The organism is Porphyromonas levii DSM 23370 (assembly GCF_000379925.1).
Classification (GTDB): Bacteria; Bacteroidota; Bacteroidia; order Bacteroidales; family Porphyromonadaceae; genus Porphyromonas_A; species Porphyromonas_A levii.
This window is the reverse complement of sequence record NZ_KB904283.1, coordinates 1-57,671: the sequence shown is the minus strand read 5'-3', so window position 1 is coordinate 57,671 and position 57,671 is coordinate 1. Positions and strand designations below refer to the sequence as shown.

Sequence of the window (57,671 nt, the reverse complement as noted above, 5' to 3'; positions counted from 1 at the left end):
ACAAGCTGACGCAGGAGTCTCAAGGGATCACGGTAACCGCCATCACCCAGAATATCGGATGAGGCCTTTTTGAGCTGTCTAGTTTTTGGAGAGTATTTATCGCTATGGGTGTTGATGAGCTGCATAGGGCTACTATACCTCAATGGGTCTACCTTTGCTATTTCTGACACCTTAATTGCCTGTATTACCTTCTCTTGGTCTTCAGGTAGTCGTATTGTACCATTTGCGAACCACCGCCCCATAGCTAGAGCGGTCTTATTATCAAATGGTGTGGTGTATTCTATGAATGCTGCTATTTCCTCTTCTGTGAGGTCGTTTCTCTTTCTTAGCCACCCCTCTACTACGCTTCTATCTTTCTTGCTCAGTCGATATCTGAGATCGTCCTCGTGAGTTATCACTTCTTGACTTCCATTTTTTCTCTGCTTCTCGTCGAGCGTTTTTGTTTGTGTATTATCGCCGATCTGAAATTTTCCGTATGGTTCTGCTGGGTTTTGGAAATCTTTTACTATCTTTGTGATGGCATCTAAGTCTAGATGAGCCACCTCAGCGAGATTGATTCGCCGTTGGTTCATCTTTTCTTGGATGCTTTCTTTGTCTAGGTAGATAGCTTTTCCTTGAGCTATCCAGTTCAACCATTGATAGGTATCCTTAGGGAATAAACCTCTTACATCATTGACCTCGATATATCCTTTCTGCTTGCTCAAGTGCAATCCGACTAAGAGCTCTTTCCCGTCATATTGAGCTTCTACGATGATATTCTGAGCCTTTGTCTTATCTCCGTAAGAGAAGATAGCCAAAGGATTATTGAGGAGCCTAGGGAGGTCTCTTAACAACTCCAAATTGAATGGATGGTTATCTTGCTTGCTCTTTGCAGATGCTCCACTAGCGCTCATCTCGATAGGTAGCATAGGTATACCTGCACTCCTGAGGATATGATTTGGGATACCTAGCTTGTAGATATGACCCTTTGGGAGTGTGCCTTCTATCTGTTGCTGTAGCTCGGTATTGAACTGGTTGTTGACTGCTTCGAACTCTCTGTATCGGATGTCATTGTCCTCCACTATTTTTTGGTTTTGGAAATCTTTTACTACCTTTGTGGCGTGAGAAAGCTCCGCTTCTGTCAAGGCGCCCGCAATCGGAGCGGGAGTGCCGGATAGATATGCGAGGGCTTTCTTTTTGTCTGCATAAGTCAGATACCCTTTCCTTAACCATCTAACCACACTCTCAAACAATTTACCGTACACTGACGTGATCACATTCACCTCTGCCTGTGTCCCATTCCCATATCTTACGCTAACGACAAAGTTATTCCCCTTGTGATCTTTGATTTCCGCAAGCGCAATACGAGAACCATCTCCTTCAGTATCGAATACGGCTATCGGATAGGCAAGAGACTTTGGAAGGTTCAGAAGGTCAAGAATAGAATAGCCGTGTTTCTTAATCTTCTTGATGAGTTTGTTGCCATACAGAACCATTGGATAATTAGCCACCCCTCCTAAAGAAGTATCAGTACAAACTAAACAAAAGACCAAGAGAAAAGATATTGTTTAATACTCCATTATTAGCTTAAAAAACATTTGAAGTAAATTGCACTTGGTTCTTGAATCTACGCTTGAATCTACGAGCGATAAATATTTGGCTCTACAATAGTTTTTTGGTACCTTTGCGGCGATTATTCCGTGATGGGTCGTGTAAGTAGCTTTAGGAGTTAAGGCTCACCCACTGGGTATTATATTAAACGTTAATAGTTATGTACGGAATCGTAGAGATTCAAGGACAGCAGTTTAAGGTTGAGAGTGGCAAGACCCTTTTCGTTCACCACATCAAGAATGTGAATGAAGGAGACACTCTCGAGTTTGATCAAGTTATGCTCCTCGATCGTGATGGTCAGGTAAGTGTTGGTGCTCCTGTAGTAGAGGGTGCTAAGATTGTTTGCGAAGTTCGCCGTCCACTCGTTAAGGGTAAGAAGGTGTTAGTCTTCCACAAGAAGCGCAGAAAGGGCTATCGTAAGCTAAATGGCCATAGGCAGCAATTTACAGAGCTGGCTATCAAGGAGATTGTAGGATAACTAAAGAACTAATAGAAAGGAAAGAGATATGGCACACAAAAAAGGTGTAGGTAGCTCTAAGAACGGTCGTGAGTCGGAGAGCAAGCGACTAGGTGTAAAGAAGTTTGGTGGTGAAATCGTAAAGGCAGGCAACATCCTAGTTCGCCAGCGTGGTACTAAGCATCACCCAGGTGCTAATGTAGGTATGGGTAAGGATCATACCCTATATGCTCTCGTAGATGGCAAGGTGGTATTCTCTACTCATAAGGGTGACAAGTCAATGGTATCTGTTGAGGCTTAATACCTACAGTCTATCAAGGTGATTGAGAATCACCACATAAGAAGAATATGGTTAGTGGTGCTACTCATCGCAATGATGGGGAGCACCTCTTGCCGCACTATAAAGCAGCCCGTAAAGCGTGTACTTATCCCAGGAGAAGTCATCACGAAAGAAGGGGAGATTATTGATATAGGGGCAGAGCAGCTTCAACTGGCAAAGCAGCTCTCAATGGTTCTAGACATGGATATTGAGACACCCGAGGACAACTTGGATCTCTACGCCTTTATTGACGACTGGATTGGCACCCGCTACCGTTTTGGAGGTACCACAAAGAGAGGTACTGATTGTAGTGGGTTTGTCTACCGATTATATAAGGACGTCTATGCCACCGATGTGGGGCGACAGTCTTCTGCCGACCTCATGAGTAAAACCCGCAGAGTGAAGAAAGGGAACCTACGGGAAGGTGATATGGTCTTTTTCAATATTAACAACCGACGTGGTGGCAGGGCTAGCCATGTAGGAGTATATCTGAAAGATAATAAGTTTATCCACTCCACTACACGGAGAGGAGTCATCATCAGCGACCTCAACGAGCCCTACTACAAGAGAACCTACTTAGGCGCAGGCAGGGTAATAGATTGACAATGGCGCAGGATCAGATATTACTTACTCCGCACCAACGGTCTGTGGTGACGAAAGGTGTAGCCTATCTTAAAGAAGACAACCATAGGATATTGCTTATCCAAGGCTCAGCAGGGACAGGGAAGACTACGCTTGTCCATACGCTTGTCTCCGAACTTAGCCATGAGCTGAGCGCCAAGAAGGATCGCACTTATTCGGTGGTGATGACGGCACCAACACACAAGGCGGTAGAGGTACTTAGGCAAAAGAATAGTGATGAAGATAATATCTATACTGAGTTTTGCACCCTCCACTCAGCGCTTAGGCTCAAGTACAGTATAGATGAAGACAAGGGCATTGAGAAGTATATCCCAGATCCTAGTATTAGAGAGCGCAAACTCAGTGGTGCTACTATCTTAGTGATAGACGAAGCATCTATGATTGGGACAGACTTACTCCATTATATCGATTTAAGCCTCGAGGATAATAAGCTACTCAAGGTAATATTCATTGGAGACAATAAGCAGCTTCCCCCAGTTAATGAGCCGTCCTATATTTCCCCCATATTCAACCAAGGTTATAAGCAGTTAGGGCTAACTGAGATTATCAGGCAAGCGGCAGAAAATCCCATCATCCCCCTCTCTAACAACATCTACCAGCTCAATAGCTATACCGATAACACGACACAAGAGGGTCTTGGTTATAGTTTCACCAAAGACACTCAGAAGATTATTAGGTACTTTGTGCAGAATAGGCACGACACCGACATCCGCTTTCTCGCCTACACCAATAAGCGAGTAGAGGAGTTCAATAAACTAGTGCGGCACGAAATCTACGACCGCCCTAGTAAGATTGAACTAGGGGAGACAATCATCATTGATCGCTCATACCAGGTGGATCGAGACATAATATTCAACAATAACGAGGAAGTGAAGATTAAATCCTCTGAAGTCTATGAGATTGATTTCGAGTACCCCATAGACAAGAAAGATAATACAGACAGCGTGCTGCTAAAGGTGTATATCGTCAACGGGTGTTTACCGATTATCCACGAGGATAGCGAGTTCCTATTCCTCGACATCCTCGATCAGTTGAAACGAAAAGCGAAGAATAAAGATTTATTTTGGAAAGACTACTATCAAACCCGAAATAGCTTTGCCGTCTTCAAGCATAGGTATGCCCTCACAATACACAAGGCTCAAGGATCAACTTATAGAGAAGTATACCTAGACTACGATGATATCAATAAAAACCCAGTTCTCGAGGAGAAAAAGAAGCTGATATATACGGCAATCACTCGTGCTTCAAAACACCTAACGGTACTCACTTCAAGACTAAAAGATGGCAAGTAAGTTATTTCTTTTTGACATGGATGGTGTCCTTTTCGACACTATGCCACAGCATGTACGCAGCTGGAAACAAACAGTCGATGAGTATGGGCTAAAGGCAGAACAAGACGAGTTCTATCTCTACGAAGGTATGCGAGGGATAGACACCATAGCCAAGCTATACCATAGAACCTTCGGCAAGGAAGCTCCTATGGAGCTAGTAGAGGAAATCTACGAAAGGAAGACCGCCCTATTCAATAACGCCAACTTCGAGCTACAACTAATCCCCCACACCAGAGAGGTAATGGCGGTGGTCAAGGAGAAGGGTTATGATATAGCGGTGGTCACGGGAAGCACCCAAAACAACGCCTACCCTAGGATTGAAAAGTACTACAGCGACTATGTCAAGAGGGAGCATATCATTACGGCGGAGAGTGTGACCAAAGGAAAACCCAACCCCGAGCCCTATCTCATGGGCATGAAACTATTCGGATGTTCTCCAGAAGAGGCTATCGTCATAGAGAATGCCCCTCTTGGGGTGAAGAGTGGAAGCTCTGCTGGAGCGCTTACCATTGCTGTAACAACTGGCCCTATCAAGGAATCTATTTTGAGAGAAGAGGGAGCCCAACTGGTTTTTCCCGATATGAAAGCGCTACAAATATGGTGTCAGAAGAAGCTATAAAGCCACTATCCGAAAGGGAACGAAAGATAGTCACCTCGCTCCGACTCGCCAAGAAAAGAAGCGAAGAGAGACTATTTGTAGCCGAGGGTGCCAAAGCCATAGAGCTACTTACCCCCTCCTTCCAGCTCCGATGGATGATAGCCTCCGACCCTACCTTACTTATAGGCGTAGGGAAAGAGGCTCGACTAACGAGCCAACAAGAGATGAAGAAGCTCTCCTCACTCGAAAGCCGTCACGAACTGATAGCTGTATTTGAGCTTCCTTCCGAGCCCCCATTTACGGCTTCGGGGCTTATCACCGTCGCTCTCGAGGAGGTACAGAATCCTGGCAACCTTGGCACCATCATTCGGCTATGCGATTGGCTTGGCATCAAGAATATATTGTGTAGCAAAGGGTGTGTAGACCCTTTCAACCCCAAAGTGGTTCAGGCCAGTATGGGAGCACTGGGCAACGTAACTATCTACCAAGACATCGATCTGCCAGAGTTCCTCCCCAGCCACTTCAGCAACATTATTACCACGGCAATGGATGGGCAGGACTATCGGACGGCAGTCATCCCGCCCAACTCCGTCATCATATTTGGCAACGAAGGGAGCGGGATATCCTCCGAGCTCCTCAGTATAGCAAATAATCGTATCACTATTCCGAGAGCCGAAAGCTCAATAAGTGACTCTCTCAACGTTTCGCTTAGTGCTGCCATTCTACTCTCTTCATTCACTAGATAAAATACTATGCGTAAGATTGCGTTATCCTTAGTGCTCGCTTTTGTAGCGGTTGTAGCATTGGCTCAGGAGAAGGAATATCAAGTCGAGTTCAAGACCAATGTCGGCTCCTTCACTGTGAAGCTTTACAACGAGACACCACTCCACCGAGACAATTTCCTGACACTCGTAAGGCAGGGAGACTTCAACAACCTCGTATTCCACCGTGTCATCAAAAACTTTATGGTACAAGCCGGTGGTGCCATGAAGGGCGACGATGGGAAAGCTATGGCAAAACTAGAGGCGAAGTACCCCAAGATGATTCCCGCAGAGTTTCATTACCCCGAGCTATATCACAAGAAAGGGGCGCTAGCTGCTGCTCGCCAAGGCGACGAAGAGAACCCCGAGAAGGAGAGCTCTCCTATCCAGTTCTACATAGTGACTGGGCAGTGCTTTCTTGAGAACGAGCTAGAGAAGTACGACAATGAGGAGCGAGGCAAGATGCCAGACTACATCAAGCAAACCTACATGACAGAAGGAGGTACACCTCACCTAGACACCGAATACACTGTATTTGGAGAAGTCCTCGAAGGCATCAAGACCATTGATAAGATCCAAAACAGCAAGACGGACGATAGCGACCGACCCACCAAAGACATCTACATTATCTCCACTAAAATACTCCAAAAGTAATGATAAAGAGGCGACCCCCACATGGTCGCCTTTTTTACTTCGTTACTCAAAACCCCAGATCTACCAACTAAGCTACCCGTAGTGTAGGGTTTCCAAAAAAATTCCCTCGGTTGGAACGGTAAGTTTCCAACGTTGGAAAGCAAAGTTTCCGTCGATGGAAATATAAGTTTCCAAGGCTGGAAAGATAAGTTTCCGTCGACGGAAACTTTAGCTTCCAACATTAGTAAGCTAAGCCCCTCCATACATACGCGTCAAATCCCCCAGTGTGTATGCCACTAGAATACCCATACAGCACTCATGAGAATAGCCACCAACACCCCCTATTTTGTGAAGTGGCGATAGGTTAGTACCTTTGTACATAAGATATAAACTATATAATTCAAGAAGATATAATGAAAGTAGCTAGAAGCTTATATATTGCCTTAGCATTGGGCTTTGGCTTATTATCGAACAACGTGGAGGCGCAAGAGTTTGCTTCTACTCCTGACTATGCAATGAATATTTTGCTCAATGACACGCTAGGGGCAGCACTAAGTCAGGAAGCAAAGCAGATTATTGGTCGACCATTCTCGCCCGACCAGTTACCTACAGCCGAAGAGCTCCGGCTAAAAGCCCTACTCAATGCCCCATTAGTGGTCGACGCTAAAAACTTCAAGTCATTAACCATTGATGTCCCCGAGACCAAACCTCGTTACTCCAACCTAAGTACTTGGACAGAACGCCTATTGGAAGAGCAAGATAAGATAGCCCAAACCAGCACTTTCGCTCAGAGCGTAGGCCGATGGTCACACCTTCGACTACTTAGGGAACAATTGATGCTCACGCACCCTCAGTTTGCCGATATTATGGTTGGCCAATTACCGGGCACTATGAAAGGGAATCAGATTGCAACATCGGGGTACAATGGAGAGTTGGCACAGCTATCTGTAGTTCAAAAGCCCACGGGGGAAATAGCTGGCGGGGAGATAGAGCGGAAGTACTGGTGGCATAAGTTTGAGGGAAGCATCCACTTTGCACAGAACCAAGTATCCAAGAATTGGCATAAGGGAGGCTATAATAGTCTTAACTTCAACACCCGCATCTTCTACAATGCCACTTACGAAAAAGGTAAGGTCAAGTGGGTGAATGAGCTAGAATACAGGCTCGGTCTATTCTCCAATGTCCCTGATACCGACGACAAACTACAGCTCAAGATAGGAGAAGACTCGTTCCGTGCCAATAGCAACCTTGGTATCAAAGCTTATAAGAATTGGTATTATACTACCGATGTACAGCTGCGTAGCCAATTATTGAAAAACACTAAAGAAAATGGGACTCTGATAACTCGACCATTTGCACCCCTTGTTTTGGATGCAGGTCTCGGTATGAAGTATGACATCAACCTTAAGAATTTTAGGAGTAACCCTTTTGCTCGGTTCCGTTTCACTGCCAATGTTGCCCCACTAGCTGCGAACCTAGCTTATACCTATACTGATGATATTGACAAGGGACGTATCGGTTTTGTACAAGACCAGAGGTTTAGAGCTCGCCTAGGTTCGTCCATTCACCTCAACCTCAATTGGGACTTCTCTACCTCCCTCAATTGGACTTCAAGGCTATTCTACAGCACATCCTATAAGCACGTAGAGATAGAGTTCGACAACTCTATCAACTATGCCTTCACACGCTTCTTCACTGCCCGTTTCTCGCTCAATACGAGGTTCGATGATAGTGTGATCCTACCAGCAGATATGCCAAAGACCTTCATGAATCTACTCCAGTACAACCAGCTCTTTAGCTTAGGTTTCTCATATAAGATTTAAGCTGCAAGGATATGCTACAGCTACCAGAGAGATTCAGAGAGCGCTTTGCCCAGCAATTTGGAGTGGATGAACTGACACTGCTCGAGGAGGCTCTAGGCAAACCGCTTTCGCCCTCCATTCGCACACACAGCGACAAAGGGTTTACACCAAAGTTAAGAGCGGTACCATGGTGTGCCCTCGGTGGCTACGTAGATAGCGAGGTAACGTTCGGAGCAGACCCTCTGTGGCATGCAGGGGCATATTATGTACAAGAGCCTGGGTCTATGATGGTCGCTCAGTATATTGAGCAACTAAGGTTAGCGCCTCAGCGTGCCATTGATCTTTGTGCTGCCCCTGGGGGCAAAACGAGTTTGTTGAGGAATTATATCCCAAATGATTGCATCCTCTTAGCTAATGAGATAGAGAGCGCTAGGTCTAGAATACTACTTGAAAACCTCACTCGATGGGGACTCGATGAGACCATTGTAACCAGTGCTACCCCTAGGCAACTAAAAGTGAGCGGCATCACAGCCGACTTAATCCTTGTGGATGCCCCTTGCTCTGGCGAAGGGATGTTCAGGAAAGAGCCCTCGGCAGTTAGCGAATGGTCCGAATCCAATGTGGCTCTATGTGTTTCTAGGCAAGAAGAAATCCTTGATGAGGCTTGGGCAATGCTAGAAGAGGGTGGAGTGCTCATCTATAGCACGTGCACCTACAATAGAGAAGAGAACGAGGGGCAACTCGAATACTTGCAGAGCAAATACTCTGCAGAGCTTCTGAAGCTAGAGGTCAGTCCGTCATGGGGTGTCTGGGAGCGAGAAGAAGGGGTCTATCACTTCATGCCGCACCGCACAGAGAGTGAGGGGTTGACCATCTTCGCTGTGCGGAAGATCGAGAGTACTGTGCCCTTGAGTGGAGACTTTAAGGTTTCATCATCCACCAAGGTGCCTACCGAACTCGCCCACGTCTTTGACCCCGAGAACCTTTACCAGCACAACGGGCTATGGTACGCCCTGAGTCGTGAGGGGCAAGCACTTCTTTCGCTACTCAAGAGGACGAAGATACTTGCCGGTGGTGTGCCTCTTGGAGAAGAGAAGGGCAAAGGACTTGTACCGCATCAGGCATGGGCCAATAGCCACAACCTAAGCGCTCTCATTCCCTATTCGCATTATGAGCTGAGCAAGGAAGTAGCTCTGCAATACCTAAAGCGGGAAGTCCTGAATATTGAGAGCGATAGAGGGATCCAGCTAGTTACTTATGAAGGAATCCCCCTCGGCTTTGCCAAACAAGTTGGGAATAGAGCAAATAATCTATATCCTAAGGAGATGATGATACGCAATAGTAGACTTACGCCCGAGGATATACCCCACTGGAATTAAATGATAATGAAGAGATATCTACTCACGATTGCCATTCTACTGAGTTCTATAAGTGCAATCGCTGCGCCCAAGGTTAGCTTGCTTACCTGTGGACCCACCGATGACTACGTATTTTACCTATATGGGCACACAGCTATCAGAGTACAGCAAGATGGTCAGGACATTGTATACAACTACGGATACTTCTCCCTGGATCAGAAAAACTTTATCCTCAATTTCATGTTGGGGAAACCCATGTACTCTTTAGGGGTTACTAGTTTCGATGAGTTTCTATGGGAATACTCCTCGCAAGGTCGTAGTGTGGTAGAGCAAGAGCTCAACCTCACAGATACCGAGGCTCTACTCTTGGCGAATAAGCTCTCCTGGAATGCCTTGCCAGAGAATAGGGACTACCAATATAACTTTTACTTCGACAACTGCGCTACGCGCCCACGAGACCTACTTGAGGAGGCGATTGGTGATATTAAGTATCAGCTGAACCCTTCGGCACTCCCCACATTCCGCGAAGCTATTCGGGACAAAAGCCATTCGGCTGTATGGTATACCATGGGGGCAGATTTGTGTCTGGGCTGGAAGACCGATAGACAGATGTCACTGCGCGATGCTGCCTTTCTCCCCAGTTACTTGGAGCAAGAGCTAGATAGTGCACTTAGAGGAGACACTAACGAACCGATTGTCACCAAGAAAGTGGTATGGGTAGAGCAGAGTAAGACCATCAGTAATCCGTATGAAGCATGGAGAATACCTTGGTTTGTATTTGTAATACTCATTGTCCTCCTGCAGATACGCCCTACCTCGAAGATACAGATATTATACCATAGAGCTATCTATACCCTACTAGGCATAGGAGGAGTTACGATATGGTTTCTTGCCTTTATTTCGGAGCATCCACACACATGGCCCAATGCCAACATGCTATTCATGCACCCATTTTGGTTTGTACTAGCTATCACTACCTATAATAATAGGTGGGGAAAGCCCAATAAGTGGCTCTATTTTGGTAACTTTGTAGCGATAGTTATCTACTTGATACTAGGTTTATTTCTACAAGAATTGCCTAAGCACCTCCACATACTCGCCATAGGTATAGCCTTGGATCAGTTTTTGCGGTGGAGGGAGAGTAGGAACCATATAGAAGAATGAATAAGATACTTACCGGACTTGTCTCTCTACTGACACTCTGCCAAGTAGGTGTACTGCAAGCGCAGACGCCTCGTTTGGTGGTGATGGTATCTGTGGAGGAGCTACGAGCTGACCTCCTAGAGGAGTTGGCTAGGGAGATGCCAGACGATGGCATCAATCGGTTGCTCAATAGAGGCAAGGTATATGGCAATGTAGCTATCCCTCTACTTAGGAGCAATACCACTGCAGCCGAAGCCATATTACACACAGGTACGCTAGCTACTAGCAATGGGGTAGCAGAGCGCAAACCTATGCGCACAGATAGGGCAGGCAAAAGGATTCATACCAATTCTGTATTTGAGGATAAGGACTTCCTCGGTTATGCTACTTCGGGCAATTATTCTCCTCGCTCGCTGAGCACTCCTACGATAGGTGATAATTTAAAAAAAGCAACCCAGAATAAGGCTCTCGTCTATAGTATTGCTCCCAAAGCAGAAGAAGCAATCATCGCTTCGGGCCTCTATGGCAATGGTGCCTATTGGATCGACCCCTACACAGGGAGGTGGGCAAGTAGTACTTACTACCAAGGGGATTTCCCTATCGTTGTTGATCGTAGCAACGTCGGGAACGAGTCACTTCCCACCCGCCTTGGGAATGGCATAAGGTGGCGCAACTCTAGTAAAACGCATTTACTAAAGGCGTACACGGGAGGTGCCTCTTTTGACCATAGCTTTGGCAAGACGACTAGTGACATAGAGGATTTTACTGAAAGTCCTCTTATCAATGACGAGGTCGTAAGGCTAGCAAAGTCTCTACTAAGCGGCACAGGCTTAGGAAAAGATGAAATCACAGATTTACTCTCGCTCCATTTCACAGTAGCTAACGGGAATAAAGCAGAAAGCGATGTTACGAGTGAGACAATTGATAGCTATCTCAGGCTAGACAGGAGTATAGCCGAACTTCTAAAGCACATTGACCTCAATAATACCTTGGTGGTGCTCACTGGCAATGGTATTTCGCGAGAGTATGCCCCAGCTGTTATTGACGACCGAAGACTCTTCAAGGCAGATCGATGCTTGGCATTGGTGAATATGTACCTCCATGCGGAGTTCGGGGTACAAGGATTGGTAGAGGAGATTACGCCCTATGGGGCAGTTTACCTCAATAGAACGACTATTAAGTCCAACCCCAAGGTCAAGCTCCGAGAAGTACAGAGTGCTGTAAGCGACTTTCTTTTGGAGTTCAGTGGTATAGCGTATGCTATTGAAGAGTATAGACTACGTGAAAGTGCCATCAGTAATAACGGTAATAGCGTTTGGCTAACAGCGCTCAATAGTGCCATCAATGCCAATCGCCCGGATATCGTCTTTGGTTTACTCCCAAGCTGGGTAGCTCAAGACCTTAGTAGTCCAAGACAGGTGCAAAGCTACCAGATGGTAGCGACCCCTACTCTATTCGTTATGATGCACCCAAGCATCAAGGCGAACAAGATAGAGACTCCGCTCGACCTTCGGGAAGTTTCCACTAAGATAGCATGGAGACTTCGCATCAGACCACCTACTCCATAAGTAGACGCATTATGGAGGAGGGGTTAATTTATTAGTTAGACATTCAGAAGCAAAATATAATATATGGGATTTAACGATTTTCTATCCAAGATATTTGGGAATAAATCACAGCGAGATCTTAAGGAGATTACGCCACTAGTCAATAAAGTAAAGGAGCAATACGAACAGGTAAAGCTCCTATCGCACGACGAACTACGTGCACGTACTGCTCAGATACGCCAGAGTCTGCAAGATAGCGTACAAGAGGAGCGCACTCAGATAGCTAAGCTAAAGGAGGGAGTAGACGAACTAGAGCTCTCTGAGCGCGAGGCTGTGTGGGAACAAGTGGATAAACTAGAGAAAGATATCCTAGAGAAGCTCGAGGGCAAGCTCACAGAGGTGCTTCCAGAGGTATTTGCTATAGTAAAGAGCACGGCACAACGCTTTGCCGACAACGATGAAATAACAGTACTGGCTACACAATTCGACCGCGATTTATCGGTAACACACGACTTCGTACGGATAGAGGGCGACAATGCTATCTATAAAAACGAATGGATGGCGGGCGGCAATATGGTGAAGTGGGACATGGTGCACTACGACGTACAGCTCATTGGTGGTGTCGTGCTTCACGAGGGTAAGATTGCGGAGATGGCTACGGGAGAGGGTAAAACTCTGGTAGCGACGCTTCCTGTATTCCTCAATGCGCTTACAGGCAATGGCGTACACGTGGTGACGGTTAATGACTACCTATCGAAGCGTGACTCCGAGTGGATGGGACCAATCTACATGTTCCATGGCATTAGCGTAGACTGTATCGATAAGTATGAGCCTAATAGTCCACAGCGACTCAAGGCCTATAATTGCGACATCACATTCGGCACCAATAATGAGTTTGGTTTCGATTACCTGCGCGATAATATGGCACGTACTCCTGCCGACCTAGTTCAGCGTAAACACAACTATGCCATTGTGGATGAGGTAGACTCAGTACTGATTGATGACGCACGTACTCCTCTAATTATTTCTGGTCCAGTAGAGAGCAAGGGCGACGCTATGTTTGAGGAATTCCGTGAGAATGTCGAACTCGTAGTTAATGCTCAGAAGACACTCGCAAGCCGTCTGCTTACTGAGGCTCGCAAGGAAATTGCGAGCGGAGATAAGAAGACTATCGAGGAAGGATACATCAAGCTATATCGTAGCTTCAAGGGACTTCCTAAGAATAAAGCGCTTATCAAGTACCTAAGCGAGGAAGGTATCAAGGCTGGTATGCTCAATACCGAAGCTGTATATATGGCAGATAATAACCGCCGAATGAATGAGATTACCGATGATCTCTACTTCGTTATTGATGAGAAGAACAACCAGATAGAACTCACAGATAAAGGTATTGACCTTCTCTCAGGCAAGAACGAAGACCCAAGATTCTTTATCCTTCCCGATATTGCGGCTCAGCTATCTGCTCTTGAGAATGAGACACTCACAGAGGAGGCAAAGGGCGAGAAGAAAGACGAGTTGCTCACCGACTACTCTATCAAAAGCGAACGTGTGCATACGATTCAACAGCTACTCAAAGCTTATACCTTATTCGAGAAGGACGATCAGTATGTCGTGATAGACAATAAGGTGATGATTGTGGATGAGGGTACTGGTCGTATCATGGACGGTCGCCGTTATTCCGACGGTCTTCACCAAGCTATCGAAGCGAAGGAGCGCGTAAAAGTAGAATCGGCTTCACAGACTAAGGCTACCATAACCCTCCAAAACTACTTCCGTATGTACCACAAGCTAGCTGGTATGACGGGTACAGCTGAAACAGAGGCGAAGGAGTTTTGGGACATCTACAAGCTTGATGTTGTGGTAATCCCTACCAATCGCCCAATCGCTCGTATCGATGAGAATGACCGTATCTATAAGACTGCACGTGCTAAGTATGCTGCCATTATTGAGGAAATCGAGCTACTTATAGGCAAAGGTCGCCCAGTGCTAGTAGGTACCACCTCTGTAGAGACCTCCGAGCTTATCAGTAAGATGCTCACCCTCCGCAAGATTCCTCATCAGGTACTCAATGCTAAGCTCCATAAAAAGGAGGCTGACATTGTGGCTGAGGCAGGAAAGGCAAGTACCGTAACCATTGCTACTAATATGGCGGGTCGTGGTACAGATATCAAGCTCACGCCTGAGGTAAAGGAAGCAGGTGGTCTTGCAATTATTGGAACTGAGCGCCATGAGAGCCGCCGTGTAGATAGGCAGCTTAGGGGACGTGCTGGTCGACAAGGCGATCCAGGTTCATCCGTCTTCTTTATCTCATTCGAGGATAAGCTAATGCGTCTGTTTGGTTCGGATCGTATGGCAAAGATTCTATCAACGATGGGACTTAAGGACGATGATATGCTTGAGAGCAAGCAATTATCCAATCAGGTTGAGAACGCTCAGAAGAAGGTAGAAGAGAACAATTATGGTGTTCGTAAGCATCTCCTAGACTATGACGACGTAAAGAATGCTCAGCGCAATGTAATCTACACCCGACGCAACCACGCTCTTATGGGTGAGCGTGTAGGCTTAGACGTACTCAATACGCTTACTCAGACTGCTGAAGCTATTGCCGATGGGGCACCCAACGAGATTTCTTACGCAGACTTTAAGCAACAGGTCTTCAAAGCCTTCTCTACCGAGCTCCCGCTCACCGAGCAAGAGTATAAGAGGATGAATAACGATAGTCTTGTAGACCATGTGATGGAGCACGTTGTTGCAAACCTCAAGCGCCGCTCAGCACGAATGGCAGAGGTAACCTATCCAGTCCTCAAGAACTTCTATGAGGAGCATGGTGATAAGGTAGAGCGCATTGCGATACCAGTAACCGATGGTCGCTTAGGCTATAATGTAGTTACTAATCTCAAAGAAGCTGTTGAAACCGAAGGTAAGAGTATTGCAAAAGCATTCCAGAAGACTATCCTTCTTTATACTATCGATGAGGCTTGGGAGCGCCATCTTCTAGCAATGGACGAGTTGCAAAATGCGGTTCGCAATGTATCGTATGAGAATAAGGATCCTCTAGTCATTTTCAAGATGGAGGCATACGAACTCTTCCGCTCTATGGTGATAGAGATGAACCAAAAAGCATCTGAAATCATCATGCGTGGTCATATCAATATCGCTCCTCAACAGCAAGATGAGAGCGACAAAAAGGTAGAGGTGCAGGAGCAACACGACGACCCTCGCGCTGCCAATCGCCGTCGCTACCAAGAGCAGAAAGATGATTACGAAGCCCAGCAACAGTCACGCTATGAAGCTGGTCAGGCAGCTAGCCGTCAGCCGCAGAAGAAACAACCATACATTGCTGAGCAAAGGATTGGTCGCAATGACCCATGTCCTTGTGGAAGTGGAAAGAAGTTTAAGAACTGTCACGGTCAGAACCTATGATACACTCAATGACAGGCTTCGGCAAGGCAGAAGCCAAGACAGCAACGAAGAAAATAACAGTAGAGGTGAGGTCGGTCAATAGCAAACAAGCCGACCTCAGCCTCCGCTGCCCATCTGAGATTCGTCATATTGAGATGCCAGCTCGTAAGTTGGTTACCGCAAAACTACAACGAGGCAAGATTGATCTCTTTATTACGTATGAGCAGCTGCATACAGAGCCTTCTATTAGTCTTAATCAGGAATTGGCAGGGAAGTATTGGGCATTGCTTCAAGACTTTAGTCAAGCCACCTCTATTCCCCTACCCTCAGATCCTATGCGCACAATCATGAATATGCCTGGGGTAATAGAGAATGACCGCAAGGAGAGTGAAGAAGATGAGCATGCACTAGAGGAGATTTCCATGAAGGCAATAACAGAAGCGTGCGATCACCTCAATGAATTCAGGCTACAAGAAGGGCAGGCGCTTTACAATGGTTTTGTAAAGAACATCCAAGAGATTAGTACCCTACTCGATAGCATCACGCCTTATGAAGAAGAGCGCATTACGGAGATTCGTCAGCGAATCGAAGAAGGGCTCAGCAAGTATGTAGATGTAGATTACGACCGTTCTCGTCTGGAGCAAGAGATGATTTACTACATCGAGAAACTTGATGTGAATGAGGAGAAGAATCGACTACGTAATCACCTCAAGTATTTCCTCGAAACACTTGACCTTGAAGAGGTAGGGCAAGGGCGTAAGCTAGGCTTTATCTCCCAAGAGATGGGCAGGGAAATCAACACCCTAGGCTCCAAGAGCAACCACGCGACACTACAGAAAATCGTAGTGAAGATGAAGGATGAGCTAGAGCAAATCAAAGAGCAGGTACTCAACGTACTATAATCAAGGATGGCAGGCAAGTTAATCATATTCTCGGCGCCTAGTGGTTCGGGGAAAAGCACAATAATAGAGAAGTTGACCAGAGAGCATGGGCTCAAAGGTCACTTCTCTATTTCTGCGACCTCCAGAGCCCCTCGAGGCGAAGAAGTGGATGGTATACACTACCATTTCCTAACCACTGATGAGTTCAAATCTAAGATAGCAAAGGGAGATTTCCTCGAATATCAGGAGGTCTACGAAGGGTGCTACTATGGTACCCTCAGAAGCGAGATAGACAAGACATTGGATGCAGGAGAGACAGTTCTCCTCGATATCGATGTGGTGGGTGCGCTTAATATCAAGAAAGCCTATGGCGACCAAGCACTCACCCTATTTATCCAGCCACCTAGCCTGGAGGTACTAAAGCAACGACTCATAGGGCGCGGTACAGATGCCCCAGAAAAGATAGCACAGCGCTTAGCCAAAGCAGAGTTAGAGCTGAGCTATGCCCCTTTCTTCGACAAGCATATTATCAATGATGAACTAGGGATTGCGTGCCTAGAAGCCAGTAAGATCATTCACTCTTTTCTTAGTGACGAGAAGCGCGTACTCCTCTTCCCTGGGTCGTTCAATCCAATGCACGTAGGACATCTCGCTATTGCCAACTTCATAGCAGAGCAATATAGCGATAGGTTCGACGAAGTATGGCTACTCCTCACCCCCAATAGTCCTTTCAAAGAAAAGATGGAGAAGCTCCCTGCCGAGTTTAGAGCCGAGTGGATCAATCACCTTATCAAAGGATACCCAAAGCTCAAGCTAAGCCTAGAAGAGAACAATCTTACTCCACCCTACTACACCGTGCATACGGTACAACACCTGAAGGCAAAGTACCCCAAGATAGACTTCACACTTCTTATAGGTGCTGATAGTCTAGTGGATCTTCCTGGATGGTATGGAGCGGAACAATTACTAGAGGAGATTAGGATTATTGCCTACCCTCGTCCTGCCTATGATAGAAGCCTCGTGAAGCCCCAACTTCTAGAGCAGATAGACCTACTCGACGATGTCCCTACCTTTGAAATCTCTAGTACACAACTCCGAAATCTTCTCAGAGAGGGCAAAGCACTCCCCTATCTATTAGGTACCAAACTAGACGAACCTCTCTACCGACGATTACACGAACTCCTTCTCCGTAATCAGTAAGTAGATAGTGCTATAGAGGCGCTCCACCAATGGACATAGTAAAAGCCCTAGAGAAACCTTTGCTTTTCTAGGGCTTTTACCTTACTTCTCAATGTAGATTAGAGGAGCTTATCGATAGACTCCTTTAGGGAATCCTTGCTCTGTGCACCTACCTTACGCTCTACAACCTCTCCATCCTTAATGAAGATGATAGTAGGGATATTACGGATACCAAACTGAGCGACAACATCGCTATTCTCATCCACATTCATCTTACCTATACGTGCCTTTTCACCATATTCCTCAGCAAGCTCCTCAATGATAGGACCTACCATACGACATGGGCCACACCAGGGAGCCCAAAAGTCTACTACCATAGCGCCACCCTTGGCGATCTCCTCTTTGAAGTTTGCGTCTGTAAATGTCAATGCCATAATTTCTCGTTAATTTTCTATTATCAATTATCACTTATACTATTCAAACACCCAACTCCCCCAAATGGTTCACCTAACCTCGAAAGTTACCCCACTATCTTCGTACATCGCCAACTTATCCAATAGTTCCACAGAAATATCTACTCCAGCTAACTTTTGCGAACTCATATTAAGATAGACACCATGACTACTATCGTGGATATTTAGGCTAACCGTCATTGGTCCCTCCTTACAGTCCATCAAGTCAGGTACCACATCATTATAGAACTCCTCAGTCACAGCCCATTGAGGGATAGAAATAGCTAATTCACTCACCAGTTTATCTGCCACTTGATCCAATAGCTGCACGCTCTCAATGGTTATAAAGACTCTATCCCCCGACCAGCCAGCCTCCGCTTTAGCCCGTACATAGATAAATAACCCCTCCTTACCATACATAGAGAATTTAGGATAAGCATCACCAAAAAGAGCCAGCTCCCCCTCTCCATTATAGTCCTGTATCTTTATAAATGCGGCCTTGGTATTTTTCTTCGTAATCATCTCACGATATCCGGTCACGATACCCCCAAAGGTCAGGGGCTTATTCACGTACTGCATATCTATATTTCGTAGTTCTGATACCCCTACACTACACTTATATTTAAGCACAAGAGCAAAAGGATCTAGTGGCGAGGCAGTGAGATAAAAACCCAAAAGTTCCTTCTCCATATTGAGCTTCTCAATATCAGACCAAGCGGGAGCATGTTCGGTTAGTACAGGCTTAGCCATCTCCTGGAATAAGTCGTCGCCAAATAACGAACCCATAGAGTGGGTCTTCTCCTCTTGAGTACGGTTACCATAGTTAATCAACTTCTCCAAGAACGTCTCGCCTCTAGCCCCCTCCTCCATCATATAATCCTCACGACTATAGGTCTTGAATGAGTCAAAAGCCCCACTGAGCACTAGTGCTTCAGAAACCTTCTTTGTAGTTGCCTTACTATCGACACGGGAAAAGAAATCATAGACATCCTTAAATAAACCATTCGCTTCCCGCTCCTCAATAATTTGCTTAGCGGCAGAGTTACTGAACCCCTTTATAGCCCCTAGTCCAAAGCGAATATGTCCCTCTGGATTGACAGAGAATACAAAATTAGACTCATTGACATCGGGATTAAAGACGAGTATCCCCATCTTCTTACTCTCATCGATATACTTAGTAATCTCAGAGATGTTATTGAGGTTTCGGCTCATCACACCCGCCATAAACTCTGCAGGGTAATTAGCCTTGAGGTAAGCGGTCTGATAAGCGACCCAAGCATAGCATGCTGCATGACTCTTATTAAAAGCATACGAAGCGAACTTTGCCCAATCCCCCCATATCTTCTCTAGAATCTTAGGGTCATGACCATTCTTTTGTCCGCCCTCCAAGAATAGAGTCTTCAGCTCATTCATCTTATCGATGAGCTTCTTACCCATCGCCTTACGAAGCTCGTCCGACTTTCCTCTAGTAAAGTTAGCTAGCTTACGCGACAAAAGCATCACTTGCTCTTGGTACACCGTGATACCATAGGTCTCCTCGAGATACTCAGCCATCTCGGGTAAGTCGTAGGTAATCTCCTCTCGCCCATGCTTACGCGCTACAAACGAAGGGATATTATCCATAGGTCCCGGACGGTACAGTGCCACCATCGCTATCAAGTCCTCAAACTTACTTGGCTTCAATTGGATAAGCGACTTCTGCATACCTGGCGATTCAAACTGAAACACAGCCGCTGTCCTTCCCTCACTAAAGAGGTCGTACGTCTTCTGATCATCCAGAGGAATCTGAGATATATCAAGGTCTATTCCATGGCGTAACTTAATATTCTTGAGCGTCTCACGGATGATTGATAGGGTTTTCAGTCCGAGGAAGTCCATCTTGATAAGTCCAGTAGACTCAATCACACCACCCTCATACTGGGTGACCAACATATCCTCTCCCGAGTCCTTATCCGTTGTAATCATCGTAGGCACCACATCTGAGATATCCGTCTGCCCTATGATAATACCACAAGCATGCACACCAGTATTACGCACTGTGCCTTCCAACTGTCTGGCATACTCGATCACATCATGCTTCAGGCTGTCACCACTATAGTATGCGTCCCTAAACTCTGGTATTTGCTTCAGGGTATTATTAATATTTACTTTCCCTCCATCAGGCATACGATCGGGGATCATCTTCGCCAGCGCATTCGTCTCCGAAAGAGGTAACCCCAAGACACGCCCCAAGTCCTTGATAGCCATCTTCGCAGCCATAGTACCATAGGTAACAATGTGTGCTACACGCTCCTTCCCATACCTATCGGTTACCCACTTAAGGATATCCTGCCGACCATCGTCGTCGAAGTCAATATCAATATCAGGCAGAGAGATACGGTCAGGATTGAGGAAGCGCTCAAAAAGCAGATCGTACTTAAGGGGGTTCAAGTCCGTAATCTTCAGACAATAGGAGACGAGCGAACCAGCTGCCGAACCTCTACCAGGCCCTACCGCCACACCGAGGTTACGAGCCTCAGCAATAAAGTCTTGCACAATCAAGAAGTATCCAGGGAAACCCATATTCTTTATCGTTGCCAATTCGAAGTCCAAGCGCTCCGTCACCTCATGAGGCAACTCTTCTCCGAACCTCTTCTTGGCACCCTCATACGCTAGATAACGGAGATAATCATCATCCGTAGGGAACTCTGCAGGGATTTCAAAGTGAGGCATCAAAGGCTTATTCTCGATAGAGTACTCCTCTACCTTATCGAATATCTCCATAGTCGTGGCTATCACCTCGGGCATATCTTCGAATATGCGCACCATATCTTCGGTACTCTTTAGCCACTCCTGCTTAGTGTAAGTGATACGATTAGGGTCATCATAATTCTTACCCATACTCACACATATCAATCGGTCATGTGCCTCGCCATCCTCTTCCCGGACAAAGTGAACGTCATTTGTAGCCACGAGCTTCACACCTATCTCCTGTGCCAGCTCCACGAGTACCTTGTTCACCCTTACTTGCGCTTCATAAGTCTCTACATTTCCACCAGGCTTATCCGTCTTATGGCGTTGCATCTCCAGATAGTAATCATCCCCAAATATCTCCTTATGCCATCTGACCGATTCCTTTGCCTCCTCAAGACGACCCTTAAGAATGAGTTGAGGGATCTCACCTCCTAGGCAAGCACTCAGCACAATCAAACCCTCATGGTACTGCTCCAGTAGTTCCTTATCTATTCGAGGGCGTCCGTAAAACCCCTCGTCGGCAGAACGGGATACCATCTTAATCAAGTTTTTATACCCCTTCTGGTTTTTCGCTAATACTATTAAGTGGTAACCGCTCCTATCCTCCTTTGCAGTCTTATTGAGCCTACCATTGCGTGCCACATAGCACTCGCACCCTAGTATAGGCTTAAACTTCCATTCCTCCCAATCCTTTATCTCAGCTTCTATTTTTAGCCTTTCCTCCTCAGTCGCTCCCCCAAGTTTCTTCTTGAGCCCTTTTATCTTTCCTCCCTTCATCGCTTTAGGTGCATCCCAAAACGCCTTAATACCGAGCATCGTACCATGATCAGTTAGTGCCAATCCTGGCTGACCATTCTTCTTCGCTTGCTCTAGTAATCCCTCTATCGATGACTGTCCATCCAGTACTGAGTAGTACGAGTGGACGTGTAAATGTACAAACTGCTGCATGCTTATTCTTCCTTTCTTAGTTCAGGATAACGAGCGAAAAACTCCTCTTCGCTCACTACCTCTATCCCGAGTTGCTCAGCTTTCTCTCGCTTACTCGGTCCCATATTTTCCCCTGCTACCACCAGAGAAGTCTTACCGCTAATACTCCCCACATTCTTTCCACCATGTTGCTCTATCAGGGTCTTTAGTTCATCACGGCTAATAGAAAATACACCACTTACCACGATACTCATGCCCTCCAGACTATTACCCTTCTGTGCAGACCCTACCGCCATTTCAATTTGTAGCCCAGCCTGCTCTAAGCGCTTCAGAATCTCCTGATTCCGCTCTTCGGCAAAGTACGAGAGGATACTATCTGCTATCATAGGGCCTAGCCCTTCTACGCGCAGCAAATCTTCTCGCTTTGCCATCCGTAATGCTTCGAGTGACCTAAAAGAATCTGCCAACTGTGCCGCAACCGTACTGCCCACAAGTTTTATGCCAAGCCCGAAGAGCACTCGGTCGAAAGGCACCTGCACCGAAGCCTTTATACTTCGCACCAGATTACTTGCCTTTTGATCCTTGAAAGTAGGTAACCTTAATAGATCTTCTTCACGAAGATCATATAGGTCGGCAATACTACTTACTCCAAGATACTTGGTAAGCAGTTCAATGGTCTTAGGTCCAATATTGATATCCATTGCCTTACGGCTACAGAAATGCTCTATCTTACCCTCCACTTGCGCAGGGCACCCCCATTCATTAGGGCAATAAGTACTCGCCATCCCCTCCGTCCGTTCAAGGGGCGTACCACAGTCAGGGCAGTGCGTAGGCATCACCACTCGCTCCTTTGTCTGCCCATCTCTCAGGTCGTAACGCACACCTGTAATCTTGGGGATAATCTCTCCACCCTTCTCTACCATTACTAGGTCGCCAATGTGGAGGTCGAGCTCTGCGATGATATCAGCATTATGCAACGATGCTCTCGACACCGTAGTCCCCGAAAGCTGTACTGGCTCAAGATTGGCCACAGGCGTCATCACGCCAGTACGTGCCACTTGATAGCTCACACTCTCCAGGCGTGTTACTGCCGACTCTGCGGAAAACTTATATGCCATCGCCCACCTAGGAGACTTCGCTGTAGTACCCAGCACGTCATGCAGTGCATACTCATCTACCTTTACCACCACGCCATCAGTGGCTATTGGCAGTTCATGCCGATGGATATCCCAGTAGTCCAAATACTCTTTAAGTGCTTCTAGCGTACCACATACCTTAGTATGCGCATCCACAGGCAAACCCATCTTTCGCATAAGCTCCAACCGCTCATGATGAAGCCCTGGCAACCAATCCTCATCATCACTGAGGAGGTAATAAAAGTACGCAGTAGGCTTACGGTAAGCCACCACTCCACTCACACCCTCCTTGGTCTTAATAGTGCCCGCCACTGCATTCCTAGGGTTGGCAAAGAGTGGCAAATCCTCCGCCTCTCGCTCCGCATTGAGGCGCTCAAACTCAGCCCATGGCAATAAAATTTCCCCTCTCAACTCTATGTATTCTGGGAGATCGCTTCCCATCAAGCGCTTAGGAACAATAGGTATCGCCCAGATAGCTTCAGTCACATCTTCTCCCAGTGACCCATCCCCTCGGGTCAATGCCCTCGTAAGTCTACCATACTCATAGATGACAGATATCGAAGTCCCATCAAACTTAAGTTCCGCCACTAGATCGGTTTCCTGCCCCACCAGTTCCCTCACCCTACGATAAAAGTCCAGTGTTTCTTCCCACGAGTAGCTATTGGCTAACGAAAGCATAGGGTACCTATGTTTGTACGTACCCCCAGTAGCTCCCTTATCCACCAATTCACTACCCACCCTTTGGGTAGGCGAGTCGGGAGTAATCTGGTCGGGATACTGTGCCTCTAGCTCTTCTAGCTCCTTCATCAGGTTATCGAACTCTTGGTCGCTGACAGTCGGTGCATTAAGTACATAGTACTCATGCTCGTACTGCACCAAGAGCGTTCTCAGCTCCTTTATCCTATCGTAATCTGCTTGAAATAGATCCATTGTGGGCGCTTCTTATTGCTTACTTGAGTAGAAACTCCGAAGTTACGGTGATCGTTACTGTTTTCTCTTTGCTTGAAGTATTGAAGTTGCCACCCCAAGAATAATCCTCCTGAGTGTGCCTACCTACTATCTGAAATACACCAAGGTTAGACCGTCTGAGTGCCCCCAACTTCGCCCCACTCACCTCAGCAATCTGAGTGGCACGGCTCATAGCATCTTCAGCTGCAGCCGCTACCATCTCCAGCTTCAAGTCCGCCAACTTGGTGTAGTAATATTGCGGGTCGTCCGACTTGACAGTCACATCCTGTGCTATCAGTTCACCTACAGAGCGAGCTACCCGGTCTACATCATCCACACGGTTACTTGTCACCGTAACAATCTGCGACACGTTATAACCATTCTTAAGCTCCACGTATCTATCTTGCTTGCTATCGAAGTAGCCAGTAACATCTTCGGCATAAGAGATAGGACCGAAAGCCAATTCTTCAGCCTTTACCCCTTTCTCTTCTAAGAAAGAGCGTAGTACCCCTTGCTGCCGTTCTACATCATGAAGCCCCTCGAGAGGTGTAGCCGAATGGCTCACAATCATCACCTTCCATACTACAAGGTCACTAACGAAGTCTCGCTCTGCACCTCCTTTTACCGTCACTATCTTGGGGCGATCATTACGATGCAGAAGCGCATTAGCACCCACCCAAGCTGCTACTACCAACGCCATTCCTAGCACTACTGTAGCCAGTAGTCTACTCTTTCCTTGTTCCATAATAACACCATTGATTATAATGAATATTATACCGCTTATCCACACTGCAAGATACCAAAAATAAAGAGCACAGACAACCACAATAAACACTCCTCAGACAACCATAACCATAATATACTGAGGAGGAATTGCTTGAACCATTAGATAGGTCTCTAAAACTATTCTTATACCATAAGGTAATTGGACGATTAAAGGGTTCCCATTAATGTAACAAATTAATTTACCCACCATGGAAAGGTTGCTTTCCATAGGGTGGAAAGTTATGTTTCCACGGCTGGAAAGTTTGTTTTCCAGCTATGGGAAAACTTTAAGATATTACGACTGACAAAAAGCACCCTCCTATTCGGAAAAGGTGAATGTGGAGAAGTAAAAGTAGTTGGCATATTTCCAATCAGACATAGGCTTTCCTAAGAGAAGACTGTTACACTAAAGCCAGTCTCAGCCGATTGCGAGCATAACGGTCTGAATGTTACTTTCGTGCAACATTCTCTATACGTGTATAGTCATTGGGGACTATACAAAGGTTATTCTATCAAAATGTAAAGAGACGTCTTGAATATACCATCTAGCTCTTGTTTATATCAAAATAAAGCGTATATTTGTGGGAGATAATACAAACCATAACCTATAATTTATTTAACGCATGAACAAAGACAATCAAAAGCCTGCTTATGGTTTTGACACTAGGGCGATACACGGAGCTGGAGGGAAGAATCCTTTTGGTACACTTGCTACACCTATCTACCAGACCTCAACCTATGTATTTGACAGCGCAGAGCAGGGTGGTGCACGTTTTGCCCTTGAAGAGCCTGGTTATATTTATAGTCGCTTGGGCAATCCTACCTGCACTCAGGTGGAAGAGAAATTGGCACTTCTTGAGGGAGCAGAAGCTGCTATCTCATGTGCTTCTGGCATCGGTGCCATTACTTCTGCTCTCTGGGTACTCCTCCAGCAGGGCGACCACATGATAGCACACAAGACCCTATATGGTTGCACATACGCTTACTTCAGTCATGGGCTTAGGCGGTATGGCATCGAGGTCTCATTTGTAGACATGACCGATCCTGAGGAGGTACGCAAGGCGATTCGCCCCAACACCAAGGTCGTCTACTTCGAAAGCCCTGCCAATCCTACTATGGAAATGGTTGATATGGAAACAATAGCAACTATTGCCCATGAGCAGGAGGGCATTACTGTGGTAGCGGACAACACCTATTGTACGCCTTACTTATGCCGACCTCTAGAGTATGGAGTAGATGTAGTAGTACACTCTGCAACAAAGTACCTCAATGGTCATGGCGATGTGATTGCAGGCTTTGTGGTAGGATCAGCAGAATACATAACTCAGGTACGCCTAGTGGGCGTAAAAGACCTGACAGGTGCTTGCCTTGGTCCACTAGAGGCTTTCCTAATCTCAAGAGGAATGAAGACGCTTTCCATTCGTATGGATCGGCATTCAAAGAATGCCCAAAAGGTAGCTGAATTCTTAGCGCATCACCCGAAGGTAGCTGATGTTGCTTATCCAGGGCTTGATAGCTTCAAATACAAAGCTCTTGCAGACAAATACATGAAGCTCCCTGGTGGTATGATTTCTTTCGAAGTAAAGGGCGGAAAACCTGCTGGGCAGAGGCTTATTAATGCTTGTAAACTGTGTGCTATAGCAGTATCGCTCGGCGATACCGAGACCCTGATACAGCACCCCGCAAGCATGACACACAGCCCATATACGCCTGAGGAGTGTGCCGCAGCTGGCATTTCCCAAGGGCTCGTACGGCTCTCCGTAGGGCTCGAGAATGTAGAAGACATTATTGCAGATTTGGAGCAAGCACTCACCCAAGTATAAGGGGAGAGGGAGTGTTTTTCTTTGTGTAATAATAAAAGTTTCATGGTGGAGGTGGGCTGCGAAGCCTACCTCCACAATTTTTCCTAAAAGGGAGCTATCCTTTGGTTGGTCGGTAGAAATTAGGTAAATTCGCAGGGTGTAAAACTCTTAGGGTAGAGCAGTAGATGAAACAACGTATATTTATTAGGTGGGCTTTATTGGCTTTGGCGCTTATATTGGTAGCTCCAACTACAGAGGCGCGAGACCGTAAGGGAAGGTTTGTAGTAGTAATTGACCCTGGACATGGGGGCAAGGATAGTGGCGCCAAAGGTCGCAGTTCGCTAGAGAAAAATATTGTGCTAGATGTGGCACTCAAGACTGGTGCCAAGATTAAAGCCCTGAACCCTAATATAGTAATATACTACACGAGAGATAATGACACCTTTATTGGGCTTCAGCAGAGAGCTAATTTCGCGAACCAAAAGAAGGCAGATCTCTTCGTGAGCATCCACGCTAACTCGCACCGGACGGGCTCACCCCATGGTGCCGAGACGTTTGTACTCGGTCTCCACCGCACTCAGGACAATCTGGATGTGGCGATGAAAGAAAACTCCGCCATTCTCTATGAGAAAGACCACTCGGTCACCTACCAAGACTTCGACCCCAATATAAGTGAGAGCTATATCATCTTCAACTTCATGCAGAATAAGCACCTAGAACAGAGCATTGCCTTGGCTAAGGTAGTGCAGAATGGGTTGGTGCGTTCGGGGCTACTAAATAGAGGGGTAAAGCAGGCTGGTTTTTTGGTGCTACGTGAGGTGGCCATGCCTAGTGTGCTAGTAGAGCTTGGCTTTATCAGCAATAGAGCTAACGAAAACTATATGCGTTCTAAGGAGGGAAGCCAAGAGCTGGCGCAGAACATTGCGAAAGCTGTAGTGGCGTACGAAGAGAAACTCTCTGGACGTACAAGCAAGAATACAGATACTCCTACTACAATAGAACAGCAAGAAGAAACGACAGTGGACACTGCAAAGGCAACCGAGGGCGACATTTACTACCGGATACAAGTAATGGCTGATAAGCGCAAACTGAAGCGGAGCCATTTCGGTAGCTATTCGGATGTGGTGCGAAACTATAAGGAGGGAAATATATATAAGTATACTTTTTACAATACCACCGATATACGAGAGGCAAAGCGACTACAGAAGGAGCTGAGGAAGAAATACAAAGACTGCTTCATTGTAGGCTTCGATGCTAATGGCAATAAGGTGGGAAGCTATTATTAATAGGGATGATGACAACTAGAAGCAAACACTATACGCCACACACCAAGATGGCGGACTTGGTTAGCGACCATTACAAGATACTCCTCCTTATTTATCGATTCGATATTCCCCTTGGCATGGGAGAGAAGACGATAAAAGAGATGTGTGAGGAATATGATGTAGATGTGGACACCTTTCTATTTATCGTCCACTTCTTGCTCTTTGGCGAAGGGACTGGGCAACAAGAGCTACACAAGAAGCTCTCTCTACCTCTAATCATTCGGTTCCTACGGAATAGCCATAGCTACTTCCTTGACTATCGCCTGCCAGAAATCAAACGCAATATGATGGAGGCCATTAGCGAAGCACCACAAGATATTCAGTTTGTCATCAATAAGTACTTTGACGAGTATGAGAAGGAGGTGTACCAGCACATGAAGTATGAGAATGAAGTGGTCTTCCCTTATGCACAAGCCCTAATGGAGGGGGCAAAGGATCCGGAATACGGCATCAGTACTTTCGAGCAGAAGCACGACCAAGTAGAGCTAAAGATGCTGGAGCTCAAAAATATATTTATCAAGTACTACCCCATGGCAACGGACTACAAGGTAAATAACATACTCCACGACCTATTTACCTGTAGTGATGAACTACACAATCATAATGATGTGGAGGACTTCATCTTCGTAAAGATCGTGAAAGAACTAGAACGGGAGGTACGCTGATGGCTAATAAAAAGTATTACTCTGCTGTATTGGCTCTGGGGGACGAAGGGAGTGCATGCCATCTAGAGCATCTTTTGGAGCGACAGAACACCATTGGGCTTCACATAGAGCGCCTCAAGGATCCTTACACCTTGGTGGAGACGACAAGAGAACTAGCACCCGACATACTAATTGTTTCGCCTACAGTGCTATCCGACCCTATGGTTCCGACTTTTAGGGAGATATTGGGCGGACAAATGGTACGGATAATCACCTACTGTACAACCCTCGTGGAGGCGGATATGACAAAGTACTTCAATGGGAAAATACTAGCTACCGATGGAGAAAACGAGGTGGTTAATATTCTAGAAGAGGTACTAGAAGTAGAGAGTAATGATGACTCCGAGATGCTTTTGACCCCAAGAGAGCAGGAGGTGGTAATAGCCGTGGTGAAGGGACTTACGAATAAGGAGATTGCTGATGCCCTCTTCCTCTCTACCCACACCATCATCACACACCGTAGAAATATTGCAAGGAAGCTCAATATCCATAGCCCTGCCGGTCTGACCATCTATGCGATTATGAATAAGCTAGTAACACTTGAGGAAATCAAGGGGCATATCTAATAGCATGGCAGGTATCTACGTACATATCCCATTTTGCCAAAAGAAATGTTTGTACTGCGACTTCTACTCTGTAGTGAGCGGGGGGAACCAAATGGCTCGATTTGTGGAAGCGGTTCAAGTGGAGGCTCGAAAGCGGGCTTACGAACTTGAGGATATGGTAGTGGACACTATCTACTTTGGTGGCGGAACACCTTCTTTGCTATTTCACAAAGAGATAGGGGCAATCCTTGATACTCTGAGAGAGGTATATGATGTAGCCCCCAATGCGGAGGTAACCATGGAGTGTAATCCTGGTGATGTTTCTCAGATGGAGGTAGCGCAGCTAGTACATTACGGGGTGAATAGGATGAGTATTGGGGCGCAGACATTCCAGCCAGAGCTACTCCAGAGATTAGGAAGGAGACACTCGGTGGAGGAGACAAGAGAACTATGGGGCTATCTTCGTAGTGAGGGGATTACGAACCTATCACTCGACCTCATCTATAGCATACCTGGCGAAGACCTCGGGGGACTAAAGAGAGACCTAGACTGTATCTTGGAACTCAACCCTGAACATATATCGGCATACGATCTTATTTACGAGCAAGGTACACCCCTATATAATATAAGAGCTAAAGGGGAGATTAGGGAACTGTCTGAGGAGCTATCACTACAGATGGCTCATGAGGTTAGGGCAACCCTAAAAAATGCTGGTTATGAGCAGTATGAGGTATCGAACTATGCTCGACCAGGCTATCGCTCAAGGCACAATACAAGCTACTGGAAAGGTACACCCTACATAGGATTAGGTCCCGCAGCACACAGCTATAGGCACCCTTGGCGCTCTTGGAATGCCCCATCACTAGAAGAATATAATAGTCAGCTGCTCCATAATGCAGGTTTCTTGGTACGTACGTACGAATGGATTTCGCCTGAGATGGCTTACGAGGAGTACTTCCTTACACGACTCCGCACCAAAGAGGGAATAGACCTTTCGGAAATGAATGCACGAGGGTTCAGAATTCCTCAAGCGGCGGTTGAACAGTGTGTAGCAGATGGACTGTTACAACGCCAAGGTGATAGATTCGCCCTATCGGAGAAAGGACTTGACTACGCTGATAGAGTAATACTTAACTTAGTAAATAACTGATGTTTTCACATACAACTTTTTTGACGAGAAAGAGGCGAAGCGTTCGCCAGTATACGGATGAGAGGATTAAGCCCGAAGTACTCCAAGATATCCTAGAGGCAGGACTAAGAGCTCCGACTTCTAAAAACAGCAGAAGTACTCGCTTCATAGTAGTGGAAGATAAGGCGATGCTACAAGAGCTAAGTGCATGTAAGAAGCATGGCGGAGCCTTCGTTGCTGAGGCTGTACTTGCCATAGTAGTTTGTAGCGATAGCGAAAAGAGCGCACGCCCATACTCGGACTGTGCTATAGCGGCTTCTTTTATGCAACTTGCGGTTACGGATCATGACCTTGGCTCTTGCTGGTGCCACGTGGAAGATACTCTTGCACCTACAGGGACTACGGCAGAAGCGTACGTGAGAGAGAGGTTGGGGCTCCCTGAGCGATTCAAAGTACTTTGTATCCTTGGCATTGGCGAGGTAGCAGAGGCGGATATGCTTAAACCTCGAGACCGTGAACTTGAATGGGAGCGTACCTACGTAGAGCAATATGAGGAGCGAGAGGAGTAAGAAGTTTGGTATCATTGGAAGTGGCAGGGTTGCAAGTCACTTAACGCCAGCCATGGTAGCAGGAGGTATGGATTGTGTGGGGGTGTATAGCCCTACTCTAGGTCATGCCGATATACTCGCAATGCTGCTTGGCTGCAAGGCGTTGACGCTCCCCGAACTTGTGACCTCGGAGGTGGACTTTGTTCTGATTTCCATTAAGGATGATGCCATTCCAGAAGTAGCAAAGGCTTTTCCCACAGACTACCCTGCAGTGGTACTCCACACTTCTGGAGGCACAGCGATAGATGCATTAGCACCGATACTGCACCGAGGAGTACTTTATCCTATGCAAACCTTTTCGCCCAACCGTCCACTGAATATCTCTGATATCCCTATATTCTCCGAAGCATCGGACAATATCGTCCTTGAAATTATACATGATATAACTGACGCTCTGGGGAGCAAAGAAGTCTATCCTCTCACAAGCGAACAGCGGGTACGTTTACACCTAGCATCCGTCTTCGCATGTAACTTTGTGAACCACCTTTATGCACAAGCCGATAAGTTAATGAAGGGAATTGGACTAGACTTCAACGTACTTGCCCCACTTGTAGAGGAGACTCTAGGCAAGGCAAAAGAGGCAGAGCCCCACATTGTACAAACGGGACCAGCAGTCCGTAAGGACTATAAGACAATAGAGCGCCATCTATCACTACTCCAAGGAGATGTGCGCAAGATATACGAAGTCATCACTCACTCCATAATCCATGAGCAGTTTCCCAATTGACCTTAGTCATATCAAAGCCGTACTATTTGATGTAGACGGCGTACTTTCGAAAGTAACGACCGCCCTCGACCCTATGGGGCATCCTGCACGTACAGTCAACGTACGTGATGGTTATGGTATCCGTGAGGCAATAAAGAGGGGGATAACCATCGGTATCATATCGGGAGGTTATTCAGATAGTATACCCAAACGCTATGCAAGCCTAGGTGTAGAACATATCTATATGGGGGCAAGCCTAAAAATAGAAGCCCTAGAAGACTTCCTCAAGAAGACTGGGCTAAAACCTGAGGTTTGTCTCTTTGTCGGTGATGATATCCCAGACATCCCGGTAATGAAGTACTGTGGTTTTTCGGTAGCACCTAAAGATGCTGCCCATGAGGTTAAGGCTATAGCCCAACATATCTTACCCGTGAAAGGCGGACATGGTGTAGCTAGAGCGGTACTCGAGACTATACTGAGAATGAAAGGACTATGGATGTGTGACGAACACGCTTTCGGTTGGTAAATTATGGAAAAGATAGATAGCCGACACCCATTGGTACAACTATTGGGAGACAGACATGTAGTATTGGGGTCGCAATCGCCTAGGCGAGTAGAGCTTTTGACCCAATTAGGCATTCCCTATGAGTGCCGACCAGGTGGTGCTACAGAGGAGTACGATGCTGCGACAAAGGCGGAAGAGGTTCCGCTATTACTTGCTCGGCGTAAAGCGGAGTACCTCCGCCCTACTCTGGCTTCCAACGAAGTATTGATTACGGCTGACACTATTGTAATTCTTGACCATAAAGTATTAGGAAAGCCAAAGGACAAAGAGGAGGCGCAGAGATACCTTGATCAGCTTTCAGGACAATGGCACAGAGTAATCACGGGGTTCTGTATCATGACTCATGATAAGCTAAGCCAAGAGAGCGTGGCAAGTGATATTCGTTTTGCCAATCTACATCCCGATGAGATAGCCTACTATGTCTCGCAATACGAAGTCCTCGACAAAGCTGGTGCCTATGGTATACAAGATTGGATAGGACTGATAGGAGTAACTGAGATACGAGGCTCGTACCATAATGTGATGGGATTGCCTACTGCTGTGTTGTATAGCCGACTCAAAGAGCTGCTCTCCGAGTAGAAGTTACTCCTAAAAGGGTTGGTAAGCCGGGTAAGTTTATGTATTTTTGCAGTCAGATTTACAGAAAATAATTCTATAGTATTCAGACATGGCAAATACAATTGAGAACCTAAATCCCGCTCGACAAATAGTGGTGGGTGTCCAGTATCTATTTGTAGCATTTGGCGCCACCGTATTGGTGCCCCTTCTAGTAGGTCTTGACCCTGCATCAGCTCTATTCTCTGCGGGAATTGGCACCCTAATATTTCACCTCGCTACGAAAGGGAAAGTCCCTATCTATCTAGGTAGTAGCTTTGCTTTCATCGCCCCATTGATAGCAGCGTCGGAACTATATGGCATCAACGGCGCTCTACTCGGCATCGTAGGAGTTGCCATTGTCTTCCTATTAATGTCCCTACTTGTAAAACTCTTGGGGACAGCATTTATCAACCGCCTCTTCCCTCCTGTTGTGATTGGTCCAGTAATTATGCTGATTGGGCTCTCGCTCTCTGGAGCTGGCGTCAACATGGCGAAGGAGAACTGGGTACTGGCGATTGTATCCCTCATCACAGCTATTGTAGTCACGCTCTACGCCAAGGGTCTGATGAAGCTTATTCCTATCTTTTGCGGCATTATCGTAGGTTACCTCACAGATGTACTCTTCTTTGATGTCGACTTTACTCAAGTCGCAGAGGCTAAGTGGTTCGCTCTTCCAGCTCTAACCTTACCTAAGACCTTTAGCTGGGAACCTATTTTATTCATGATACCCGTAGCTATTGCACCTGTCATCGAGCACATTGGCGACGTGTATGTAGTGGGGACAATTGCTGGTAAGAACTACGTAAAGGATCCTGGACTACACCGCACACTCCTCGGTGATGGTCTAGCTTGTCTTACAGCCTCATTCCTTGGAGCACCTCCTGTAACTACCTACTCAGAGGTAACTGGGGCAATGTCTCTGACCAGAGTGACCATGCCTCGTGTACTCAGGATTACAGCTATCTCCGCTATTCTCTTTTCACTCGTAGGCAAGGTAAGTGCACTTCTCAAGAGCATCGACCCTGCGATATTGGGCGGTATAATGTTGCTTCTCTTCGGCACTATCGCAGGAGCAGGTATCAATAATCTACTCAATAGCAAAGTAAACCTCACAAGTTCACGCAATATCGTTATCATCTCTGTAACCCTAACAACAGGCATCGGTGGCGCGGTACTACAGGTGGGAAGCTTTACTCTTTCAGGTATTGGTCTTTCTGCACTTATTGCTGTACTACTCAATCTATTGCTTCCAGAAACAGAGGAGGATAGACGTCCTACTATTCCTCATACCCACAAAGACAAGTAAGTAGAAGAGCAATTTGGTTAAACTTTTAGCCCAAGTGCCTATCCAATGTATAGGAAAGACTCTTAACGGAACATAAAAGTGACGGATATGTAGAACGATTAGCCATTTATATGGTATATTGCACTACAGACAAGAGAAGTAATGACAATATTTGTTTAATACAAAAGATTAATAGATATGAAGAGGTTTGATTGGATAGTGGGAGGACTATTAGGTCTCTTTTTAACTGCATCACCACTGGTGCCCAATGCTGCAGCTCAGGATGATGGCTACATCACCCCATCGAAGGCTCGTGAGATGAGGGCTAAAGCGGTGCAGGAAAGAAAAGCAGCAGAAAAGCGCTTGGCAGAGAAACGTGCAGCGCAAGAAGCTGAGCAGCGAAAAGCTGAGCAGGACTACCAGGATAAGATGACCGACTGGTACAACAGACGGGACATGAAGGTAACCATCGAGGAGATGGAGCAAAACCTAGACGAGATAGACGGCAGCACTAGTTCTAAGCGCGCACCAAGGGGTGGTGCTTACAGCCAAAGGTTGCGAAGGTTTAGCGACAACTCCGATGTAATGGTTTTACGAAACGTAGACCGTGTATATGTACTTGATGGCTACGACTATTATGATCCATGGAGCAATACCTACTACGGTAGGGATTGGGATAATGGCGTAAATATTTCTATCAACTACGGAGGCTATTTTGGGAGTTACTACCCTTACTACAATAGTTGGCATAACCCTTACTACTATAGTGGCTGGTATAGTCCATGGTCTTCATGGAACTATCCTTGGTACGACTATTCATGGTATGATCATTGGTATGATCCTTGGTATAGCCCTCGTTATTACTATGGCTGGGGCTACAGCAGACCTTGGCGCTATGGAGGTTATTACGGTGGTTATTACGGTGGCTATTATGGAGGTTATTATGGGGGCTACTACGGCTATAATAGTTACTGGGATGGCTTCTATGATGGCAGATACAGTGATCGTTACGAGAGACGCAATTACAATACCTACGGTAGGAGTAGTGGCGGTTACTACGACCGTTCTATGGCAAATAGCGAGTATGGTCGCGCACTCGGCACAGGCGTTGAAAGCCGTGTAAATAGCAACACCCGTGCAGGAGGATATTATGATCGCGGTAGTAGTAGTTCCTATAACTACGGGACGAATAGAAGAGGTAGCGTAAATCGTTCGCGAAGTACTTCGGAGAGTTGGAACCGAAACCAGAGCACGCCTAGTCGAACTTACAACCACGGAAGCAGTTGGGGTAATAACTCCAATACACGCTCTAGTGGCAGCTATAGCAGCCCAAGTCGTAGCACAGGCTCAGGAAGCTCTTCAAGCGGTAGTAGTAATACACGTAGTACGGGTTCTTCTGGTCGTACTAGATAATTTCTAAGACTACAATAATGATGAATAGATATATAGTGTTTGGAGTAGCTATTGCGCTGACCACCGTAGTGGGATTAGGCGCAAAAGCTCAGGCTCCTTCCGATGCCTATCGCAATGCCCAAAAGGAGCTATCAGGCACAGCACGTGCTCAAGCGCTGAGTGGCGCTATCGGGGCATTCGGAGCCGATGCGTCAGCAATTTCAATAAATCCTGCGGGCATTGGTCTCTATACGAGTCCTATTATGTCCTTTTCATTCGAGGCTGGTCAAGGCAAAGCCAATTCAATTTGGACAAATGAGGGCAATAGCTTCACGACTAGTGATAAGTGGGCTATTGGCACGATCAATAACTTCAGTATCTCTTCTCCCTTGCTGAAGAGGAGTGCTGGGTTAGCATGGAATGTCAATTGGGGGTTCACCTACAATAGAGACTATGACTATCGTCGCAACTATAGAATGATTAATTCGGCACCTGCGTACGGACTTACAGACCATATCGCTTTTGAAGCTAGTCGTATCGAAGCCCCATGGGATACCGAGTTCATTACCCCGATTATAGATATAGCTAGGGATGCTCGCTGGATTGAGGCATTTACCGACAATAAGAATACTGCTCTTAAAAAAGCACGTCGCTACCGCACACAGTTTAGTGCATCAGCAATAGGACACAAGCCAGAGGATGGCGTGTATCACCTCTTTACACCGGCAGCTTCCAAACTATCAGTAAATGAATCGGGCAGTAGGAATAACTATGACCTAAACCTAGGTATGGGACTCTCCGATAGGTACTATTTCGGAGCTACACTCAAGATGCAGAATTTCTCATCATCAAGGGTTGCGACATACATCGAAGATTTCCATGACTCATACAATAACCAGGTATATAAGAGCAACCTTGAATATACCACAGGGCTATCCACCTCAGGCAACTCAGTGGGTCTTAATCTGGGTGCACTTGTAGCCATAGGAGACTTTGGGCGTATCGGCATCTCCTACTTACTTCCTCAGCTGGCTCAGTACAACGAAGTGTATTGGGCGAAAGCTAGTGGCAACAATGCCGCTTTCCAAGGTAACGAGAACGTCACAAAGACTATCTCAGAACAGGAGAGCAGTTATCGTGCACTACTCCCAGGAAGACTCTCTATAAGTGCACTTGCCTTCTTCGGCAGGTTTGGGTTCATAACTTACGATTATCAGTTGCGCAACCTTGGAGGCTCTAAACTCTATCTCCCTAATAATGGGAACGAGCTCTCAGAGTCAGCATTTATTCGCGAAGACTTCGGGATAGAGCATAGCCACCATGTAGGTGTAGAGATTCGCCCAATCAGTATGCTATCTGTACGTGCAGGCTATAGCTTCACTGGCAATCCTATGAAGGCAGAGCAGCTACGTAACGAGCCATCTGAAGGTCTGTATTATAGCTATGTACCATCAGGGTATATTACCGACTTTGTATTGCCTCGTAGTTATCAAACCATCTCTGCAGGAGTAGGCATCAACCTAGGCAGGAGTACCACCCTTGATGTCGCTTATGTCTATGGCAAAAGGTCAGAGAAAGTCTACCCCTATAGTGGAAGTAGCGCTACCGGAATGCTTGTGGATGATACGAATGGAAAAGAGGTACGCAAAGATGTACACATGGCGGTAAAGGGTGGAGACCTAACAACCAATAAGCATAAGGTTGTGGCAACTCTTAGCTTCCGCTTCTAAGAGAAGTTCCAAAAATATCTGAGCAAAGGGGGCTTTAGTTCGAACCGGACTAGAGCTCCCTTTCTCTTTTCCCCTATAATACCTGGAGACAAGCAACAAAATAGGTATCCTCCAAAATAGGAGTAAGGGGATAGAGTCCAGGAGTATGTCCAGCATTCTTATCGGAGAGATAAAGGGGCTTGAGGGAAGTTAGAGACTGAAGAAGAGCATCCCCTTTAGAAAGAATCATGAAACGCCCGCGACGCCCTTTCGATAGCCAATCACGCTGAATACAAAGAGCCACATACCCCATAGTAGGACGTACATTCACTTCAAGACAAGGGACAAACCGCTCTTTCGCACCATCACAATACAAAGCGCTATCTACCCCTATCACACCTGTGTAATCCCCCAGAGGCAACTCTCTTAGTCCTGCCACTAGAGCATCAATATACGCCTCATCTCCTGTGGTTGGAAGACCTAGGTAACTTCCCTTATAGCGTCCGCCCTCAGTCATCGCTCGATGACAGCCGAGATAAATTATCTCTCCCACCTTTGTCCTCCAAAACTCATAGCCCCGCTCCTCAGCAATCTCATAGAAAGGCTCAATAAACAAACGCTTTCCTGGCTGCTTACCCAGACGACGTGCGATGATAGCATTGGGGTCTTGCTCAGGGGTAACAAACTCTATTCCCCTCCCCGAACTACTAAAGTCTTCCTTAAGCACCCACTTCCCCTGCTCCACACTTTCCTCCTGAGTCACCTCACGAGGGGGTGCAAAACGAAATAGACTAAGCGCCTGCCTATATACCGCATGCCATAGCTCAATCCCAAGAGTTCGGCTGCTATAGAGCCTCATCTCCTCCAGACTGTAAGGCAACTCAAAATAAGGAAATAGCCCCTTCAACTCCGGTGCCCATCCCCATGGCAATACCTCAGATATACAATCATGATCAACGATAAACCGTTCACACATCAGCTCCTCAGGTATTGGTGACGACAAGTAGACCCCCTCATGAGGTTGGGCATAATATAGCGGAAGCGTTTGCAAGTCTTTTCGCAAACGTCGTACCATACGCGGTGGGGTATAGTAACTATTGCCCTGCTCCACCGTCACCTCATAGCCAGGATTAAAGTAGTGTACCTTCATACTAAATACCAGCAATGCCACGCTTCACCGTATGGGAAGTGTGGCATCACACCGGCATATAATCTATATCGTATTATTCCTCAGTACCAGAATCCTTTGCAGGGGCAGAAGACTTCTTACCAGCCTCTACAACCTCCAGCTTACGAGCTTGGAGCTTCTCAATCTTAGCAGTAAGATCATCTATCTTCCTTTGTATCTGCATCACCATAGGATTATCTGGTGAAGCATTGAAGAAGCCTATGTTATTCTCATACTGTAGGCGCTCCTCCTCTAGGTGCGTCACATTGCGGTCGATATTCATAACTTCTTCACTCAGTTCCTCATGAGAAAGCCCACCAAGCTCCTTCTTGAAGTCCACCGAACGTGCCTTAAAGTCTCTCCTAGGCTCATTACCACCTCTACGGTTATTACCCCTCCTATCATCGCGACGGCGAGGAGTGCGACGTCTATTGTCCTCCTCACCCTTGAGGCGACGAAGAGCGCCATAATACCTATTCAAGACATCACCCTTCTGATCGTCTGGCACTGGTCCTACAGAAGCCCACTCAGCCTCTATTGCAGCTAACTCAGCCGAAGGATCCTCAAGTCTCTGCTCCTCTAGGGCCTCAATCTTATCGGCAATCTCCTGCTTACGAACTAAGTTCTCCTCACGGCTTGCACGGCGTGGAGGAGTGTAATTTGCCTTCTTTTGCTCGAAGAAAACATCACATGCCTTACGGAAACGCCTCCATAGCTTCTGAGCCTCACCTACACGAGTGCCTAGCTTGGAGATAGTAGTCCACTCTTTCTGCAGGTCCTTTAGCTTATCCGAAGTACTCTGCCACTCAGTGCTATCCTTTAGTTCCTCAGCCTCAGCTACGATTTCACGCATACGCTCAAGCTTAGGCGTAATCTCCTCGCTCAGTTCACGCAAGAATGTACGGCGTTGTAGATAGAACTCATCCACCGCTACACGGAAACGCATATTCACCTCATTGAGCTTCCCCTTTGGCACACGTCCTGCGCCCTTCCACTCCTTGCGAATAGCCTCCATCTTATCCTCATAATCGTGCCAAGCAGCTCGGCTAGTTGGCAGAGTCACGAGCATATTTTCGAGCTTCTCTATTATCTCCATCTTGTGGGTATAATTCTGCTCCTCCTTCTCACGAAGCTCCTTGAAGTAGTCGTCATGGCGCTTATTGATTACTGTAGAAGCATCCTTGAAGTCCTTCCACATACTATCTCTGAATTCAGGTGCCACCGGACCTGTCTCCTTCCACATATCATGAAGCGTCTGAAGCTCCTTAAATGCCTTTACAACATCTGGTTCATCAGCCAGAGCCCTAGCCTTCTCTATAAAGCTCTCCTTCTCCGTCCTATTGTGCTTGAAGTCATATTCCTGAGCTTCCTTATTCAGCTTATTAATCTCGTAGTGCTTCTCTAGTAGCGTAGAGTACTTAGAGAGCAGTTCGCTACGAAGATTCTCTGGCACACGACCTATATTTTTCCACTCATTGCGGATGTTCTCAAACTCATTGCGCACCTTGAAGAAATCATCCGTGGACTCTAGATTAGCTTCAAGCCTAGAGATAAGCTCCAACTTACGCTTATAGTTATCCTCCCGCTCAGCTTTCTCTTCCTCATCCTTTTTGGCCTGAAGCTCATGGTAACGAGAACGAAGATTGATGAATAAGATCATCATATCATCTCCCTCCTCACTCTTCTCCTCGCCATTCTCTTCGGTCTCATCAAGCTCCGCCTCATCTGTAGCTACAGGCTCCTGATGATTAATCATCCTCTTGAGGCGCTTCATATCTTGGAGCTCAGGAAGTTCCTCCCTATTCACCATCTCTGATAGATAGTCCAGTAGCTCCCTTGTCGAAAACTTAGAGGTATCTACTGCTGGCGTTTCCGTCCGCTCAGTATCCTCCACCATCTCTGGTGTCTGCTCCTGTGTTTGCTCCACCTCAGCTGGTGTAGCTACCTCCTTCTCCTCTCCTGGTGTCAATAGAGTGTTATCCTGCTCCATATTCAGTCCTTTCTTTAGTTAAGTTAAACCACCGGAAACCTCCCGATGGATACAAAAAAATGTCCGCCCTCCCTAGTCTTGAATCCCATTTGGGCGGTTAAAGTTACAAAAAAACTAGAGACTATCCCACATTTATCCATACAAACCTTCTTACCTCTACCGAGGAGAGAGCCGTAGTCAGTATATTAGCAAAAGTCCCTCCCGGGAGAGACTCTAGTTTCTCCCTAGAAAAACTCCAGTCCCTCCCTAGAGGGACTGAGTTGACTCAGTAGAGTAACTTAGCCCCCTATACCGAGTGGACTACTGAAATACGTTAATTCTGCTGCATTGTAGCACAAAATTGGTATCTTGTCGCTACGAATACACACTTGAAATAAAGAAGCTAACTTATGACAAGAGATAAGAAGACTGTGCTCCTTACAGGAGCGGGAGGAAATATTGGTCGTGAACTAGTGGAGATGCTAGTACACCGTACTTGGAGCTACAGACCACGTGTCTTTGACCTAGATACCCCCAAAAACAGAGAATACTTTGACCGTTTTGGCAATAGGATAGACACCTACTTTGGCGATATCACAAATCCAGATAGTATTATGGATGCCACTGAGGGTGTAGATGTCGTATTTCACATGGCATCCATCATCCCCCCTCTCGCCCATGACAACCCTCAACTTGCCTACAAAGTGAACGTAGGAGGCACAAGAAACCTCCTAGATGTGCTCCACAAACAAGCGCCCAATGCACAGATTATTATGGCATCGAGTGTAGCTACATACGGAGATCGCTTTCTCAATCCATTTATCAAAGTGGGAGATCCTCTCATTCCAGCGGAAGGTGACTCCTATGCTGAAACGAAGATAGAGATGGAAAAGATGATACAAACGAGCGGCTTACGGTGGACTATCTACCGACTCGCAGCTATTATGGGTGCAGGGAATCATAATGCGCCTAAGCTCATGTTCAGGATGCCGCTGGAGCAAATTATAGAAATATGCACCCCTAGAGATACTGCGAGAGCTTTTGTACATACCCTTGAGCACCTTGACGAAGTCGAAGGGAAAATATTCAACCTCGGTGGCGGACCTGATTGTACCACCACCTATGGTGAATTTCTTGCCACCAATATGGAGATATACGGACTTGCCCCGCTTGATTTCCCAGCTCATGCCTTCGCACAGAAAAACTTCCACTGTGGATACTATGAAGATGGTGAAGCGCTAGAAGAAATCCTACACTTCCGTCGTGATACCCTCGACGATTATTATGCGATGGTACGCGCCAAGACCCCAAAGCTACAGCAATTGGCTACTAAAGCTATAAGTAAGATAGTGAAGAGCTACTTACTCAGCAAGAGCGAACCTTACAAGGCTTGGGTAGAGCAAGACGAGAAGGCTATGAAGCTATACTTCAGAGACTAAAAAGTATTACATCATTATATTAACGTATGGAAATAAAAAAGATTTTATTGGCTGGGGTCACCTGCCTGCTATCCTTAGGATCAGTGGCACAAGACTCCGACCCATCATGGATTAGGCATACGGCTATCAGTCCGGATGGAGAGATTATCGCCTTTAGCTACATGGGCGACTTATTTACCGTCCCAGTGGGCGGAGGCTTGGCCACACAGATTACATCCCACTCAGCCTACGACAAGGCGCCAGTGTGGAGCCCTGATGGTCAGCACCTTGCTTTCGCTTCGGACAGAGAAGGCAACTTCAATATCTACCTTACCTCAAGGAGGGGTGGTAACGCTACTCGTATCACCTACGGTGGCACACACCAGCTACCCGTAGCCTTTCTCGATAATGAAACAATCATCTACGACACCAACATACGCCCCCAAAAGGAAATGGGACTATTCCCTTCAGGGCTATTTACCCAGCTCTATCAGCTGAGTATAAAGGGGGGAAGACCTAAGATGTACTCAGCTATCACGATGATAGAACCATCTATTGGCAAGGATGGACGAATTCTTTATACCGACCTCAAAGGATACGAAGACAAGTTTAGAAAGCACCACACTTCCTCTATCGCACGTGATATCTGGCTCTATACCCCTACCGACAAGAGCTACCGTAAGATCACTTCATTCGCTGGCGAGGATCGCAATGCCCTATGGTTGCCAGGACAAACGGAGTATCTCTATACTAGTGAGCAAGATGGCACACTCAATATATATAAGGGAAGCATTTCGGGAGCTGCTCCAACACAGCTAACCCACTTCGAGAAACACCCTGTCCGATATATGAGCATGGATGATAAGGGTAATGTCTCCTTCTCTTGGGATGGCAAGCTCTACTACATGCCTCTTGGGGGGCAACCTCAGCAAGTACGCGTAGAGGTAGTTGCCGACTTTACAATCCCTGAAGTAGAGTACAAGACTATTACGAGAGGAGCTACCGACTACGCACTTTCCCCTAATGAGAAAGAAGTTGCTATCATCGTGCGTGGCGATGTATTCGTTACGAATATCGAGTATGGTACTACCAAGAGGATTACTAATACTGCCGAGCAAGAGCGAGACCTATCTTGGAGCCCTGATGGTCGCAAACTAGTCTACTCTGGCGAACGCAATGGACAGTGGAACCTCTACATGACTGAGCTGGTACGCCCCGAGGAGAAACAGTTTGCCTATGCCAAGGAGTTTAAGGAGACTCAGCTCACGAATAAGAGCGACCTTCCTTCATTCCAGCCTGTATTCAGCCCTGATGGCAAAGAGATAGCCTTCTTGCGGGACCGCTCCGCTATCTACGTCCTCAACCTTGCCTCCAAGTCTGAGCGAGAGGTGATGAATAAGAAGTTCAACTACTCCTACTCTGATGGTGACCAAGACTTCGATTGGAGCCCTGATAGCAAGTGGATTATCACCGAGTATATCGGCAATGGTGGATGGAATAATAAAGATGTCGCACTCTTCAAGGCAGATGGCAGTGGTACGGTGCACAACCTTACCCAAAGTGGTTACACCGAGGGTAGTGGTCGATTTGTAATGGGTGGCAAGGCCATTGTATTTGGGTCCGACCGCGCTGGATACCGCAGCCATGGTAGTTGGGGTGCAGAGTATGACCTCTACTTGATGTTCCTCGACCAAGAGGCTTTCGACAAGTTCCAACTCAACAAAGAGGAGCGTGAAGTACTTCTCGCTAAGGAGGACGATGAGAAAAAGGACGATAAGAAGGATAAGAAGGGCAAGAAAGACAAGAGTAAGGAGGATAGCAAGGAAGAGGCATCTAAAGTGGTAGCTCCGCTCACTTTCGAACTGGACAATAGAGACTACATGACTGTTCGTCTCACCCGCACGAGTGGTAGACAGAGTGATTTCGTCATGAACTCTAAGGGCGATAAGCTCTACTACCTCGCCTCTTTCGACAATGCTACCAACCTCTATTCTTTAGACCTTGCTGAAAAGCAGACTGAGATGGTGATGGCAGATGTAGGCAGTGGGATGCTGGAACTTGGTAAGGACGATAAGACCCTCTACCTATTCTCATCACGTGGTCTCTATAAGATCTCAGGCAAGGAGCGTAAGCCAATCACATTTACTGCCCGATTGGAACACAAGAGCAATGCAGAGCGCACCTATATGTTCGACCATATCGTAAAACAGGTGGAGAATAAGTTCTACGATGTCAACCTACATGGTGTAGACTGGAAGGGATATGCCGAAGCATATCGGAAATATCTACCACATATTAACAACAACTACGACTACGCAGAGATGCTCTCAGAACTTCTCGGAGAGCTGAATGCTTCACATACAGGTGCTCGCTATAGTGGAGGTTGGGCCAATCGCCCGACAGCCTCTTTGGGCCTATTCTACGATGACACTTACGAGGGTGTAGGTGTTAAGATCGCCGAGGTGATGGAGGGTGGACCGATGGACAAAGCTAAGTCTATAGCCAAGCCTGGCGTTATCATCACAAGAGTAAATGGCGAGGAGATAGCTGCAGATAAACCACTAGAATATTACCTCAACGGACTTAATGGACAGTGGGTTACACTCACGCTTCGTGACGCTAAGGGCAAGGAAGTAGAAGAGCAAGTACGCCCAATATCAGCAGGATCAGAGAATGCCCTACTCTACAGACGATGGGTAGACAAGCGCGCCAAGATGGTAGAAGAGTGGAGCGGTGGTAAGATTGGTTACGTGCATGTCCAAGGCATGGATAGCGAATCCTTCAGAAAGGTATTCAAGGATTTACTCGGCAAGTATCGCCATTGCGATGCTGTTGTAGTCGATACGCGCTTCAATGGCGGTGGATGGCTACACGAAGATCTTGTTATACTACTTACAGGAAAGGAATACAGCCGTTTCGCACCACGTGGACAGTACATTGGAAGCGATCCTTTTGCCCAGTGGAACAAGCCATCAGCTGTGCTTGTAGCTGAGGGGAATTATTCCAATGCGCACGGCTTCCCATGGGTATATAAGACCTTGGGTATTGGCAAGCTCATCGGTGCTCCAGTACCTGGTACTATGACCGCAGTATGGTGGGAGACCCTTGTGGATTCATCCCTCGTATTCGGTATCCCTCAGGTAACTGTAACGGATGTACAGGGTAAGGCTCTAGAGAACACACAGCTCGACCCTGATGTCCTAATCCTAAATACTCCTGAAGAGTACCTTAGGGATTATGACGCCCAACTCAAAGTAGCGGTGGATAACCTTATGAAGTAATTCCTTCTACTCAATCTAGGAGGTGTGTATAAAGTTCAAAGTACAAGAGGCTTGTCGACATCGATACCCTAGTTTGAACTTTATGCATACCTCCTTTTCCCCCTCTCTATCCCTAATACAGAGAAATATATTAGTTTGTATACCAATATTTTAAGCATTCTATAAAAGTAATCTCGAGGCAAAGCTTGGCTGTGTGGCGATAAATTGGTACCTTTGCGGAGCTTTCCTGTAGGTAATAGGAAGTATGATCTGCTAGCTCAGTTGGTAGAGCACAACACTTTTAATGTTGGGGTCTTGGGTTCGAGCCCCAAGCAGATCACGAATGTGGCGCGACTTCCTTGGGATTCGCGCCACATTTATTATATTTTCCAACCATTAGAATGTCGGTGAAAAGAGGTATCTTTGGAGTCATGTAAGGAGAATACAAACATGAGCGGAATAGTAACAAAGGAAAATATACAAAGAGCGAAGCAGCGCTTTGGCATTGTAGGCAACTCGGGAGATCTGAATAGAGCTATTGAGGTGGCTCTGCTTATTGCTCCTACTGATGTGAGTGTGCTAGTAACAGGTGAGAGTGGTGTGGGCAAAGAGAATTTCCCCAAAATCATCCACCATAATAGCATACGTAAGCATGGGGCTTTTGTAGCTGTCAACTGTGGCGCTATTCCTGAAGGAACTATCGACTCGGAACTATTTGGACATAAGAAGGGATCATTTACCGACGCCGTAACTGAGCGCAAGGGCTATTTTGAGGTTGCGGATGGTGGTACGATTTTCCTCGACGAGGTGGGAGAACTTCCTCTTGCTACTCAAGCACGCCTATTGAGGGTGCTTGAATCGGGGGAATTTATGAAGGTCGGTTCGTCTGATGTACAGCGAACGGATATCCGTGTGGTAGCTGCAACAAATGTAGACCTAGAGGAAGCTGTGAAAGAGGGGAAGTTTAGGCAAGACCTTTATTATCGACTCAATACGGTAACTATCGAGCTTCCACCACTAAGAGATAGAGGGAGCGATATTGGGCTACTATTCAGGAAGTTTGCAAGTGACTTCGCCGATAAGTATCAGATGCCACCTATTCGGCTAGATGACGAAGCGCTTAATGTATTGGAGATGTATTCGTGGCCGGGCAATATCCGTCAGTTACGCAATTTATCGGAGCGATTAAGTGTAATCGCTGAGGATAGAACCATCTCGAGGGAGGTACTGGAGCAAAACCTCCCTGCAAATGCGCTGGTACGCCACCCCGCTCTACTCAGCGACCGACCTCGTTTCGACGCACAACAGGAAGCATTTGGACAAACAGCCTCAAATGCTACTTTGGGTGCACTTTATGCTATGCTCCACGATGTACAGGGAAATGTAACAGAGCTCACCCAGCTACTCTATCGGATACTCCAAGGGCAGCAGTATATGCCACAGCAAGTGCACAGCATAGAGGCTCCACAGTCTAATCCAATCAATGAGGTACGCCGTACCAATAAGGCCGAAGAAATTACAACTGTGGAAGACTTCCATGACTTGCTAGAGGATGGCGAAGTGGTCACGCTCAAAGAAATGGAAGCACGGTACATTGAATTTGTACTCGAGCGTAATAATGGTGCAAGAAGAAAGACAGCTGAGGACTTGGATATTTCGGAGCGCACCCTCTATCGTAAACTTAATAGAGAGTAAGTGATGAAGAAGTACACATTATATATATGGAGTGTGGTATTGGTTCTACTGATGAATGGATGCTCTGTATCCTACAGTCTTAATGGAGCCAGTATTGACTACACTAGGGTAAAGACAATCAACATTGCTGACTTTCAGAACCTTGCACCTATTGTCTACCCACCTCTAGCCCAAAAGCTATCAGAAGATCTGAAGGATAGATTCCAGAAGCAAACACGACTCAGTCAGACTACTAAGATTGGGGATCTCAATATCGAAGGTGAGATAGTTGGTTACGACCTAGCGGCAGAGGCTGTCCAGGCTGATGCCTATGCAGCTCGCACCAAGCTAACCATGAGGGTTAATGTCCGCTATAATAATACGGTGGATGAGAAAGAAAGCTTTGAGCGGGAGTTTACATCGTTCGTCTCATTCGACAGCTCACAGATGTTTACTAATGTGCAAGATCAACTGGTAGAGGACCTCACAAAAGATATCATCAACCAGATATTCAATGCCACTGTAGAAAACTGGTAATATCCTGTATGACAAGAGAAGACCTAGGACAACTTATTGCGAATCCCCAACAGGCGAATAGTGACCAGCTATCTGAACTACTTACCCTAAGCCAGCAGTATCCCTATTGTGCACCGCTTCAGAGCCTGATATTGGTGCTACTGCATAGGGTAAATGATCTCCGGTTTTCTAGTGAACTACACGAAAGAGCCCTTGTATTGCCCGACCTAAGACGATTATTCTTCCTACTCAATTCGATGTCCGCACCAGAAGTGACAGTTAAAAGAGAGGAAACGGGGAAAGACCAAGATAGTTTCAGCCTCATAGATAGTTTCCTGGAAGAGCACCCAGAAGATAGCTCCGAAATCGAACTTCTATTTGTACCACCTTCTACAGATGCAAAGGAAGAACAACAAAGGAAGGACGAAGATTTGATAGCGCTTTTTTTGGAACAAGGAGAGAAAGCAGAGACCATCCAGCCCCTTATCCCAAAGGAAAAACTTGAAGCTACGCGTAATATCCCACCAACTAATAACGCCAACGACGAGGACGAACTATTTACAGAAACCTTAGCTCGCATGTATATAAAGCAAGGGAAATTCGAACGGGCAGAGCGTATATTAAGGCAAATATATTTGGAATTTCCAAAAAAAAGTGGTTACTTTGCTGAACAATTAAATTTCCTAGAGAAATTGATTAAAAATAACGAGGTTAGGTAGGTAGAACTGCGCTTCCTAGAGCCGAGCTCCCTACCTTGCCTTGAAGTGATTATAACAAAGAAGTAAAGAGAGCGTATGTATGTATTTCTTTCAATACTGATAGTACTGCTTGCTATCGTATTGGTGTTTGTGGTAACGATCCAAAACTCTAAGGGTGGTGGTCTAGCTGCTGGTTTTGCATCTAGCAACAATGTGATGGGCGTCCGTCGCACTACCGACCTAATCGAGAAGATTACTTGGGGCTTAGCAATTGCCATCGCTGTATTAGCAATCCTTACTGTAAGGTGGGCTCCAAGCAATGCTAGCAACCAGCCTGAGAGTGTCATTATGGACAAAGTTAATGAGATTCAGCTCCCAGCTCCAGTAGATGCACAGCCATTTGGCGAGGTAGAAGCTCCAGCCAATGAGACTCCAGTAGAGGCTCCAGCTCCAACAGAAGCTACACCTGCTGAGTAATTGCAGAATAGGCATTTAGTGTAGAGAATGCTTGGTAATCTCAATTATTTTTGGTTACTTTGCACACCGTAAGTATAATACAAGTATATAATAAAGATAGAGATGTCACGAATTTGTCAAATCACTGGCAAGAAGGCTATGACTGGAAACAACGTTTCTCACTCTATGAGGAGGACTAAGCGTGTTTTCAATCCTAATCTTTTTGACCGTAAGTTTTACTGGCCTGAGGAGGACTGCTGGATTAAAATCCGTGTCTCTGCAGCTGGTCTACGCCTAATCAACAAGATTGGTCTAAATGCAGCACTAGAGCAGGCTAATGCTAAGGGTCACCTCACTGAGGTATTGATTCTGGATAAGTAATTAACCCAATTGGAAGGAGAGATAGCGTATGTCTAAGAAGAGCAAAGGCGATAGAGTACAGGTAATCCTTGAGTGCACTGAGCACAAGGAGAGTGGCCTGCCAGGTACCTCTAGGTACGTGACTACCAAAAATAAGAAGAATACTACTGGTCGTCTAGAACTTAAGAAGTACAATCCAATCCTAAAGCGCATGACTGTGCATAAGGAAATCAAATAAGGATTAAGAGAAGAGAATTAAACATTAACCGATTAAAAGGAGGAGCAGATCATGGCAAAAAAAGCAATGTCTAAGCTGCAGAAAGGTGATGGACGTACCTTCTCTAAGGTCATCAAGATGGTGAAGTCACCTAAGACTGGGGCTTACACTTTCAAGGAAGAAATGGTACCTAATGAGATGGTAAAGGATTACTTCAAGAAGTAACCCACACCTACTGCAATTCAAAACGAGGGGAGTACCTTGGTCGTAATAGAAGAACGCCATAGGTAAAAAGTAGAAGCTTAAAGGGTAAGATGCAACCTTTTAAGCTTTTTACTTTATATGGAGCATCAAAGAAAGGGATAAGCATGAAAAGGGATCTTAAGGATTGGTTGCCAATTTCTAAAAAGGAGGTGGCTCTGCGAGGCTGGGACGAACTAGATGTCATCATCTTCAGTGGAGACGCCTACGTAGACCATCCTTCCTTTGCCAATGCCGTAATAGGGAGGGTTCTAGAAAGCGCAGGATACAGAGTAGCTATTATTCCACAGCCCAATTGGAGAGACGACCTCAGAGACTTTAAGAAGCTTGGGAAACCGAGACTATTCTTCGGGGTATCGCCAGGAAATATGGATTCTATGGTCAACCACTATACCGCGGCTAAATGCAAAAGATCTGACGACGCTTATACCCCAGATGAGCGATCTGATATGCGACCAGACTACCCCAGCTTGGTATATAGCAAGATTCTTAGAGGACTTTACCCCGACACTCCTATTGTACTTGGCGGCATAGAGGCTTCCCTTCGTCGTCTTACCCACTACGACTACTGGCAGGACAAACTACTGCCAGGGATGCCCTACATGAGCGATGCCGACCTCGTAATATACGGACTAGGAGAAAAGTCCGTATTAGATATTGCGTCACTATTGGACAAAGGAGCTCCTCTTGATAATATCCGACAACTTCCACAGGTAGCCTACACTGTCCCCATTAAAGACTTTGTTGCTAAGGACAACGACATAAAGCTCAATAGCCACGAGGCTTGCTTGAGTGATAAGCTTAGCTATGCTAAGAACTTCAGGAGAATAGAGGAGCAAAGCAACTCGCTCAATGCACATCGCCTCACTCAGGAGGTAGGGGAACAAGTGATTGTAGTCAATCCGCCCTACCCTCTTCCTACTACTGAAGAGGTGGATCAGTACTATGCCCTCCCCTATACACGACTCCCCCACCCCCGTTATCAAGGCAAAACAATCCGTGCCTACGAAATGATTAAGCACTCTATCAATATGCATAGAGGCTGCTTTGGTGGGTGTGCTTTCTGTACTATATCAGCGCACCAAGGCAAGTTCATTGTCTCTCGCAGCCAAGAGTCCATCGTAGAGGAAGCAAAGCAAGTCACTCAGATGCCTGACTTCAAAGGTTATATCAGTGACTTAGGCGGACCGAGTGCCAACATGTACCAGATGAGAGGCAAAGATCTATCCATCTGCGAGAAATGCCTCCGTCCCTCCTGCCTTCATCCCAAGATATGCCCCAATCTCAATGCCGATCATACGCCCATCCTAGAGGTGTATAAGAAAGTGGATGCACTGCCAGGAATGAAGAAGAGCTTTATTGGCAGTGGTGTCCGGTACGACATGCTCACCCACCAATTCAAGGATGAACGCCTCAATAGAGCGGCAAAACAGTATACTGAGGAGCTCATCACCAATCATGTCTCAGGGCGACTCAAGATAGCACCAGAGCATACTTCTCCCAGAGTACTCCAGCAGATACGCAAACCGAGTTTCGACAACTTCTATACCTTTAAGCGTGAGTTCGATCGCATCAATCACGAGAAAGGTCTACGCCAACAGCTCATCCCATACTTCATCAGTAGTCATCCCGGCTGTACCGAAAAGGATATGGCGGATCTAGCTTTGCTTACCAAGTCTCTCAATTTTCAGCTAGAGCAGATCCAAGACTTCACCCCCACTCCCATGACGGTCTCCACAGTAATCTACTACAGTGGCTACCATCCCTATACCCTAGAGAAAGTAGCTACTGCACATACCAAGACCGAAAAGGAAGCCCAACGCCAGTACTTCTTTTGGTACCAGCCAGATAAGAAAGCGGGCATCATAAAGTCGCTCAGGAGAATAGGCAGACCTGATCTCATCGAGAAACTATTCGGTCAGGCATCTAAACCCACCACTAATAAGAAGAGAAAGAAGAGGCGCTAGTAAACTTATATGTTGTAAAATAAGACTTTAACCGAGTTAATCAAAGTAAAGACAAAGGCATGCCCAACTGGGTATGCCTTTAATTTGTTAAAACAAAACCTAGAGCACTTGCAAACCTCCCCTTTAATCCTTTTATTTGTCATACAAAACATAGGGAAGAGCACTTCCCTATGGGACAAAGGTAATTCTTCAAGAAAGAACAGATTGAAATGAAAAGAGGATTAATAATCGCAGCCATTGCGCTTGGAAGCTCCGTAGTTGGAGCTATTGGAGGTGCCGCTCTCTACTCTGGCACCTCAGGTTATTTTGCATCTTACCCTACCGAGCTTCAGGGCGAGGGGGCAAAGGTCATTGATTTATTCAATCAACCCCACATGACACCGACCGCTTACTCTTCGACCAGTACCCCCCAGGACTTTGTCGAGGTAGCTGAAAGAAGTATCAACGGTGTGGTAAATATTCGTAGCGAAGTCACTATTAACCAACGTCAAAGTCCTCGTTACATCGACCCCTTCGAGTTTTTCTTCGGCATCCCTGGGAATGAGGGATATCCATCTGAGCAACAGAAAATACCAACTAAGGTAGGGCTCGGATCAGGTGTGATTATCAGCACTGACGGGTATATCATTACTAATAACCATGTAGTAACGGGAGCCTCTCGACTCACAGTGAGCACCAACGACAATGAGGAATACGAAGCGATAATCGTCGGTGCCGATCCTGCTACAGACATTGCCCTTCTCAAGATCGACGCCAAAGGTCTTCAGCCAATCCCCTTTGGAGATAGTGAAAACCTTCGAGTGGGCGAATGGGTACTAGCCATTGGAAACCCCTTTAATCTACAGAGCACCGTAACAGCTGGTATCGTCAGCGCCAAAGGACGTAGCACTATGGGACAAGGGGATCTACAAGTGACCTCATTTATACAGCACGATGCAGCAGTCAACCCTGGCAATTCAGGTGGTGCCTTAGTCAACACTCGTGGAGAATTAGTAGGTATCAACACCATGATTTATTCCCAGACAGGGAGCTACGCTGGCTACTCTTTTGCAGTACCAGCAAGTATTGCTAGCAAAGTCGTTGCCGACCTCAAGCGATACGGCTCCGTTCAGAGAGCAATATTGGGTATAATGGGTGGCGATATTAATAGTGAGATAAAGAAGGAGTACGACCTCAAGGTTACCGAAGGTGCTTTCATTGCTGACTTCTCCAATGGTAGCTCTGCCCGAAAGGCCGGAATCGAAGTCGGAGACGTCATTACAGCTATCAATGGCACCTCCATCCGCAATATGGCAGGTCTTCAGGAGCAGGTCAGCAAGTACAGCCCTGGTGATACGGTAGAGATTACGGTCAACCGAAAGGGTAGCACCAAGCAATACAAAGTTGTGCTAAAGAATAGCGAAGGGACTACCGAAATAGTAGAGCAGTCTAGCTTCTCATCTCTAGGTGCCACCTTCAAAGCGGTCGATAAAGAGACTGCCAACCAGCTAGGCATCCGCTATGGCGTAAAGGTTACAGGCGTAGATAACAACGGCAAAATGGCAGAGGCAGGTATTACCAAAGGCTTTGTCATCTTAGAAATCAATAATAGCCCTGTACGAAGTGAGAAAGACATCGAGAGTATCACTCAACAGATTATCGCTAAGTCTGCCGACAAAGTACTCTTCATCAAAGGCATACTCCCCAACGGACGGATAAGATACATAGCTGTAGAGCTATAAGTCAATATAATGCTTGTGATTCAATAGTTTATTGTTTTTTGTGATTCTGAAGGAAGCCTCGGCCTGTGAAGAGTGTCGGGGCTTTTTATTCAGGCAATTGTCCTATGCTTACGTTGCCACCTTTTCACGATTGAGACAACAACAGCTATCACAAGGACAATAGCAATAAGAGCAACTAAGATCGGCAAAAATAGAGCGCCAATAGATAGCCCCACCGCTCCTACATTTTCCCCAGTCGAGACTACCGAATTGCCCGTACCCGCAGTGGCTTGCGAAGAGAGCAGACGAGAGAACACACTTCCACTCTGCACCACAGCCGATACACCACCTCCCACTATGAAGCCTGTCACCCATCTGGTCAAGCTCTCATCTATAGGCAATACCGAGGTCATCAGTAATGTCCCACCAATCACGGCCATTGGCGTAGCAATAATATCCAAAGCATTATCGATAAATGGCACATAATAAGCCATAATCTCTACAGCTGCCGCTACTGCAAAGGTGACCAATGCTGGCGTACTGCCCAGCCACTCAAAGCTTTCATTAAGCGGTAATACACCGAAGTAAGCAGCAACACTTGCTACCAACATCGGGACAAAGACTCTAAAACCAGTACTGGCACTCAGACCTATTCCCAGCGCAACTGCTACAATAATTCCTGCATCCATAGCTATAACTAATCATAAATTACGTTGTAAAGGTACATAAAACCCATATATGCCGAATATTTTATTAGCTTTGCTGCTATAATAGTACACGTATAAAGGTATGAAAGAGACTTTTCTTATAATTTATCTAGCAGGTGGCTGCTTTTGGGGCGTGGAGCATTACATGAAATTGCTCCCTGGAGTGGTAGAGACAGAAGTAGGTTATGCCAATAGCATCAAAGAGAATCCCTCTTATCAGGAGGTTTGCACAGGCAAGACCAATGCAGTAGAGACGGTAAAGGTAGTATACGACTCAGAAAAGACATCGCTTAGTTTCCTTCTGGATCAATATGCTTTGATTATCAACCCTACCTCAGTCAATCAGCAAGGCAATGACATTGGCACACAGTACCGTACAGGCATTTATTACACCGATCCAGCTGATCGCCCTATCGTAATGAACGCCTTGGCACGCATCCAGAGTAAATATACCAAGGTCGTAATGGTAGAAGCGAAACCGCTCAAGAACTTCTACCCTGCGGAGCAGATGCACCAAGACTATCTCGATAATACCCCTGGAGGGTATTGCCATATACCTGTCGAGATGTTTGGAATGGCAAAGAGGGCTAAGGTAGATCCTAAGAGCATCGAGTCGGATGCAAAGATAAGGGCAAGAGAGCGAGCAAAGCTATCTGACAATGCTACGAACCTCCGCAAGCGACTTACACCTATCCAGTTTCAAGTCACCCAAAACGAAGCTACTGAGCGACCTCATGCCAATGAGTACGACCAAAACTTCGAAGAGGGCATCTATGTCGATATTGTTTCTGGGGAGCCACTTTTCAGTTCACGCGATAAGTTCGATGCTGGCTGTGGATGGCCATCCTTCTCCAAGCCTATCGGCACACAGACCATTCGAGAACTCGAAGATCACAAGCTAGGCTATGAGCGTACCGAAGTAAGAAGCACCTCAGCCAATAGTCACCTTGGTCACGTCTTTAAGGATGGACCTAAAGAATTGGGCGGACTACGTTATTGCATCAATAGTGCCTCACTACGCTTTATTCCTCTTGGGAAGATGAAAGAAGAAGGCTACGGAGACTATCTCTATCTCTTCAAAGAAGATTAAGAAGTTTCCACCAGATATATTAAGCATAATGAGTAGTGGCTACACCAACCTCATAGGTCAGTGTAGCCACTAGTTCAATTATAGAATCGTAAGCCTTAGAAATTGTAGACGAGACCTAAATCCCATCTTAAGTCTATCACTCCATAAGTAGTCTGTGCTTTATCAGCAAGCGCAAAACCTACTGTAGGAAGCAAAGCTGCTTTAATATTTAAGCGATCGAAAATGTTGTACATATAGCCTACATTGAATATCAATAGAGCTTCATTTTCCAACTTATAAACATCTTTTGAACGGTTAAGTGCAAACTTCCACTGATGATGGTTGTACTGTGCATCTAGCCCTAGGTAAAAACCACTATTATTTGGCATTACTTTTGGGTACCATCTTGCTCCAGCGTTAATAAAGGGCATAAGACCACCATACTCGGTAACAAATGCTACTTTACGATTGCTTTGCTCATAGGGTTGCAACCGGTGATAAGCAAGAATACCAGTGCTATAACGCATGGTAAAATGCTTACTAATTGGGTGTTCATACACAATGCCATTTCGATAACCCAACTCCACTCCCCAAGCAGGGATAATAACTTCTTGATTATCCTGTTGTGCGAAAGACATAGTAGTCCCGAACAGAAGAACAGCAACAGCAATAAATGCTCTTAAATGTAGCTTCATGTGATAAAATATCTAAAATTAAACGATTAACATGTTAGTCTGTAACCTACCCAGTTATCAAGGTAGCCACACGCATAAAAAGAACCAGAAATAAGTTTCGAATCAAGACAAGCAATATTAGGCTGCTCGTTGAAAACCCAACTCATTTGTTGTGCAAAATACTTTATTTGATGAAAAACTTAACCGGCGGCAAAGATACAAAAAAAAGACTAACTTAACCAAAAGTTTCTATTTATCTAAGATTCAAAAGTAGTATAGGGGTATGCATGAATGATAGTATTACTTGAAGGATTGTAGGGCAACTAATCTTGCGTACTTACCATTGAGTGCCAATAGCTCGCTATGAGTGCCCTCCTCCACAATCTCACCCTGGTCGAGCACTACGATCTTATCGGCACCCGTTATTGTGGAGAGTCGGTGGGCAATCACTATGGTCGTTCGCCCCTGCATCAGACGTTCCAAAGCCTCCTGAACCAATCGCTCCGACGCAGTATCCAGAGCCGAAGTTGCTTCATCTAGAATCAGGATCTCCGGATCCTTGAGGATAGCTCGTGCTATACTCAGTCGTTGGCGCTGTCCGCCACTCAGTTTGCCTCCACGATCACCAATATTGGTATCGTATCCCTGTGACAATTCTTGAATAAATTCATCCGCATTAGCTACCTTCGCCGCTGCTACCACAGACTCTCGCGAAGCTGCAGTATTACCAAAGGCAATATTATTGTGCACTGTGTCGTTAAATAAGATAGCCTCCTGATTGACATTCCCCATCAGTCTACGCAAGTCTAGCATCCTCAGCTCCCTAATATCCACACCATCGATACACACTGCACCTTTCTGTACATCGTGGAAACGTGGCAGGAGGTCCACCAAGGTACTTTTACCTGAACCACTAGCCCCTACTATAGCTACGGTCTGTCCTTTTTGTATCTGGAGGTTTATATCCTTCAGCACCCAGGTATCAGCATACCTAAAGGAGACCTCTTTCAGAGTGATGGCCTTATCGAAGTGTACCTCCTTGGGTGCCACAGGGTCCTTGATATTGCTCTCAGCCAAAAGAATCATATCTACGCGCTCCATACTAGCAAAACCTCTCTGTATTGCATAGCTAGCCCTAGAGAGATCTTTGGCAGGATTGATGATGCTATAAAAGATCACTAGATAGTAGATAAAGGTACTTGCCTGTAGTCCACTATCATGCCCTAAGATAAGCGTACCTCCATACCAGAGCACAATAGCTATCGTTGCTGTCCCCAGAAACTCACTCATAGGATGCGCCAACTGCTGACGGTGAGATACACGCATGGAAGTTTGCCTAAAATCTTCATTGTGCCTAGCAAAGCGCTCCCGCATCATATCCTCAGCATGAAAAGCCTTGACAATCCGAAGCCCTCCCAGTGTCTCTTCTATAATGCTAATCAGCATACCCCACTGCTCCTGTGCCAATAGCGATGATTTCTTGAGATGCTTACCCACCTGCCCCATTATATATCCGGCAATCGGTAAGAGTACGAAGACGAAAATAGTAAGCTCCGTGCTTATCACCAGCATAGCGATAAGAGAGATAATAATCATCAGAGGGTTCTTAATTATAGACTCCAGAGAGGTAATGATGGAGCTCTCTATATTATTGACATCACCAGTCACCCTCGCAATAATATCTCCCTTTCGTTCATCACTAAAAAAGGCGATCGGGAGCTCCATAATCTTATCATTGATGCTATTACGGATATCCCGTACCACTCCGGTCTGCACCGGAATCATACAGTAAAATCCCATATAAGCACTCATCACCTTAAGGAAAGTAATCACCACGAGGTACACGCCCAATACAATCAAAGCATTTGAGGCACCATACTGAGTGATAAGATAAGTAATGTAGTAAAAAAAGTTATTTTGTACCGTATCCGTTAGCCGAGACAAACCTCCACTACTCCATAGCTGAATAGAATCCCATGGAATAAAGCTATATACGGTATTATCCAGTTTGAAAAGGATATTGAGTATCGGAATAACCAGCGAAAAAGCCAATAGATTGAGTATAGGTGTGAGGGCATTAAAAAATATATTGCCCACCACATACCACTTGTATGGTGGAATAAAACGGCGAAGAGTACGAAAAAGCTCCTTCATCTAACTTATAATAATCTAATAAATACACGGCAAAGATACCAATTTTGAGGATGTTGCACGAAAGAGAACCCAAAGGCTTACGCGATAGTCGAAAGACTATTGCAATAATATAACCCTCAATTCCTATGAAATATAAGTCCACTTGTCTGTTATCGCTACAACCTTTTTCTAAGACCCTACCTAGATTCCGCAAAGTGTGCTTTAGCCCCTGATTATTAGTAGGTGGCGCTATTGATAATTAAAGCCCTGTATTCAAGGAGAATACAGGGCTTATGTCCCTAATTTTTTGTATCTTTACGTTGCAAAAAAAGTTGCAAAAAATTATAGAGGACTTGTTATGGCAAAGGTACAATTTATTAGCACAAATCGCAAGACTGCGATAGGGGGAGCTCAATTTTTCATCTCATATTGGGAGAAAATAGGCATGTCGGG

The 57,671-nt window shown here is 46.1% G+C and carries 48 protein-coding genes, 1 tRNA gene and 1 pseudogene (1 of these 50 running past the window's edge); 40 read left to right on the top strand and 10 right to left on the bottom strand.

The window, feature by feature from the left end; genetic code table 11:
• Positions 1-1,490, bottom strand: partial view of a MuF-C-terminal domain-containing protein gene (locus A3GG_RS0109005; protein ID WP_156808721.1) — the 5' portion only. The gene continues 25 nt to the left of window position 1, outside the view; 1,490 of the gene's 1,515 nt are visible here — the first part of the coding sequence; its start codon is at positions 1,488-1,490; its stop codon lies off the left edge, out of view.
• Between the two features lie 260 nt (positions 1,491-1,750).
• On the opposite strand from A3GG_RS0109005, the gene rplU reads away from it, so the two are divergent.
• The 15 genes and pseudogenes from rplU to nadD all read left to right on the top strand — a co-directional run bounded on the left by rplU (position 1,751) and on the right by nadD (position 17,664).
• On the top strand, positions 1,751-2,068 hold the full coding sequence (rplU, locus tag A3GG_RS0109000; protein WP_018358964.1) for a 50S ribosomal protein L21: 318 nt from the start codon (positions 1,751-1,753) through the stop codon (positions 2,066-2,068).
• Between the two features lie 28 nt (positions 2,069-2,096).
• On the top strand, positions 2,097-2,348 hold the full coding sequence (gene rpmA, locus A3GG_RS0108995) for a 50S ribosomal protein L27 (protein WP_018358963.1): 252 nt from the start codon (positions 2,097-2,099) through the stop codon (positions 2,346-2,348).
• A gap of 18 nt (positions 2,349-2,366) precedes the next feature.
• A complete protein-coding gene (locus tag A3GG_RS0108990) occupies positions 2,367-2,969 on the top strand; it encodes a C40 family peptidase (RefSeq protein WP_248637673.1) in 603 nt (200 codons plus the stop codon).
• Between the two features lie 2 nt (positions 2,970-2,971).
• Positions 2,972-4,300 (top strand): ATP-dependent DNA helicase, encoded by a 1,329-nt coding sequence (locus A3GG_RS0108985; RefSeq protein ID WP_018358961.1) that lies wholly within the window; start codon positions 2,972-2,974, stop codon positions 4,298-4,300.
• Entirely contained in the window at positions 4,290-4,958 is a 669-nt protein-coding gene (locus A3GG_RS0108980; protein ID WP_026215744.1) for an inorganic diphosphatase, read from the top strand. Before A3GG_RS0108985 ends, A3GG_RS0108980 begins: the two co-directional genes overlap by 11 nt.
• A complete protein-coding gene (locus tag A3GG_RS0108975) occupies positions 4,937-5,683 on the top strand; it encodes an RNA methyltransferase (protein WP_018358959.1) in 747 nt (248 codons plus the stop codon). The genes A3GG_RS0108980 and A3GG_RS0108975 overlap by 22 nt, the downstream gene beginning before the upstream one ends.
• Positions 5,684-5,689: 6 nt before the next feature.
• Positions 5,690-6,352 carry a peptidylprolyl isomerase gene (locus A3GG_RS0108970; protein WP_018358958.1) on the top strand — a complete coding sequence of 221 codons (663 nt, stop codon included), beginning with the start codon at positions 5,690-5,692 and terminating at the stop codon, positions 6,350-6,352.
• Positions 6,353-6,744: 392 nt separating this feature from the next.
• Positions 6,745-8,154 (top strand): DUF3078 domain-containing protein, encoded by a 1,410-nt coding sequence (locus tag A3GG_RS0108965; protein ID WP_018358957.1) that lies wholly within the window; start codon positions 6,745-6,747, stop codon positions 8,152-8,154.
• Between the two features lie 11 nt (positions 8,155-8,165).
• Complete coding sequence (locus tag A3GG_RS0108960) at positions 8,166-9,512, top strand: methyltransferase RsmF C-terminal domain-like protein (RefSeq protein ID WP_018358956.1); 1,347 nt, start codon at positions 8,166-8,168, stop codon at positions 9,510-9,512.
• A gap of 6 nt (positions 9,513-9,518) precedes the next feature.
• Positions 9,519-10,655 carry a lipoprotein N-acyltransferase Lnb domain-containing protein gene (locus A3GG_RS0108955; RefSeq protein WP_248637672.1) on the top strand — a complete coding sequence of 379 codons (1,137 nt, stop codon included), beginning with the start codon at positions 9,519-9,521 and terminating at the stop codon, positions 10,653-10,655.
• Entirely contained in the window at positions 10,652-12,202 is a 1,551-nt protein-coding gene (locus tag A3GG_RS0108950; protein WP_018358954.1) for an alkaline phosphatase family protein, read from the top strand. Before A3GG_RS0108955 ends, A3GG_RS0108950 begins: the two co-directional genes overlap by 4 nt.
• Positions 12,203-12,265: 63 nt before the next feature.
• Positions 12,266-15,604 carry a preprotein translocase subunit SecA gene (gene secA, locus A3GG_RS0108945; protein ID WP_018358953.1) on the top strand — a complete coding sequence of 1,113 codons (3,339 nt, stop codon included), beginning with the start codon at positions 12,266-12,268 and terminating at the stop codon, positions 15,602-15,604.
• Positions 15,601-16,485 (top strand): YicC/YloC family endoribonuclease, encoded by an 885-nt coding sequence (locus tag A3GG_RS0108940; protein WP_018358952.1) that lies wholly within the window; start codon positions 15,601-15,603, stop codon positions 16,483-16,485. The genes secA and A3GG_RS0108940 overlap by 4 nt, the downstream gene beginning before the upstream one ends.
• 6 nt (positions 16,486-16,491) lie before the next feature.
• Positions 16,492-17,055, top strand: a pseudogene (gene gmk / locus A3GG_RS13880) (guanylate kinase); the annotation flags it as partial.
• A complete protein-coding gene (nadD, locus tag A3GG_RS13875; RefSeq protein ID WP_282705041.1) occupies positions 17,035-17,664 on the top strand; it encodes a nicotinate (nicotinamide) nucleotide adenylyltransferase in 630 nt (209 codons plus the stop codon). The pseudogene gmk and the gene nadD, both read left to right, overlap by 21 nt.
• A 98-nt stretch (positions 17,665-17,762) precedes the next feature.
• Here the strand turns inward: nadD and trxA are convergent, their stop codons facing one another.
• The 4 genes from trxA to A3GG_RS0108915 all read right to left on the bottom strand — a co-directional run bounded on the left by trxA (position 17,763) and on the right by A3GG_RS0108915 (position 24,584).
• A complete protein-coding gene (trxA, locus tag A3GG_RS0108930) occupies positions 17,763-18,077 on the bottom strand; it encodes a thioredoxin (RefSeq protein WP_018358950.1) in 315 nt (104 codons plus the stop codon).
• Positions 18,078-18,146: 69 nt separating this feature from the next.
• A complete protein-coding gene (dnaE, locus tag A3GG_RS0108925) occupies positions 18,147-21,776 on the bottom strand; it encodes a DNA polymerase III subunit alpha (RefSeq protein WP_018358949.1) in 3,630 nt (1,209 codons plus the stop codon).
• Positions 21,777-21,778: 2 nt separating this feature from the next.
• Positions 21,779-23,821: an NAD-dependent DNA ligase LigA gene (ligA, locus tag A3GG_RS0108920; protein WP_018358948.1), complete on the bottom strand. Its 2,043-nt coding sequence runs from the start codon at positions 23,819-23,821 to the stop codon at positions 21,779-21,781.
• Positions 23,822-23,840: 19 nt separating this feature from the next.
• Positions 23,841-24,584 carry an SIMPL domain-containing protein gene (locus A3GG_RS0108915; RefSeq protein ID WP_018358947.1) on the bottom strand — a complete coding sequence of 248 codons (744 nt, stop codon included), beginning with the start codon at positions 24,582-24,584 and terminating at the stop codon, positions 23,841-23,843.
• 643 nt (positions 24,585-25,227) lie between these two features.
• Between A3GG_RS0108915 and megL the strand changes: the two genes are divergently transcribed.
• The 12 genes from megL (at position 25,228) to A3GG_RS0108855 (ending at position 36,992) form a co-directional block, all read left to right on the top strand.
• Positions 25,228-26,427, top strand: a complete 1,200-nt coding sequence (gene megL / locus A3GG_RS0108910) for a methionine gamma-lyase (RefSeq protein ID WP_018358946.1) — start codon at positions 25,228-25,230, stop codon at positions 26,425-26,427.
• Positions 26,428-26,591: 164 nt separating this feature from the next.
• Positions 26,592-27,692, top strand: a complete 1,101-nt coding sequence (locus A3GG_RS0108905; protein WP_018358945.1) for an N-acetylmuramoyl-L-alanine amidase family protein — start codon at positions 26,592-26,594, stop codon at positions 27,690-27,692.
• 5 nt (positions 27,693-27,697) lie between these two features.
• Positions 27,698-28,396, top strand: a complete 699-nt coding sequence (locus A3GG_RS0108900; protein ID WP_018358944.1) for a hemerythrin domain-containing protein — start codon at positions 27,698-27,700, stop codon at positions 28,394-28,396.
• Positions 28,396-29,001 carry a response regulator transcription factor gene (locus tag A3GG_RS0108895; protein WP_018358943.1) on the top strand — a complete coding sequence of 202 codons (606 nt, stop codon included), beginning with the start codon at positions 28,396-28,398 and terminating at the stop codon, positions 28,999-29,001. Before A3GG_RS0108900 ends, A3GG_RS0108895 begins: the two co-directional genes overlap by 1 nt.
• Positions 29,002-29,005: 4 nt before the next feature.
• Positions 29,006-30,130 (top strand): radical SAM family heme chaperone HemW, encoded by a 1,125-nt coding sequence (hemW, locus tag A3GG_RS0108890; RefSeq protein ID WP_018358942.1) that lies wholly within the window; start codon positions 29,006-29,008, stop codon positions 30,128-30,130.
• A gap of 20 nt (positions 30,131-30,150) precedes the next feature.
• Positions 30,151-30,678, top strand: a complete 528-nt coding sequence (locus A3GG_RS0108885) for a nitroreductase family protein (protein WP_248637671.1) — start codon at positions 30,151-30,153, stop codon at positions 30,676-30,678.
• Positions 30,659-31,444, top strand: a complete 786-nt coding sequence (locus A3GG_RS0108880) for a Rossmann-like and DUF2520 domain-containing protein (RefSeq protein ID WP_018358940.1) — start codon at positions 30,659-30,661, stop codon at positions 31,442-31,444. Before A3GG_RS0108885 ends, A3GG_RS0108880 begins: the two co-directional genes overlap by 20 nt.
• On the top strand, positions 31,425-31,949 hold the full coding sequence (locus tag A3GG_RS0108875) for a KdsC family phosphatase (protein WP_018358939.1): 525 nt from the start codon (positions 31,425-31,427) through the stop codon (positions 31,947-31,949). The genes A3GG_RS0108880 and A3GG_RS0108875 overlap by 20 nt, the downstream gene beginning before the upstream one ends.
• Positions 31,950-31,952: 3 nt before the next feature.
• Complete coding sequence (locus A3GG_RS0108870; RefSeq protein WP_018358938.1) at positions 31,953-32,567, top strand: Maf family nucleotide pyrophosphatase; 615 nt, start codon at positions 31,953-31,955, stop codon at positions 32,565-32,567.
• Positions 32,568-32,655: 88 nt separating this feature from the next.
• The gene (locus tag A3GG_RS0108865; protein WP_018358937.1) at positions 32,656-33,891 is read left to right on the top strand and encodes a uracil-xanthine permease family protein; all 1,236 of its coding nucleotides are present in this window, start codon (positions 32,656-32,658) and stop codon (positions 33,889-33,891) included.
• A gap of 177 nt (positions 33,892-34,068) precedes the next feature.
• Positions 34,069-35,283, top strand: a complete 1,215-nt coding sequence (locus tag A3GG_RS0108860) for a cell envelope integrity protein TolA (RefSeq protein WP_018358936.1) — start codon at positions 34,069-34,071, stop codon at positions 35,281-35,283.
• Positions 35,284-35,300: 17 nt separating this feature from the next.
• Entirely contained in the window at positions 35,301-36,992 is a 1,692-nt protein-coding gene (locus A3GG_RS0108855) for a hypothetical protein (RefSeq protein ID WP_018358935.1), read from the top strand.
• Between the two features lie 73 nt (positions 36,993-37,065).
• On the opposite strand, the gene A3GG_RS0108850 is transcribed toward A3GG_RS0108855, so the two are convergent.
• Both A3GG_RS0108850 and A3GG_RS0108845 read right to left on the bottom strand, forming a co-directional pair.
• Positions 37,066-38,121 carry a hypothetical protein gene (locus A3GG_RS0108850; protein ID WP_018358934.1) on the bottom strand — a complete coding sequence of 352 codons (1,056 nt, stop codon included), beginning with the start codon at positions 38,119-38,121 and terminating at the stop codon, positions 37,066-37,068.
• A gap of 73 nt (positions 38,122-38,194) precedes the next feature.
• Positions 38,195-40,129, bottom strand: a complete 1,935-nt coding sequence (locus A3GG_RS0108845; RefSeq protein ID WP_018358933.1) for a DUF349 domain-containing protein — start codon at positions 40,127-40,129, stop codon at positions 38,195-38,197.
• 389 nt (positions 40,130-40,518) lie between these two features.
• Between A3GG_RS0108845 and A3GG_RS0108840 the strand changes: the two genes are divergently transcribed.
• The 12 genes from A3GG_RS0108840 to A3GG_RS0108785 all read left to right on the top strand — a co-directional run bounded on the left by A3GG_RS0108840 (position 40,519) and on the right by A3GG_RS0108785 (position 52,656).
• Positions 40,519-41,547, top strand: a complete 1,029-nt coding sequence (locus A3GG_RS0108840) for an NAD-dependent epimerase/dehydratase family protein (RefSeq protein ID WP_018358932.1) — start codon at positions 40,519-40,521, stop codon at positions 41,545-41,547.
• A 32-nt stretch (positions 41,548-41,579) separates the two neighbouring features.
• Positions 41,580-44,807: a S41 family peptidase gene (locus A3GG_RS0108835; RefSeq protein WP_026215740.1), complete on the top strand. Its 3,228-nt coding sequence runs from the start codon at positions 41,580-41,582 to the stop codon at positions 44,805-44,807.
• A 246-nt stretch (positions 44,808-45,053) separates the two neighbouring features.
• A tRNA-Lys gene (locus A3GG_RS0108830) sits at positions 45,054-45,126 on the top strand.
• 110 nt (positions 45,127-45,236) lie between these two features.
• Positions 45,237-46,481 (top strand): sigma-54 interaction domain-containing protein, encoded by a 1,245-nt coding sequence (locus A3GG_RS0108825; protein WP_018358930.1) that lies wholly within the window; start codon positions 45,237-45,239, stop codon positions 46,479-46,481.
• A 3-nt stretch (positions 46,482-46,484) separates the two neighbouring features.
• Positions 46,485-46,997 carry an LPS assembly lipoprotein LptE gene (gene lptE, locus A3GG_RS0108820; protein ID WP_018358929.1) on the top strand — a complete coding sequence of 171 codons (513 nt, stop codon included), beginning with the start codon at positions 46,485-46,487 and terminating at the stop codon, positions 46,995-46,997.
• 8 nt (positions 46,998-47,005) lie between these two features.
• Positions 47,006-47,695, top strand: a complete 690-nt coding sequence (locus A3GG_RS0108815; protein ID WP_018358928.1) for a hypothetical protein — start codon at positions 47,006-47,008, stop codon at positions 47,693-47,695.
• Between the two features lie 75 nt (positions 47,696-47,770).
• Entirely contained in the window at positions 47,771-48,151 is a 381-nt protein-coding gene (gene secG, locus A3GG_RS0108810; protein ID WP_018358927.1) for a preprotein translocase subunit SecG, read from the top strand.
• 102 nt (positions 48,152-48,253) lie between these two features.
• Positions 48,254-48,511 carry a 50S ribosomal protein L28 gene (rpmB, locus tag A3GG_RS0108805; protein ID WP_018358926.1) on the top strand — a complete coding sequence of 86 codons (258 nt, stop codon included), beginning with the start codon at positions 48,254-48,256 and terminating at the stop codon, positions 48,509-48,511.
• A 28-nt stretch (positions 48,512-48,539) separates the two neighbouring features.
• Complete coding sequence (rpmG, locus tag A3GG_RS0108800) at positions 48,540-48,728, top strand: 50S ribosomal protein L33 (RefSeq protein WP_018358925.1); 189 nt, start codon at positions 48,540-48,542, stop codon at positions 48,726-48,728.
• Between the two features lie 51 nt (positions 48,729-48,779).
• Positions 48,780-48,932, top strand: a complete 153-nt coding sequence (locus A3GG_RS13160) for a DUF4295 domain-containing protein (RefSeq protein ID WP_018358924.1) — start codon at positions 48,780-48,782, stop codon at positions 48,930-48,932.
• A 143-nt stretch (positions 48,933-49,075) separates the two neighbouring features.
• The gene (locus tag A3GG_RS0108790; protein ID WP_026215738.1) at positions 49,076-50,935 is read left to right on the top strand and encodes a YgiQ family radical SAM protein; all 1,860 of its coding nucleotides are present in this window, start codon (positions 49,076-49,078) and stop codon (positions 50,933-50,935) included.
• Positions 50,936-51,144: 209 nt separating this feature from the next.
• Complete coding sequence (locus A3GG_RS0108785; RefSeq protein WP_018358922.1) at positions 51,145-52,656, top strand: Do family serine endopeptidase; 1,512 nt, start codon at positions 51,145-51,147, stop codon at positions 52,654-52,656.
• 89 nt (positions 52,657-52,745) lie between these two features.
• On the opposite strand, the gene A3GG_RS0108780 is transcribed toward A3GG_RS0108785, so the two are convergent.
• Complete coding sequence (locus tag A3GG_RS0108780; RefSeq protein ID WP_018358921.1) at positions 52,746-53,324, bottom strand: DUF4126 domain-containing protein; 579 nt, start codon at positions 53,322-53,324, stop codon at positions 52,746-52,748.
• Between the two features lie 100 nt (positions 53,325-53,424).
• On the opposite strand from A3GG_RS0108780, the gene msrB reads away from it, so the two are divergent.
• Entirely contained in the window at positions 53,425-54,432 is a 1,008-nt protein-coding gene (msrB, locus tag A3GG_RS0108775) for a peptide-methionine (R)-S-oxide reductase MsrB (RefSeq protein WP_018358920.1), read from the top strand.
• A 95-nt stretch (positions 54,433-54,527) separates the two neighbouring features.
• On the opposite strand, the gene A3GG_RS0108770 is transcribed toward msrB, so the two are convergent.
• Entirely contained in the window at positions 54,528-55,106 is a 579-nt protein-coding gene (locus tag A3GG_RS0108770; protein ID WP_018358919.1) for a hypothetical protein, read from the bottom strand.
• Positions 55,107-55,385: 279 nt separating this feature from the next.
• A complete protein-coding gene (locus tag A3GG_RS0108765; RefSeq protein WP_018358918.1) occupies positions 55,386-57,239 on the bottom strand; it encodes an ABC transporter ATP-binding protein in 1,854 nt (617 codons plus the stop codon).
• Between the last annotated feature and the right edge of the window lie 432 nt (positions 57,240-57,671).

What these genes read in the sequence shown, in the direction of transcription:
- rplU (WP_018358964.1), top strand. Translation starts at nt 1,751, where the DNA reads ATGTACGGAATCGTAGAGATTCAAGGACAGCAGTTTAAGGTTGAGAGT.
- rpmA (WP_018358963.1), top strand. Translation starts at nt 2,097, where the DNA reads ATGGCACACAAAAAAGGTGTAGGTAGCTCTAAGAACGGTCGTGAGTCG.
- A3GG_RS0108985 (WP_018358961.1), top strand. Translation starts at nt 2,972, where the DNA reads ATGGCGCAGGATCAGATATTACTTACTCCGCACCAACGGTCTGTGGTG.
- A3GG_RS0108980 (WP_026215744.1), top strand. Translation starts at nt 4,290, where the DNA reads ATGGCAAGTAAGTTATTTCTTTTTGACATGGATGGTGTCCTTTTCGAC.
- A3GG_RS0108975 (WP_018358959.1), top strand. Translation starts at nt 4,937, where the DNA reads ATGGTGTCAGAAGAAGCTATAAAGCCACTATCCGAAAGGGAACGAAAG.
- A3GG_RS0108970 (WP_018358958.1), top strand. Translation starts at nt 5,690, where the DNA reads ATGCGTAAGATTGCGTTATCCTTAGTGCTCGCTTTTGTAGCGGTTGTA.
- A3GG_RS0108965 (WP_018358957.1), top strand. Translation starts at nt 6,745, where the DNA reads ATGAAAGTAGCTAGAAGCTTATATATTGCCTTAGCATTGGGCTTTGGC.
- A3GG_RS0108960 (WP_018358956.1), top strand. Translation starts at nt 8,166, where the DNA reads ATGCTACAGCTACCAGAGAGATTCAGAGAGCGCTTTGCCCAGCAATTT.
- A3GG_RS0108955 (WP_248637672.1), top strand. Translation starts at nt 9,519, where the DNA reads ATGAAGAGATATCTACTCACGATTGCCATTCTACTGAGTTCTATAAGT.
- A3GG_RS0108950 (WP_018358954.1), top strand. Translation starts at nt 10,652, where the DNA reads ATGAATAAGATACTTACCGGACTTGTCTCTCTACTGACACTCTGCCAA.
- secA (WP_018358953.1), top strand. Translation starts at nt 12,266, where the DNA reads ATGGGATTTAACGATTTTCTATCCAAGATATTTGGGAATAAATCACAG.
- A3GG_RS0108940 (WP_018358952.1), top strand. Translation starts at nt 15,601, where the DNA reads ATGATACACTCAATGACAGGCTTCGGCAAGGCAGAAGCCAAGACAGCA.
- trxA (WP_018358950.1), bottom strand. Translation starts at nt 18,077, where the DNA reads ATGGCATTGACATTTACAGACGCAAACTTCAAAGAGGAGATCGCCAAG.
- dnaE (WP_018358949.1), bottom strand. Translation starts at nt 21,776, where the DNA reads ATGCAGCAGTTTGTACATTTACACGTCCACTCGTACTACTCAGTACTG.
- ligA (WP_018358948.1), bottom strand. Translation starts at nt 23,821, where the DNA reads ATGGATCTATTTCAAGCAGATTACGATAGGATAAAGGAGCTGAGAACG.
- A3GG_RS0108915 (WP_018358947.1), bottom strand. Translation starts at nt 24,584, where the DNA reads ATGGAACAAGGAAAGAGTAGACTACTGGCTACAGTAGTGCTAGGAATG.
- megL (WP_018358946.1), top strand. Translation starts at nt 25,228, where the DNA reads ATGAACAAAGACAATCAAAAGCCTGCTTATGGTTTTGACACTAGGGCG.
- A3GG_RS0108905 (WP_018358945.1), top strand. Translation starts at nt 26,592, where the DNA reads ATGAAACAACGTATATTTATTAGGTGGGCTTTATTGGCTTTGGCGCTT.
- A3GG_RS0108900 (WP_018358944.1), top strand. Translation starts at nt 27,698, where the DNA reads ATGATGACAACTAGAAGCAAACACTATACGCCACACACCAAGATGGCG.
- A3GG_RS0108895 (WP_018358943.1), top strand. Translation starts at nt 28,396, where the DNA reads ATGGCTAATAAAAAGTATTACTCTGCTGTATTGGCTCTGGGGGACGAA.
- hemW (WP_018358942.1), top strand. Translation starts at nt 29,006, where the DNA reads ATGGCAGGTATCTACGTACATATCCCATTTTGCCAAAAGAAATGTTTG.
- A3GG_RS0108880 (WP_018358940.1), top strand. Translation starts at nt 30,659, where the DNA reads ATGAGGAGCGAGAGGAGTAAGAAGTTTGGTATCATTGGAAGTGGCAGG.
- A3GG_RS0108875 (WP_018358939.1), top strand. Translation starts at nt 31,425, where the DNA reads ATGAGCAGTTTCCCAATTGACCTTAGTCATATCAAAGCCGTACTATTT.
- A3GG_RS0108870 (WP_018358938.1), top strand. Translation starts at nt 31,953, where the DNA reads ATGGAAAAGATAGATAGCCGACACCCATTGGTACAACTATTGGGAGAC.
- A3GG_RS0108865 (WP_018358937.1), top strand. Translation starts at nt 32,656, where the DNA reads ATGGCAAATACAATTGAGAACCTAAATCCCGCTCGACAAATAGTGGTG.
- A3GG_RS0108860 (WP_018358936.1), top strand. Translation starts at nt 34,069, where the DNA reads ATGAAGAGGTTTGATTGGATAGTGGGAGGACTATTAGGTCTCTTTTTA.
- A3GG_RS0108855 (WP_018358935.1), top strand. Translation starts at nt 35,301, where the DNA reads ATGATGAATAGATATATAGTGTTTGGAGTAGCTATTGCGCTGACCACC.
- A3GG_RS0108850 (WP_018358934.1), bottom strand. Translation starts at nt 38,121, where the DNA reads ATGAAGGTACACTACTTTAATCCTGGCTATGAGGTGACGGTGGAGCAG.
- A3GG_RS0108845 (WP_018358933.1), bottom strand. Translation starts at nt 40,129, where the DNA reads ATGGAGCAGGATAACACTCTATTGACACCAGGAGAGGAGAAGGAGGTA.
- A3GG_RS0108840 (WP_018358932.1), top strand. Translation starts at nt 40,519, where the DNA reads ATGACAAGAGATAAGAAGACTGTGCTCCTTACAGGAGCGGGAGGAAAT.
- A3GG_RS0108825 (WP_018358930.1), top strand. Translation starts at nt 45,237, where the DNA reads ATGAGCGGAATAGTAACAAAGGAAAATATACAAAGAGCGAAGCAGCGC.
- lptE (WP_018358929.1), top strand. Translation starts at nt 46,485, where the DNA reads ATGAAGAAGTACACATTATATATATGGAGTGTGGTATTGGTTCTACTG.
- A3GG_RS0108815 (WP_018358928.1), top strand. Translation starts at nt 47,006, where the DNA reads ATGACAAGAGAAGACCTAGGACAACTTATTGCGAATCCCCAACAGGCG.
- secG (WP_018358927.1), top strand. Translation starts at nt 47,771, where the DNA reads ATGTATGTATTTCTTTCAATACTGATAGTACTGCTTGCTATCGTATTG.
- rpmB (WP_018358926.1), top strand. Translation starts at nt 48,254, where the DNA reads ATGTCACGAATTTGTCAAATCACTGGCAAGAAGGCTATGACTGGAAAC.
- rpmG (WP_018358925.1), top strand. Translation starts at nt 48,540, where the DNA reads ATGTCTAAGAAGAGCAAAGGCGATAGAGTACAGGTAATCCTTGAGTGC.
- A3GG_RS13160 (WP_018358924.1), top strand. Translation starts at nt 48,780, where the DNA reads ATGGCAAAAAAAGCAATGTCTAAGCTGCAGAAAGGTGATGGACGTACC.
- A3GG_RS0108790 (WP_026215738.1), top strand. Translation starts at nt 49,076, where the DNA reads ATGAAAAGGGATCTTAAGGATTGGTTGCCAATTTCTAAAAAGGAGGTG.
- A3GG_RS0108785 (WP_018358922.1), top strand. Translation starts at nt 51,145, where the DNA reads ATGAAAAGAGGATTAATAATCGCAGCCATTGCGCTTGGAAGCTCCGTA.
- A3GG_RS0108780 (WP_018358921.1), bottom strand. Translation starts at nt 53,324, where the DNA reads ATGGATGCAGGAATTATTGTAGCAGTTGCGCTGGGAATAGGTCTGAGT.
- msrB (WP_018358920.1), top strand. Translation starts at nt 53,425, where the DNA reads ATGAAAGAGACTTTTCTTATAATTTATCTAGCAGGTGGCTGCTTTTGG.
- A3GG_RS0108770 (WP_018358919.1), bottom strand. Translation starts at nt 55,106, where the DNA reads ATGAAGCTACATTTAAGAGCATTTATTGCTGTTGCTGTTCTTCTGTTC.
- A3GG_RS0108765 (WP_018358918.1), bottom strand. Translation starts at nt 57,239, where the DNA reads ATGAAGGAGCTTTTTCGTACTCTTCGCCGTTTTATTCCACCATACAAG.